Annotated in this window: 51 protein-coding genes (2 of these 51 running past the window's edge); 36 read left to right on the top strand and 15 right to left on the bottom strand. The window is 67.6% G+C overall.

Annotation, left to right across the window (positions count from 1 at the left end; all coding sequences use genetic code 11):
- From AC0IZS_RS31055 to AC0IZS_RS31025, 7 genes are all read left to right on the top strand, one after another.
- A protein-coding gene (locus tag AC0IZS_RS31055; protein ID WP_471639182.1) for an EAL domain-containing protein crosses the window boundary here: on the top strand, positions 1-2,274 show its 3' portion. The gene continues 48 nt to the left of window position 1, outside the view; the window shows 2,274 of its 2,322 coding nt (coding positions 49-2,322); the start codon falls outside the window, past its left edge; its stop codon occupies positions 2,272-2,274.
- A gap of 92 nt (positions 2,275-2,366) precedes the next feature.
- Positions 2,367-3,599, top strand: coding sequence for a SpoIIE family protein phosphatase (locus tag AC0IZS_RS31050; protein WP_471639181.1), 1,233 nt, complete (start codon positions 2,367-2,369; stop codon positions 3,597-3,599).
- Positions 3,600-3,629: 30 nt separating this feature from the next.
- The gene (locus tag AC0IZS_RS31045; RefSeq protein WP_471639180.1) at positions 3,630-4,019 is read left to right on the top strand and encodes a DUF1987 domain-containing protein; all 390 of its coding nucleotides are present in this window, start codon (positions 3,630-3,632) and stop codon (positions 4,017-4,019) included.
- 9 nt (positions 4,020-4,028) lie between these two features.
- The gene (locus AC0IZS_RS31040) at positions 4,029-4,754 is read left to right on the top strand and encodes a GGDEF domain-containing protein (protein WP_471639179.1); all 726 of its coding nucleotides are present in this window, start codon (positions 4,029-4,031) and stop codon (positions 4,752-4,754) included.
- Between the two features lie 272 nt (positions 4,755-5,026).
- Positions 5,027-5,332, top strand: a complete 306-nt coding sequence (locus AC0IZS_RS31035; protein ID WP_471639178.1) for a hypothetical protein — start codon at positions 5,027-5,029, stop codon at positions 5,330-5,332.
- Positions 5,333-5,355: 23 nt separating this feature from the next.
- Positions 5,356-5,634, top strand: coding sequence for a hypothetical protein (locus AC0IZS_RS31030; RefSeq protein ID WP_471639177.1), 279 nt, complete (start codon positions 5,356-5,358; stop codon positions 5,632-5,634).
- 106 nt (positions 5,635-5,740) lie between these two features.
- Positions 5,741-6,208: a hypothetical protein gene (locus tag AC0IZS_RS31025; protein WP_471639176.1), complete on the top strand. Its 468-nt coding sequence runs from the start codon at positions 5,741-5,743 to the stop codon at positions 6,206-6,208.
- A gap of 22 nt (positions 6,209-6,230) precedes the next feature.
- Here AC0IZS_RS31025 and AC0IZS_RS31020 read toward each other — a convergent pair whose 3' ends face one another.
- Positions 6,231-7,250 (bottom strand): AraC family transcriptional regulator, encoded by a 1,020-nt coding sequence (locus tag AC0IZS_RS31020; RefSeq protein WP_471639175.1) that lies wholly within the window; start codon positions 7,248-7,250, stop codon positions 6,231-6,233.
- Positions 7,251-7,432: 182 nt separating this feature from the next.
- Here AC0IZS_RS31020 and AC0IZS_RS31015 point away from each other — a divergent pair, with 182 nt between their 5' ends.
- On the top strand, positions 7,433-9,139 hold the full coding sequence (locus AC0IZS_RS31015) for a carboxylesterase/lipase family protein (RefSeq protein ID WP_471639174.1): 1,707 nt from the start codon (positions 7,433-7,435) through the stop codon (positions 9,137-9,139).
- Positions 9,140-9,173: 34 nt separating this feature from the next.
- On the opposite strand, the gene AC0IZS_RS31010 is transcribed toward AC0IZS_RS31015, so the two are convergent.
- Positions 9,174-9,860 carry a Crp/Fnr family transcriptional regulator gene (locus tag AC0IZS_RS31010; protein ID WP_471639173.1) on the bottom strand — a complete coding sequence of 229 codons (687 nt, stop codon included), beginning with the start codon at positions 9,858-9,860 and terminating at the stop codon, positions 9,174-9,176.
- Between the two features lie 216 nt (positions 9,861-10,076).
- Here AC0IZS_RS31010 and AC0IZS_RS31005 point away from each other — a divergent pair, with 216 nt between their 5' ends.
- The 19 genes from AC0IZS_RS31005 (at position 10,077) to AC0IZS_RS30915 (ending at position 30,721) form a co-directional block, all read left to right on the top strand.
- A complete protein-coding gene (locus tag AC0IZS_RS31005) occupies positions 10,077-11,720 on the top strand; it encodes a 3-(methylthio)propionyl-CoA ligase (RefSeq protein ID WP_471639172.1) in 1,644 nt (547 codons plus the stop codon).
- 131 nt (positions 11,721-11,851) lie between these two features.
- Positions 11,852-13,084: a branched-chain amino acid ABC transporter substrate-binding protein gene (locus AC0IZS_RS31000; protein WP_471639171.1), complete on the top strand. Its 1,233-nt coding sequence runs from the start codon at positions 11,852-11,854 to the stop codon at positions 13,082-13,084.
- A gap of 81 nt (positions 13,085-13,165) precedes the next feature.
- On the top strand, positions 13,166-14,119 hold the full coding sequence (locus tag AC0IZS_RS30995) for a branched-chain amino acid ABC transporter permease (RefSeq protein ID WP_471639170.1): 954 nt from the start codon (positions 13,166-13,168) through the stop codon (positions 14,117-14,119).
- A 4-nt stretch (positions 14,120-14,123) separates the two neighbouring features.
- Positions 14,124-15,482: a branched-chain amino acid ABC transporter permease gene (locus AC0IZS_RS30990; protein ID WP_471639169.1), complete on the top strand. Its 1,359-nt coding sequence runs from the start codon at positions 14,124-14,126 to the stop codon at positions 15,480-15,482.
- An 8-nt stretch (positions 15,483-15,490) separates the two neighbouring features.
- A complete protein-coding gene (locus AC0IZS_RS30985) occupies positions 15,491-16,282 on the top strand; it encodes an ABC transporter ATP-binding protein (protein WP_471639610.1) in 792 nt (263 codons plus the stop codon).
- A 6-nt stretch (positions 16,283-16,288) separates the two neighbouring features.
- On the top strand, positions 16,289-16,984 hold the full coding sequence (locus AC0IZS_RS30980; RefSeq protein WP_322591664.1) for an ABC transporter ATP-binding protein: 696 nt from the start codon (positions 16,289-16,291) through the stop codon (positions 16,982-16,984).
- Between the two features lie 305 nt (positions 16,985-17,289).
- The gene (locus AC0IZS_RS30975) at positions 17,290-19,389 is read left to right on the top strand and encodes a 3-hydroxyacyl-CoA dehydrogenase NAD-binding domain-containing protein (protein ID WP_471639168.1); all 2,100 of its coding nucleotides are present in this window, start codon (positions 17,290-17,292) and stop codon (positions 19,387-19,389) included.
- Between the two features lie 89 nt (positions 19,390-19,478).
- On the top strand, positions 19,479-20,654 hold the full coding sequence (locus AC0IZS_RS30970) for an acetyl-CoA C-acyltransferase (protein WP_471639167.1): 1,176 nt from the start codon (positions 19,479-19,481) through the stop codon (positions 20,652-20,654).
- A gap of 175 nt (positions 20,655-20,829) precedes the next feature.
- Entirely contained in the window at positions 20,830-21,309 is a 480-nt protein-coding gene (locus AC0IZS_RS30965) for a hypothetical protein (RefSeq protein ID WP_471639166.1), read from the top strand.
- A 97-nt stretch (positions 21,310-21,406) separates the two neighbouring features.
- On the top strand, positions 21,407-23,269 hold the full coding sequence (locus AC0IZS_RS30960; protein ID WP_471639165.1) for an acyl-CoA dehydrogenase: 1,863 nt from the start codon (positions 21,407-21,409) through the stop codon (positions 23,267-23,269).
- Complete coding sequence (locus AC0IZS_RS30955; protein WP_471639164.1) at positions 23,269-23,472, top strand: hypothetical protein; 204 nt, start codon at positions 23,269-23,271, stop codon at positions 23,470-23,472. The genes AC0IZS_RS30960 and AC0IZS_RS30955 overlap by 1 nt, the downstream gene beginning before the upstream one ends.
- Before the next feature lie 123 nt (positions 23,473-23,595).
- Positions 23,596-24,390, top strand: coding sequence for an SDR family oxidoreductase (locus AC0IZS_RS30950; RefSeq protein ID WP_057205971.1), 795 nt, complete (start codon positions 23,596-23,598; stop codon positions 24,388-24,390).
- Positions 24,391-24,593: 203 nt separating this feature from the next.
- Complete coding sequence (locus AC0IZS_RS30945) at positions 24,594-25,025, top strand: PaaI family thioesterase (RefSeq protein WP_057206238.1); 432 nt, start codon at positions 24,594-24,596, stop codon at positions 25,023-25,025.
- Between the two features lie 70 nt (positions 25,026-25,095).
- On the top strand, positions 25,096-26,112 hold the full coding sequence (locus AC0IZS_RS30940; protein ID WP_471639163.1) for an NADP-dependent oxidoreductase: 1,017 nt from the start codon (positions 25,096-25,098) through the stop codon (positions 26,110-26,112).
- A 16-nt stretch (positions 26,113-26,128) separates the two neighbouring features.
- Positions 26,129-26,587 carry a GNAT family N-acetyltransferase gene (locus tag AC0IZS_RS30935; protein WP_471639162.1) on the top strand — a complete coding sequence of 153 codons (459 nt, stop codon included), beginning with the start codon at positions 26,129-26,131 and terminating at the stop codon, positions 26,585-26,587.
- Positions 26,584-28,269 carry an isovaleryl-CoA dehydrogenase gene (locus tag AC0IZS_RS30930; protein ID WP_471639161.1) on the top strand — a complete coding sequence of 562 codons (1,686 nt, stop codon included), beginning with the start codon at positions 26,584-26,586 and terminating at the stop codon, positions 28,267-28,269. Before AC0IZS_RS30935 ends, AC0IZS_RS30930 begins: the two co-directional genes overlap by 4 nt.
- Positions 28,270-28,306: 37 nt before the next feature.
- Entirely contained in the window at positions 28,307-29,251 is a 945-nt protein-coding gene (locus AC0IZS_RS30925; protein WP_471639160.1) for a glutathione S-transferase family protein, read from the top strand.
- On the top strand, positions 29,248-30,153 hold the full coding sequence (locus AC0IZS_RS30920; protein WP_471639159.1) for an SDR family oxidoreductase: 906 nt from the start codon (positions 29,248-29,250) through the stop codon (positions 30,151-30,153). Before AC0IZS_RS30925 ends, AC0IZS_RS30920 begins: the two co-directional genes overlap by 4 nt.
- The gene (locus AC0IZS_RS30915; RefSeq protein WP_471639158.1) at positions 30,143-30,721 is read left to right on the top strand and encodes a methylated-DNA--[protein]-cysteine S-methyltransferase; all 579 of its coding nucleotides are present in this window, start codon (positions 30,143-30,145) and stop codon (positions 30,719-30,721) included. The genes AC0IZS_RS30920 and AC0IZS_RS30915 overlap by 11 nt, the downstream gene beginning before the upstream one ends.
- Here the strand turns inward: AC0IZS_RS30915 and AC0IZS_RS30910 are convergent.
- Complete coding sequence (locus AC0IZS_RS30910; protein WP_471639157.1) at positions 30,718-31,500, bottom strand: IclR family transcriptional regulator; 783 nt, start codon at positions 31,498-31,500, stop codon at positions 30,718-30,720. The two genes, AC0IZS_RS30915 and AC0IZS_RS30910, sit on opposite strands and share 4 nt — an antisense overlap.
- Positions 31,501-31,715: 215 nt before the next feature.
- On the opposite strand from AC0IZS_RS30910, the gene AC0IZS_RS30905 reads away from it, so the two are divergent.
- The 4 genes from AC0IZS_RS30905 to AC0IZS_RS30890 are packed head-to-tail and all read left to right on the top strand — an operon-like array spanning position 31,716 to position 35,040.
- The gene (locus AC0IZS_RS30905) at positions 31,716-32,669 is read left to right on the top strand and encodes a TRAP transporter substrate-binding protein (RefSeq protein WP_057269662.1); all 954 of its coding nucleotides are present in this window, start codon (positions 31,716-31,718) and stop codon (positions 32,667-32,669) included.
- A gap of 20 nt (positions 32,670-32,689) precedes the next feature.
- Entirely contained in the window at positions 32,690-33,136 is a 447-nt protein-coding gene (locus AC0IZS_RS30900; protein ID WP_471639156.1) for a type II 3-dehydroquinate dehydratase, read from the top strand.
- A 51-nt stretch (positions 33,137-33,187) separates the two neighbouring features.
- Positions 33,188-33,763, top strand: a complete 576-nt coding sequence (locus tag AC0IZS_RS30895) for a TRAP transporter small permease (protein ID WP_471639155.1) — start codon at positions 33,188-33,190, stop codon at positions 33,761-33,763.
- Positions 33,760-35,040, top strand: coding sequence for a TRAP transporter large permease (locus AC0IZS_RS30890; RefSeq protein ID WP_471639154.1), 1,281 nt, complete (start codon positions 33,760-33,762; stop codon positions 35,038-35,040). Before AC0IZS_RS30895 ends, AC0IZS_RS30890 begins: the two co-directional genes overlap by 4 nt.
- Positions 35,041-35,043: 3 nt before the next feature.
- Here AC0IZS_RS30890 and kdpE read toward each other — a convergent pair whose 3' ends face one another.
- The 8 genes from kdpE to AC0IZS_RS30850 all read right to left on the bottom strand — a co-directional run bounded on the left by kdpE (position 35,044) and on the right by AC0IZS_RS30850 (position 44,054).
- Positions 35,044-35,742: a two-component system response regulator KdpE gene (gene kdpE / locus AC0IZS_RS30885; RefSeq protein ID WP_471639153.1), complete on the bottom strand. Its 699-nt coding sequence runs from the start codon at positions 35,740-35,742 to the stop codon at positions 35,044-35,046.
- Positions 35,730-38,444 (bottom strand): DUF4118 domain-containing protein, encoded by a 2,715-nt coding sequence (locus tag AC0IZS_RS30880; protein WP_471639152.1) that lies wholly within the window; start codon positions 38,442-38,444, stop codon positions 35,730-35,732. Before AC0IZS_RS30880 ends, kdpE begins: the two co-directional genes overlap by 13 nt.
- The gene (locus AC0IZS_RS30875; RefSeq protein ID WP_471639151.1) at positions 38,444-38,578 is read right to left on the bottom strand and encodes a hypothetical protein; all 135 of its coding nucleotides are present in this window, start codon (positions 38,576-38,578) and stop codon (positions 38,444-38,446) included. The genes AC0IZS_RS30880 and AC0IZS_RS30875 overlap by 1 nt, the downstream gene beginning before the upstream one ends.
- A gap of 3 nt (positions 38,579-38,581) precedes the next feature.
- Positions 38,582-39,154, bottom strand: a complete 573-nt coding sequence (gene kdpC / locus AC0IZS_RS30870) for a potassium-transporting ATPase subunit KdpC (RefSeq protein WP_471639150.1) — start codon at positions 39,152-39,154, stop codon at positions 38,582-38,584.
- Between the two features lie 20 nt (positions 39,155-39,174).
- Positions 39,175-41,229 (bottom strand): potassium-transporting ATPase subunit KdpB, encoded by a 2,055-nt coding sequence (kdpB, locus tag AC0IZS_RS30865; RefSeq protein WP_471639609.1) that lies wholly within the window; start codon positions 41,227-41,229, stop codon positions 39,175-39,177.
- Between the two features lie 77 nt (positions 41,230-41,306).
- Complete coding sequence (gene kdpA / locus AC0IZS_RS30860; RefSeq protein ID WP_471639149.1) at positions 41,307-43,106, bottom strand: potassium-transporting ATPase subunit KdpA; 1,800 nt, start codon at positions 43,104-43,106, stop codon at positions 41,307-41,309.
- Complete coding sequence (gene kdpF / locus AC0IZS_RS30855; protein WP_057206008.1) at positions 43,106-43,204, bottom strand: K(+)-transporting ATPase subunit F; 99 nt, start codon at positions 43,202-43,204, stop codon at positions 43,106-43,108. Before kdpF ends, kdpA begins: the two co-directional genes overlap by 1 nt.
- Positions 43,205-43,439: 235 nt before the next feature.
- Positions 43,440-44,054, bottom strand: a complete 615-nt coding sequence (locus AC0IZS_RS30850) for an Lcl C-terminal domain-containing protein (protein ID WP_471639148.1) — start codon at positions 44,052-44,054, stop codon at positions 43,440-43,442.
- Positions 44,055-44,220: 166 nt separating this feature from the next.
- Here AC0IZS_RS30850 and AC0IZS_RS30845 point away from each other — a divergent pair, with 166 nt between their 5' ends.
- Positions 44,221-45,252: a GGDEF domain-containing protein gene (locus AC0IZS_RS30845; RefSeq protein ID WP_471639147.1), complete on the top strand. Its 1,032-nt coding sequence runs from the start codon at positions 44,221-44,223 to the stop codon at positions 45,250-45,252.
- 72 nt (positions 45,253-45,324) lie between these two features.
- Complete coding sequence (locus AC0IZS_RS30840) at positions 45,325-46,536, top strand: multidrug effflux MFS transporter (RefSeq protein WP_471639146.1); 1,212 nt, start codon at positions 45,325-45,327, stop codon at positions 46,534-46,536.
- A 5-nt stretch (positions 46,537-46,541) separates the two neighbouring features.
- On the opposite strand, the gene AC0IZS_RS30835 is transcribed toward AC0IZS_RS30840, so the two are convergent.
- From AC0IZS_RS30835 to AC0IZS_RS30825, 3 genes are all read right to left on the bottom strand, one after another.
- Positions 46,542-47,636: a DUF72 domain-containing protein gene (locus tag AC0IZS_RS30835; protein WP_471639608.1), complete on the bottom strand. Its 1,095-nt coding sequence runs from the start codon at positions 47,634-47,636 to the stop codon at positions 46,542-46,544.
- Positions 47,637-47,654: 18 nt separating this feature from the next.
- Complete coding sequence (locus AC0IZS_RS30830; protein WP_471639145.1) at positions 47,655-49,499, bottom strand: monovalent cation:proton antiporter-2 (CPA2) family protein; 1,845 nt, start codon at positions 49,497-49,499, stop codon at positions 47,655-47,657.
- Positions 49,500-49,595: 96 nt separating this feature from the next.
- The gene (locus tag AC0IZS_RS30825) at positions 49,596-50,000 is read right to left on the bottom strand and encodes a hypothetical protein (protein WP_057269479.1); all 405 of its coding nucleotides are present in this window, start codon (positions 49,998-50,000) and stop codon (positions 49,596-49,598) included.
- Positions 50,001-50,162: 162 nt separating this feature from the next.
- Here AC0IZS_RS30825 and AC0IZS_RS30820 point away from each other — a divergent pair, with 162 nt between their 5' ends.
- The 3 genes from AC0IZS_RS30820 to AC0IZS_RS30810 all read left to right on the top strand — a co-directional run bounded on the left by AC0IZS_RS30820 (position 50,163) and on the right by AC0IZS_RS30810 (position 54,832).
- Positions 50,163-52,541 (top strand): Tex family protein, encoded by a 2,379-nt coding sequence (locus tag AC0IZS_RS30820; RefSeq protein WP_471639144.1) that lies wholly within the window; start codon positions 50,163-50,165, stop codon positions 52,539-52,541.
- A gap of 291 nt (positions 52,542-52,832) precedes the next feature.
- Entirely contained in the window at positions 52,833-53,663 is an 831-nt protein-coding gene (locus tag AC0IZS_RS30815) for an HDOD domain-containing protein (RefSeq protein ID WP_322591634.1), read from the top strand.
- A gap of 32 nt (positions 53,664-53,695) precedes the next feature.
- Positions 53,696-54,832, top strand: coding sequence for a phospholipase (locus tag AC0IZS_RS30810; RefSeq protein ID WP_471639143.1), 1,137 nt, complete (start codon positions 53,696-53,698; stop codon positions 54,830-54,832).
- Between the two features lie 16 nt (positions 54,833-54,848).
- Here the strand turns inward: AC0IZS_RS30810 and AC0IZS_RS30805 are convergent, their stop codons facing one another.
- Positions 54,849-55,744 carry the 3' portion of a bifunctional diguanylate cyclase/phosphodiesterase gene (locus AC0IZS_RS30805; RefSeq protein ID WP_471639142.1) on the bottom strand. The gene runs 1,930 nt beyond the window's last position, so 896 of the gene's 2,826 nt are visible here — the last part of the coding sequence; its start codon lies off the right edge, out of view; the stop codon is at positions 54,849-54,851.

Here is a 55,744-nt window from a genome sequence, read left to right as displayed (position 1 = left end):
CAACGCGGTCTGGCGGGCGCATTGCTGTGGATGGTGGTGGCCCAGGCCTCGCAGGCCTATGCCTTCGGAAGCCTGGACATGAGCCTCATCTGGCCGGCCGATGGCATCGCCATCGGGCTGGTGCTGGCGTATGGGCTGCGCATGCTGTGGTACCTGGGGACGGCCGTGGCCTTGTGGCATGCACTGCATGGCATCCCCGTGCTGCAGTCGCTGATCGGCGTGGCGGCCCTGGTGGCCGCTGTGTTGCTGGTGTGGTGGCTGGTACAGCGTGACCGGCGCAGTGAGGCGGGGCGCAACCCGGTCGCCACGGCCATCCGCTTCCACGCGCTGACCGTGCTGCCGGGGGCGGCGGTCCTCACGGCGTTGGGCAGCTGGCAGTTTCTGCTCACGCCGGGCGAGCCGCCGGGCGGTGTCCTGCGCGTGGCGGGGGTCATGGGCATGTCCGAGGTGTTTGGCATTTTGCTGTTCTGCCGGCTGACCGAGCTGGCCGCCCATGCCCTCGATGGAGGCTGGAGGGCGGGCCCGCTGCGCTGGGCACGCTGGCAGACCTTCTGGGTGGCTGGGTTGGTGGCGGTGATGGCGGTGGCGCACTGGGGCCCTTCCCTGGCGGGTGTGGGCGTGGGCCCATCGGCGCGCTACATCGTCTTTCTGCTGGTGGCCTGGGCAGCCTACCGTGGCAGCCCCTTGTTCGTGCACCTGACCACGGCGCTCTCGGCGCTGACGCTGCTGGCGTTCGCGCCGCCTTTGATGGCCGGCCAAAGCCCTTACCTGGTCGTGCTGGACCAGGCCGTGCTCATGGTCTGCCTGGCAGCGCTCAGCTTCTTTGCCTCGGCAACGATGGAGCATCGCCGGCAGATGGAGCGCAGCCTGCACGAGGCCGCCAGCCACGACGGCCTGACGGGCTTTCTCAACGAGCGCGGCCTGCTCAAGACCCTCCAGGCGGCGGGGGCGGTCCATCTGGTGGGCATCAGCCTGCACAACCTGGAGCATGTGGTGGGACTGATCGGCCTGGGCCGCACGCGCGAGATCGAGCAGGACGTGTCTATCTATCTGCGCAACCAATGGGGTCGCAGCTGTTTTTACGCGCGGCCACGCGATGGCTTTTTCGTGGTGGCGGTGCCATTGGCAGGGGGTGATGTGACCGCGCGGCTGTTGCAGCTGCGTGCCGCCCTCGACGGGCGCCGCTATGTCTTTGCCGAGCGCAGTGTGCGCATCCAGGCCGCACTCGGGCTGCTGCCGCTGGACGAGGGGCAGGCGCTGGGCGACGACGTCCTGGCAGCACTGATGCTGCTGTGCGAGGTGGACGGCGATCCCGCATTGAGCGACCGCCACGCGCAGGGCGGTGACCTGGCGCCGGGCCACCTGATGCGCATCCGCCGAGGGCAGCTCTCGCAGGTCGAGGCGCTCAAGGACGCGCTGCGCCTGCCTGCCGCCAGCCCCGACGCCAGTGGCCTGTGGCTGGCCTGCCAGCCCATCCGTTCGGCGCATGGCGACCACGATGGCGACCTGGGGGTGGAGGTGCTGCTGCGCTGGGCATCGGGCGGCACGGCAACCCATCTGCCCGGGGAGTTCCTGCCCCTGGCCGAGCGCTATGGGCTCATGCCCCAGGTGGACCGGTGGGTCATCACGCAGGTGTTTGCCGCCTTGGTGGCCCATGGCATCACCCACCGGGATCTGGGCAAGGTGGCGATCAACCTGTCGGGCTCGTCGGTGTCGGACCCGCGGCTGCTGGCCCACATCGACCAGTGCCTGGCCGCCAGCGGGCTCGACCCCGCGATGTTCTGCTTCGAGGTCACGGAGACCGCCGGCATCGTGCAGCGCAGCCGCGCCGTGGACCTGCTGGCCAGCCTGCGCGCCATGGGCGCGCGCACCTCGCTCGATGATTTCGGCACGGGCCTCGCCACCTTCGACTACCTCAAATCGCTGCCGCTCGATTTCGTGAAGATCGATGGCAGCTTCGTGCGCGACGTGCTGTCCTCGCGGGTCGACCAGCGCATCGTGCTGGCCACCTGCGACGTGGCACGGACCATGGGGCTCACGACCATCGCCGAGTTCGTCGAGACGCCGGCCCAGCGCTCCCTGCTGGCTGCCTATGGTGTGGACTATGTGCAGGGCTTTGGCATCGCCAAGCCCCTGCCGCTGACGCAGTACCTGCAGCAACTGGTGCGCCGCGACCCGCGCTCTGCCACGCGGGCGGCCGCGGCCCCCGCCATGGCGGGCCGATGGCAGGCGGGGCATGGCCGGCTGGTGCCGGGCATGGCGCCCAGTGAATGACATGGCCGGCGAGGCCGGGGCCATTTGTCACGCAACCGCAATATGCGACTTGTAAGCTCTGGTGACATTTTCTGCCGCGCCGGCCCTTCTTCATGTCCGAACTCCCTGCCTACCTGCAAGACTGCCGTCCGCGATTTCGCCAGCCCAGTGCCGGGGACATGTGTGTCGAGGTGCCCTGGATGGCGGTCGAGGAGACCAATGAAAAGGTCATGGAGATCTTCTCCGAGCACAAGGACCTGGTGAGCCTGCCGGTGGTCGAGAAGGGCCGCCCCATCGGGCTGATCAACCGCGACATCTTCATGTCCGAGATGAGCAAGCCCTACCGCTGGGAAATCTACGGGCGCAAGAACTGCATCGCCTTCATGGACAAGGCGCCGCTGATCGTCGATGCCGAGATGGGCATCGAGGAACTGACCTTCAAGACCGTGGAGTATGGCGAAAAGGCGCTGTCGGACGGCTTCATCGTCGCCCGTGACGGCGCCTTCGTCGGCGTGGGCCACGGCCTGCAGCTGATGCGCGTGGTGGCCGAACTGCAGGCTGCGCGCAACCGCCAGGTGATGCACAGCATCGAGTACGCCAGCGTGATCCAGCGCTCCATGCTGCGCGCCTCGCGCGATGCGCTGGTGCAGGCGCAGGCCGATGCGGCACTGGTGTGGGAGCCGCGCGACGTGGTGGGCGGCGACTTCTACCAGTTCACCACCCTGCCCGATGGCTGGTTTGCCATGGTGGCTGACTGCACCGGCCACGGCGTGCCCGGCGCCTTCATGACGCTGATCGCATCGAGCACCCTGGGCAAGGCCATCGAGCAGTACGGCCCGCGCGATCCGGCGCAACTGCTCTCCAGCGTCAACCGCAGCATCAAGCAGATGCTCGGCCAGATGGATGGCCAGGACGATACGCCGGGATCGGATGACGGCATGGACGCCGCCTGCTTCTGGTACGAGCCCGCCACGCGCGAACTGCGCTTTGCCGGCGCGAACCTCTCGCTCTTCGTGCTGGCGCCCGGTGCCAACGCCGTGCAGCTGGTGGCCGGCGAGCGCAAGGGCGTGGGCTACGTGGACAGTGCGTTTGACTACACCTGGACCACGCGCAGCGTGGCACTGGAACCCGGCAGCCTGGTGTTCGTGACCACCGACGGCCTGATCGACCAGGTGGGCGGTCCCAAGGCCATCACCTTTGGCAAGCGCCGCATCCAGGAGGTGATCGTGGCCCAGGGTGAGCAGACCCCCACGCAGCTCAACGCCGCCATGCAGCAGGCGCTGCAGGCCTGGCAGGGCAGCCACCAGCGCCGCGACGACCTGACCTTCTTCTGTTTTCGGGCCTAGAACCCCTGGCCCCACACCCTGAAATCCCGGATGGACAACCTCTATATTCCCCCCACCCCCAGCTCGCCGGAAGTGGACTTCAAGTTCGACGACAACGCGCTCAGCCTGCGCGGCGAGTCGTACCCCGAGAACGCCGCGGCGTTCTATGGCGACATCCTGCGCCAGCTGGGGTCGTACCTGAGCGCCTGCAGCGACCAGAAGATCCAGGTCAGCATTGCCCTGGCGTACTTCAACAGCTCCAGCACCAAGATGCTGTTCAACCTGGTCGGCCTGCTCAGCGATGCGGCCGAGGCGGGCAACGAGGTGGTGCTCAACTGGTTCCATGACGAAGACGATGACACGATTTTCGAGTTCGGCCAGGAGCTCAAGGACGACTTCACGGCCATCCAGTTCGTCAACCACGCAGTGAAATCGGCGTGACGGGTTTCGATGTCCGACGCACCTGACCTGTTCGACGCCGAAAGCCGTGCCCTGCTCGCGGCCCGCCTGGCCTTCGATGATGCGGCCAGCCCCCCGGGGGGGCACCGCCACGCCCTGGGTGAACTGCTGAACTCCTACGAGCGCCTGCTGCGCGAAACGCGCCGCATGGTGCGGCGCAGCGACCGGGCCGAGCTGGAGATGAACCAGCTCAACCAGCGCCTGCAGGACCTCACCGGCCAGCTGGAGTACCGCGCCACGCACGACCCGCTCACCGGCGTGCTCAACCGCGCGGCCATCATCGAGCGCTCCAACCGCTACCTGGCCAGCGACAGCCTGGCGCTGATCGTGCTCGACATCGACCATTTCAAGCGGGTCAACGATTCGTTCGGCCACCCGGTCGGCGACACGGTGATCTGCGGCGTGGTGGACTGCCTCAAGGGCGTGGCACCTTCCATCGCCCAGATCGGGCGCGTGGGCGGCGAGGAGTTCACGGCGCTGTTGCCCGGCCTCTCGCTCGAATCTGCGGCCCATGTGGCCGAGGGCATGCGCCGGGCCATCGCGGCCCATGATTTCCAGTTGCCGGACGGGAGCCGCGTGACCGCCAGCTTCGGCGTGAGCTGGCAGGAGCGCGGCAGCAGCTTTGACGCGGCCTACGGCAGCGCCGACGAGGCCCTGTACCAGGCCAAGCGGGCCGGACGCAACCAGGTGGCCCGGGCGGCACTGGTAGACGCCTGAACCCAGGCATGGCGCCAGGAGCCTGTCGGACTTGGAAATCGTCGGCTGCAAATCGGCCGCAGCGGTCCATTTTTCACCGCCTTTTTGCCCCATAGCCTGGCTATGGGGCTGCAAATCCGGCAAAAACTGTCCTCGCTGGGGCCGATGTTCGCTTTCGACGCTCCAAGTCCGACAGGCTCCTACTGCGGCGCCGTTGCCACAGCGGGGTGGTCAGGACGTGCTTTTGGCTCTGAAATACTGTATATTTTCCCAGTATCTCAAAGGAGTCTTCCATGGAAGCCATCGAAACGACCTGTACCGTAACCCTGCGCGACTACCCTGAACTGCCTCCCAAGGAGCGCATGGCGGCCGAGGCCCGGTACCTGCGGGTGCTGGAGCGCAAGCTGGGCGGTGCCGAAGTGGTGGCCGAGGCGCTGCGCGCCGTGGTGCAGCTGCAGGAGTCCGACGGCAGCGAGGCCAGCCCCGAGGACCTGGCGCTGGCCGGCCAGTGGACGAAGGCCGCCAACGCCGCCCGCGAAGCCGGCTACCAGGGCCTGGGCGAGGTCGATGGCGCGTACTTCGAAGTGCGCTTGGCCTGATGCCGGGCGCAGAGATCGCTGGCATGGCGCTCGATCAATGGGCCATCGCAGTGCTCGGCGCCGTGGCCGTGTGGCTGTCCCAGTCCGCCCATGAGCCGGTACGGCGCTGTGCCTGCCTGGCCGGGCTGATGGCGCAGCCGTTTGCCTTCTACACCGCATGGCAGTTGCAGCACGCGGGGGTGCTGGTGCTGGCGCTGGTCTTCACCCTGGCGTGGCTGAGGGGCCTGTGGGTGCATTGGCTCGCGCCGCGCCGCCAGGCAGGGGTGGGCACTATCCAGATGGTGCCGGAGCGCAAAGGCTGAAGCCCGACTCCCTTGCGCCGGCCCATGGCCGCCTGTGCGATGGTCTTAATTTTCTTGACCGCAGCCTCCCCACCTGCCACGGTCGGTGATCTACCGGAGATTGCCCATGTTCACAGAGAAGATGCCTGCCAACAGCCAGACGGCCTTGCGCAGAGCGCGCGACTGCCATGAAATCCGGCAGGCGTACACGGCGTTCCTTGCCTCGCTCAAGCAGGCCAGCGGCCTGCCTGATGTCGGTTTCTTCGTGGCGGATGTCGGGCAGGACGTGGTGATCACCACGCCCTCGGGTGAGTCGTCGCCTTACCTGCTGATCTGCAGCGATGGCGCCGAGATGGTGTGGGGCCGGGTCATGTTCCTCACGCTCAACCCTCTCACCGGCACCCGGCTGCCCATCTTTGCCGTGCGCCTGCGCCCGGACTCGGTGGTGCTCAATGACGAGGGGACGCGGGAGTGGGAGGTGAGCTTCAAGGACGGCGATCCGTTCAACCAGATCGAGATCAAGCAACTGGTCTATGAGCTGATGTACGGCCAGATCGCGTTCAACAGCAAGGGGCTTATTCCCGAGGACGCCTGAAACCGGCACGGCGGGCCTGCTGTCAGGCCCCCTGCTGCAGCTGGGCCCGGTACTGCCCGGGCGGCATGCCGAACCAGCGCTTGCAGGCGCGGAACATGTTGCTCTGGTCGGCAAAGCCCAGCAGGTCGGCCACTTCGGTGAGGTTGCGGCGCGGGTCGGCCAGGTACTGGCGTGCCAGTTCGCAGCGCGTGTCGTCCAGCAACTGCTGGTAGGTGGCCGATTCGGCCTGCAGCCGGCGCTGCAGGGTGCGGTCGGTCATGTTCAGGCGCGCAGCGATGTCGTCGCGGCGCGGCTCGCCCTTGTGCAGGATGCGCGCCACCTCGGCGCGCACGCGCGTGCTCGCCAGCGAATGGCCCAGGTGGTCGAGTTCGGTCTCCACCAGCCGCTCGTGCATGGCCCACAGGCTCGGGTTGTGGGTGGGGATGTCGGCCAGCATGTCGGCATCGGTCAGCAGGATGCGGCTGGCCGGCTGGCCAAAACGCGGCAGCAGGCCGAAGGCTTTTTCGTAGCGTACCTCGCTGCCCGGAGAGGGCGGCGGCGTGGTCAGCTCCACCGCCAGCGGCGTGAGCTCGCGGCGCGTGAGCCAGCCGCACAGCGTGAACAGGGTGAGCAGCGCGTATTCAACCCGCTGGCGCGGAACGGGGCGCGTACCGCCGATGTGCGCGATCGAGAACCAGTAGCCGCGCGTTTCGTGCGTGAGCTCGAAGGCGGTGCAATCCGAGATCACCGCCATGTGGCGCGTGAGGTGCTGAAAGCCCACCAGCAGGTTGGGGCCCGATGCGAGCGCATAGCCCACCACGTCCACGTTGCCGTAGCGCGCGGTGAGCTGAGGGCACAGGCCCAGCGCCACCTTGCCGGAACGTGCCACGGCCAGCTCCCACAGCTGGCTGATCCGGTCCACGTCCACGCGTGCGTGCGGCTGCTGCAGCGCAGCCAGGTCGATGCCGGCTTCGCTGCACAGCTCGGCCACGGGCAGGCCTTCGGCGGCCATCATGTCGGTGGTGCCGCGCACCCAGGCGGCGGAGCTTGTACGGGGATTCATCGGGTGGGGGATCGGCTCAGGGTTTACGCGGGGTGGTGCTCTGAAGTCAGTGTTTTGGCAAGGTTGCGATAGTAACGAATGGCCAGCTGCTTTCCACAATCACGGTCGAGGTTGTGCCCTGTTCGCGGTTGTACCCGAACCAGAGGCGCCACCCATTCCAAAAACCCCGAAGGAGACAAGACATGGTCGATATGCGCTGGCGTGTGCAATGCCTGGGAGCCGTTCTTTGCGTGCTGGCGGTGGCCGGCTGTGGCGGTGGTTCGGGCACTGGGCCCGAGGTGCGCGAGACCGCGTACGGCAGCGTGCGCGGTGCGGACGCGAGTACCACGACGGGCACCTATTCGTGGAAGGGCATTCCCTTTGCCAGGCCCCCCGTGGGCGAACTGCGCTGGCAGCCCCCTGTGGCGCCCGTCGCCTGGAGCGGTGAGCGCGATGCCACGCGCTTCGGCAATGCCTGCCTGCAGATGGGGCGGCTGTATGGGCCTGGTGCCAACAACCGTTTCGACGACAGCATTGGCCAGACCCTGGGCACGCCCGTGGGCAACGAGGACTGCCTGACGCTGAACATCTGGCGCCCCGCGACCACACAGGACAACCTGCCCGTGCTGCTGTTCCTGCACGGCGGCAGCGCCATCTCGGGCTACACGGCCGACCCGGTGTATGACGGTGCGGCGCTGGCGCGTTCCGCCAATGCCGTGGTGGTCACGGCCAACTACCGGCTCGACGTGCTGGGCTTTTTCCAGATGCCGCAATTGCACACTGGTACGCAGGCCTACACCGGCAACTACGCGCTGCTCGACAACGTGCAGGCGCTGTCCTTCATCCAGCGCAACATCGGCAACTTCGGCGGCAACGCCGGCAACGTCACGCTGATGGGGCAGTCGGCCGGTGCCGGCAACGTGCTGGCGCTGCTCACCTCGCCCCAGGCGGCGGGCCTGTTCCACAAGGCCCTGCCGATCAGCGGTGGGACGTCGCTGGCGAGCCAGTTGCCTGCAGGCTCCATCCCCACGCTCAACCCGGCCTCCAAATACGCGGGCCAGGCGGCGGCGCTGCTGGCGGCGCTGGCGCTGGCCGATGGCCTGGCGCCCGACGCTGCGGCTGCAGCGGCACTGGTGGCTGGCTGGACACCTGCACAGACCGCCAGCTACCTGCGCGGCAAGGACGGCCGCGTGGTGCTGCAGACGGTGCTGAAAAGCGGGCTCACGGGCTCCGGCCCGATTCCCGACGGTGTGGTGCTGCCGGTGGATCCGATCGCCGAGATGGCCGCCGGCCGCTACCACAAGGTGCCGGTGCTCTCGGGTTACACGGCCGACGAGGCCAAGCTGTTCGCACCCTTCCTGGCGCTGCTGGGCGGCAAGCCGGGCATGAAGATCAGCGATGCCGAGCGCTTCGCGATGACCCAGGCCTTCAATCCCGATGCGCCCACCACGCTCACGGTGGCGGACATCGTCGATGCCTCCTACCTGCCGGTCACGGCCCCTGCCACGGGCTACAACGCACGCATGAAGCTGCTGGGCAGTGTGTTCATTGAACCGAGCCGCGACAGCCTGCTCAATACCCTGCGCACCCAGCAGGCCAACGTCTGGAGCTACCAGTTCAACTGGGCCCAGCAGCCCGCGCCCTGGAATGACGTGTACGGAGCGGCCCACGGCTTCGATCTGCCCTTCGTGTTCGGCAACTTCGGCCCTTCGCTGCTGGCCAAGGCGGCCAACAGCACGGCCAACCAGCCGGGGCGCCTGGCGCTCTCGGGCGTGATGATGGACAGCGTGCGCGCCTTCGTGCATACCGGCAACCCCAACCATGCGGGCCTGGGGCAGGAATGGCAGCCCTGGCCGCGCAAGTTCATCTTCGATGCCGACCAGAAGGCCACGCGCCTGACTGTTCAGTGAGGATCCGGGGCCTGATGCTGCTTCTTATGTCCGTTCATGCCACTGCGGTGGCGGCTAAATATGCGTTCAGCGCCTCGTCGTCCACGATGGCCACCTTGCCGAAATCCAGCGACACGATGCCCATGCCTTCGAGCGAACGCAGCACGCGGTTGACCGTCTGGCGCGACAGGCCGACGAGCTGGCCCAGCTCGTCCTGCGTCAGGTTCAGCCGGCGCGTGCTGGGCCAGAACAGGCGGCTCAGGTACAGCGCCACGCGGTGCTCGGTGGACTGCGTGCGCCCGGCCTCGATGATGGTCATGGCCTGCCCGAGCCGCATGTTCAGGTGCAGCACCAGGAACTGGTTGAAGGCCAGGCTGCTCTCGCGCAGCGCGGCAAAGACCGGCAGCGGCAGGCACATGAGCCGGGTAGGGCGCAGGGCGACCACGTGGTACCTGCGCGGCTCGGGCTTCATGGCCGAGCCTTCGCCGAACCATTCGCCATCGGGCACGCCGATGAAGGCCGAGGAGCGGCCGCGGCTGGCCGGGCTTTGCAGCATCACCAGGCCCGAGAGCACCGCGTGCCAGCCCTGCACGGCGCTGCCGGCAGGCATCATCACGTCGCCTTTGTCGCCGCTTTCTTCGAACACCTCGGCGCGCACGCGCTCCTGCATGGCGGCCGGCAGCCCGGCGAACCAGGGCTGGGCGGTGATGAAGCGCTGGGCGTGCGGGGCGGTGCAGAGCATGCCGCGGATTGTCGCTGCAGCCCATGCCGTTCAGGGTAATCCCTTGGCCTTTGTCGGATGGGCGACAGGTGTTGGCGCCAAGCGGCCCACGCCGCACACTGCGCAGCCAGGAAACCCGCCTGGCACGCCGCCGAAAGGGGCGCTTCGGAGACCCCGCAGCAGGCCAGCGCGCGTTACGATGATTGCCCACTTCACCACAAAATCCAAGGAGCACACATGCTGGGCCTGATGCAGAGCCAACCCCTGTTGATCTCGTCGCTGATCGAGTTCGCCGAGCGCCACCATGGCGACGCCGAAATCGTCTCGCGGCGCGTGGAGGGCGACATCCATCGTTACACCTACAAGGACCTGGCCCAGCGTGCACGCCGCCTGGCCAACGCACTGGACGGCTTGGGCCTGGAGTTCAGCGACCGCGTGGCCACGCTGGCCTGGAACGGCTACCGCCACATGGAGATGTACTTCGGCGTCTCCGGCTCGGGCCGCGTGCTGCACACCATCAATCCGCGCCTGCACCCCGAGCAGATCGCCTGGATCGCCAACCATGCCGAAGACCAGGTGCTGTGTTTTGACCTGACCTTTCTGCCCCTGGTGCAGGCCGTGCATGCCAAGTGCCCGACCATCAAGAAGTGGGTGGCCCTGTGCGACGCGGACAAGCTGCCTGCGGACTCCGGCATCCCCGGCCTGACGAGCTACGAAGCCTGGATTGGCGCGCAGTCGCCCGACTACGCCTGGCCCGAGTTCGATGAAAACTCCGCATCGAGCATGTGCTACACCAGCGGCACCACGGGCAACCCCAAGGCTGCGCTCTACAGCCACCGCTCGACCACGCTGCATGCCTACGCGGCTGCGCTGCCCGACGTGATGTGCCTGTCGGCGCGCGACTCGGTGCTGCCCGTGGTGCCCATGTTCCACGTCAATGCCTGGGGCATCCCGTACTCGGCGGCGCTCACGGGCTGCAAACTGGTGTTCCCCGGCCCGGCCATGGACGGCAAGTCGATCTACGAACTCATCGAGTCCGAGAAGGTCACCTATGCCGCCGGCGTGCCCACCGTGTGGCAGATGATGCTGGGCCACATGAAGCCCGCGGGCCTCAAATTCTCCACGCTCAAGCGCACGGTCATCGGCGGTTCGGCCTGCCCGCCGGCGATGATCCACGCGTTCAAGGAAGACTTCGGTGTCGAAGTCCTGCACGCCTGGGGCATGACGGAAATGAGCCCGCTGGGCACGCTGTGTACCCTGAAGAACAAGCACCTGGCGATGCCCAAGGAAGAGCAGATGAAGGTTCTGCTCAAGCAGGGCCGCGCCATCTACGGTGTGGACATGAAGATCGTCGGTGCCGATGGCGAGGAACTGCCCTGGGACGGCAAGACCTACGGCGACCTGCTGGTCAAGGGTCCGTGGATCGTGGACAGCTACTTCAAGGGCGAGGGCGGCCATCCGCTCGTCAAGGACCAGCAGGGACGCGGCTGGTTCCCCACGGGCGATGTGGCCACCATCGATGCCGACGGCTTCATGCAGATCACCGACCGCAGCAAGGACGTGATCAAGTCCGGCGGCGAGTGGATCAGCTCCATCGACATCGAGAACATCGCCATGGCCCACCCGGCCATCGCCATGGCTGCCTGCGTGGGCATGCCGCACCCCAAGTGGGACGAGCGCCCCATCGTGGCCGTGGTCAAGCGCCCCGGTGCCGAGGTCACGCGCGAGGAATTGCTGGCCTTCTTCGAGGGCAAGACCGCCAAGTGGCAGATTCCCGATGACGTGGTGTTCGTGGAGGCGATTCCGCTGGGTGCCACCGGCAAGATGCTCAAGACAAAGTTGCGTGAGCAACTCAAGGATTACAGGCTTCCGGGCCTGTGATCCAGATTGGTGCGGTGCTCGGGGGAGCGCTGCGCCAGTCACGTGTGCGACGCCGGTAGGGGCAATCCCTGAGCGGCGTCGTGTTGCAACGCGGTACGCTGCGTTTTACCGATTTACAAGGAGACAAAACCATGAAATTCGCTATGAAGGCTGTAGCAGCCACCGTCCTGCTGGCGAGCGCTGGCGCGGCGTTCGCTCAAAAGGGTGAGACCGTCAAGATCGCCTGGCTCGACCCGCTTTCCGGCCTGATGGCGGCCGTCGGAACCAACCAGCTCAAGAGCTTCCAGTTCGTCTCCGAAGAGTTCAACAAGAAGAACGCGGCCGGCGTGAAGTTCGAGATCATCGGCATCGACAACAAGCTCAGCCCGCAGGAAACCACCAGCGCGCTGCGCTCGGCCATGGACCAGGGCGCCCGCTACGTGGTGCAGGGCAACGGCTCCGGCCCGGCACTGGCGATCATGGATGCGCTGGAAAAGCACAACGCACGCAACCCCGGCAAGGAAGTCGTGTTCCTGAACTACGCAGCCGTGGACCCGGACCTGACCAACAGCAAGTGCAGCTACTGGCACTTCCGCCTGGACGCAGACACCTCCATGAAGATGGAAGCGCTGACCACGTTCATGAAGGACCTGCCCGAGGTCAAGAAGGTCTACCTGATCAACCAGAACTACTCGCACGGCCACCAGGTCTCCAAGTTCGCCAAGGAAATGATGGCCCGCAAGCGCCCTGACGTGCAATTCGTCGGCGACGACCTGCACCCGCTGGCCCAGGTGCGTGACTTCTCGCCCTACATCGCCAAGATCAAGCAGTCGGGTGCCGACAGCGTGATCACCGGCAACTGGGGCTCGGACCTGGCGCTCTTGATCAAGGCCGCCAACGACGCGGGCCTGAACAACGTCAACTTCTACACCTACTACGGTTCGGTCACCGGCAGCCCCACGGCCATGGGCGCCGCTGCCGCAGGCCGCGTGTACATGGTGGCCTACGCGCACATCAACCTGCCCGGCGAGCTCAACAAGATCGTGGTCGACTACAAGAAGAAGTTCAACGACGACATGTACACCGGCTCCGTGTACCACGCCTTCTCGATGCTCACCGACGCCTTCGTGAAGACCAAGTCCACCGACCCCGTGAAGGTGGCCGCGGCCCTGGAAGGCATGAAGTTCAAGAGCTTCAACGGCGAAGTCGAGATGCGCAAGACCGACCACCAGCTGCAGCAAGGCCTGTTCATCTCCAAGTGGGAGAAGGCGGGTGGCAAGTACCCGCTCGACTCGGAGAGCACCGGCTACACCTTCGTGCCCGTGAAGTACTACGAGCCCTTCGTGGCCAGCACGCCCACCTCGTGCCAGATGAAGCGCCCATAAGGGCCTGACCAGGCCTTTGCTGCGTATCGAGGCCCGACCTGGCTCGGGCCTCTTTTTTTACCCTTGACCTGAAAAATTCCAATGAATCCTGAGTTTTTCGTGATCTCCCTGCTCAACGGCGTGAGCTACGGGCTGCTGCTGTTCATGCTGAGCTCGGGACTCACACTGATTTTCAGCATGATGGGTGTGCTCAACTTTGCACACACCAGCTTCTACATGCTGGGCGCCTACTTTGCCTTCAGCATTTCCAGCGTCATCGGCTTCTGGCCGGCGCTGGTGATCGCCCCGCTGATCGTGTTCGCGCTGGGCGCCGCGTTCGAGCGCTACTGCCTGCGCCGCGTACACAAATTCGGCCACGTGCCCGAGCTGCTCGTGACCTTCGGCCTGTCCTACCTGATCCTCGAAGTGGTGCAACTGGTCTGGGGCCGTGCCACCGTGCCCTACGGCTTGCCCACGCAACTGCAGGGCCCCCTGTTCAGCCTGTACGGCACGCAGTTCCCCAAGTCGCGCTCGTTCGTGATGTTGATCGCCATCCTGATGCTGCTGTCCGTGTGGCTGCTGCTCACCCGCACCCGCATCGGCCTGGTGATCCAGGCGGCGCTCAAGTACCCCGATATGGTCGAGGCGCTGGGCCACAACGTGCCGCGCGTGTTCATGCTGGTGTTCGGCGGCGGCGCGGCCCTGGCCGGCCTGGCCGGCGTGATCGGCGGCAACACCTACGTGACCGAGCCCGCGATGGCGGCGTCGGTCGGCTCCATCATCTTCGTGGTGGTGGTGGTCGGTGGCATGGGTTCGCTGGCGGGGGCCTTCCTGGCCTCGCTGCTCATCGGTGTGGTGCAGACCTTCGCCGTGGCGCTCGACTACTCGATGATCCACGTGTTGCGCCCGCTCGGTGTGGCCGTGACCGACCAGACCTTCGGCTACCCCCTGCTCAAACTCACCATCTCCCAGGTGGCGCCGATTCTTCCGTACCTGTTCCTGGTGCTCATCCTGATCTTCCGTCCCAAGGGCCTTCTGGGCACCCGCGAGGACTGATGCCATGACCTCATCCACCACTACCGTCTCCGGCGCCGCACCGCACGCCAACCCGCACGCCGCCCCGCAGGGGGTTGCGCACTACCGCTTCAAGCCCTGGAACGTGGGCCGCTTCGTCATCTGGTCGCTGTTCGCCGCGATGCTGATCGTGGCACCGCACGTGTTCCGCAGCAGCCTGGCGCTGACCATGCTCTCGCAGATCGGCTACCTGATCATCATCTGCCTGTCCTACAACATCCTGCTGGGGCAGGGCGGCATGCTCAGCTTCGGGCATGCGGTGTACACCGGCCTGGGCTCGTTCATCGCCATCCATGCCATGAACATGGCGGGCAAGGGCGAGCTGCCCATCCCGCTGGTGCTCATCCCGCTGGTCGGGGGGCTGGCCGGCATGTTCTTCGCGATCCTGCTCGGCTTCGTGACGACCAAGAAGTCGGGCACCACCTTCGCCATGATCACGCTGGGCATCGGCGAACTCGTGGCTTCGATGGCGCTGATGTTCCCCGAGTTCTTTGGTGGCGAGGGCGGCATCACCACCGATCGCGTCTACGGCAAGCCCTTCTTCGGGCTGAATTTCGGTTCGGGCATGCAGGTGTACTACCTGATCGCGGCCTACTGCTTTGTCTGCACGGCCGCCATGTTCGCCTTCACGGGAACGCCCCTGGGGCGCATCCTGAATGCGGTGCGCGACAACCCCGAGCGCGTGGAGTTCATCGGCTACAACACGCAGCGCGTGCGCTACTTCGCGTTCATCATCGCGGGCTTCTTCGCCGGCATCGGTGGCGGCCTGGCCACCATCAACTTCGAGATCGTGACCGGTGCCGACAGCGTGAACGTGCTGCGCTCGGGCGGCTACCTGCTGTTCACCTTCCTGGGGGGCGCCACCTTCTTCTTCGGGCCCATCATCGGCGCCGTGCTGCTGGTGCTGGCCTCGGTGCTGCTGTCCGAGATCTCCAAGGCCTGGCTGCTGTACCTGGGCCTGGTGTTCCTGTTCATGGTGATGTATGCGCCCGGCGGCATCGCCAGCCTGATCATGATGAACCTGCGCGTCGCCAAGTTCGGCAAGCTGCGCCAGCTCTGGGTGTCCTACCTGGGCCTGGCCGGCACCGGCCTGGTGGCCGTGCTGGGCGCGGCCTGCATGGTGGAGATGACCTACCACCTGCAGCTCAACGCGGCCCTGGGGTCCGAGCTCAAGTTCCTGGGCGCCATGATCGATGCCAAGGGCCTCACGGCCTGGTTCGGTGCGGGCTTCGTGTTCCTCACCGGACTGGCGCTGTTCGAGATGTGCCGGCGCCAGTTCCTGCGCCAATGGAGCACCATCCAGGAAGAGATCGAACATGCCATCAAGCGGGGAGAGGCGCTGTGAGCAATACCATGACCGCCAATCCGCCGTCCTCGTCCTGCGCGCTCGAATTGCGTGACCTGCGCAAGAGCTTCGGCAAGACCGAGATCATCCGCGGCGCCAACCTGGTGGTGGCCCCCGGCGAACGCGTGGCCATCATCGGCCCCAACGGCGCCGGCAAGTCCACCCTGTTCAACCTCATCAGCGGGCGCTTTGCGCCCACCAGCGGCGACGTGATCCTCAATGGCCAGCGCATCAACGGCCTGGCCCCCTACGAGATCAACCGCATGGGGCTGTCGCGCAGCTTCCAGATCACGAACATCTTCCCCAAGCTGAGCGTGTTCGAGAACCTGCGCTGCGGCGTGCTGTGGAGCATGGGCTACCGCTACACCTTCCTGCGCTTCCTGTCGAACCTGCACGATGCCAACCAGCGGGCCAGGGAGCTCATGGAGATGATCAAGCTCGACAAGAAGCGCGACACGCTGGCCATGAACCTGACCTACGCCGAACAGCGCGCCCTGGAGATCGGCATCACCATCGCCGGTGGCGCCAACGTGATCCTGCTCGACGAGCCCACGGCCGGCATGAGCAAGAGCGAGACCACGCGCTTCATCCACCTCATCAAGGAGGTGACCGAGGGCCGCACCCTGCTGACCGTGGAGCACGACATGGGCGTGGTGTTCGGCCTGGCCGACAAGATCGCCGTGGTGGTCTATGGCGAGGTGATCGCCTTCGATACCCCCGACAAGGTGCGCGCCAATGCGCGCGTGCAGGAGGCCTATCTGGGTTCGGCCGTGGCCGACGAGCAGGGCGCGGGACACTGACTATCTATGCTGAAAATTGACAACCTCCACGCCTATTACGGCAAGAGCCATGTGCTGCATGGCGTGAGCTTCGACGTGCAGCCCGGCGAGATCGTGGCGCTGCTGGGGCGCAACGGCTCGGGCCGATCCACCACCGCCAAGGCCATCATGGGTCTGGTGGACTGGGAGGGCACGCTGCAGTTCAAGGGCCAGGACCTCAATGGCAAGAAAGCCTACGAGATCGCCCACCTGGGCCTGGGCTACGTGCCCGAGAGCCGCGACGTGTTCCCCAACCTCACCGTGCACCAGAACCTGCTGCTGGGCCAGAAGGGCAACGGCAAGGGCAGCCGCTGGTCGTTCGACGACATGTACGAGCTGTTCCCGCGCCTCAAGGAGCGCCAGCACACCGAGGCGGGCGTGATGTCCGGCGGTGAGCAGCAGATGCTCACGCTGTGCCGCACGCTGATGGGCGACCCGGACCTGATCATCATCGACGAGCCCACCGAAGGCCTGGCGCCCAAGATCGTCGAACTAGTTGGCCAGTACCTGCAGACCATCAAGGCGCGCGGCATCTCGGTGCTGCTGATCGAGCAGAAGCTGACCATCGCCATGAAGATCTCGGACCGCGCGCTGGTGATGGGCCATGGCTCCATCGTCTTCCAGGGCACGCCCGACAGCCTGCGGGCCGACAACTACATCCGTAAAGAATGGCTTGAGGTATGAGCTCCCCCCTGAGTCGCTTCGCGCCTTCCCCCCTGAGGGGGGACGCTCCCAGCGCGGCGGGGCGGCCCTTGCGCGGGAGCGCTGGCTTTGGCCGCGCCCGGTTCAAGGGCTATGGGCCCTGTCACAGCCAGTGATGGGGCAAAGGAGGCGCCTGGATTGTCCTGGCGCCTCTTTTTTTGTCGGCGAGGCGGTTGGGCGGCTCAAGGCGATGTCCCCACCGGGACAAATTGACACGCCAGGGCCGCGCGAAGTCTCTACAATAAAAACGCACGATCGTTCTTTTTCACTCTCCAAGGAACAACAGCATGACCGCTGAATACAAAGTCCACGGCTCCGTTGCCGTGATCACCCTGGCCAACCCCCCCGTCAACGGACTGGGCCTGGCAACCCGCCAAGGCATCGTGGACGGCCTCGGCCGCGCCAATGCCGATGCAGCGGTCACGTCCATCGTCATCACCGGCGCGGGCGGTGCGTTTTCCGGCGGCGCCGACATCAAGGAGTTCGGCACCGACAAGTCCCTGCAGGAACCCAATCTGCTGTCGGTGATCGCTGCCATCGAGAACTCGGCCAAGCCGGTCGTGGCCGCCGTGCATACGGTTGCCATGGGCGGTGGCCTGGAGCTGGCCCTGGGCTGCCACTACCGCATCGCCGCGCCTGGCTGCAGCCTGGCGTTGCCCGAAGTCAAGCTCGGCCTGATCCCCGGTGCCGGCGGCACGCAGCGCCTGCCGCGCGTGCTGGGCGTGGAAGCCGCCCTGAACCTGATCGTGAGCGGCGAACCCGTCAAGAGCGAGATGATCGGCTCCGTGCCCGGCCAGAAGCTGTTCGACAAGATGGCCGCCTCTGCCGAAGCGCTGGCCGCCGAAGCCCTGGCCTTTGCCCAGAGCGTGGCCGATGTGCGCCCCCTGCCGCTGGTGCGCAACCTGCCCTGCAAGCACCCCGAAGGCGATGCGTACTTCCAGTTCGCGCGCAACATGGTCAAGGGCATGGCCAAGAACTACCCCGCGCCTGCCAAGTGCGTGGACGCGGTCGAAGCCGCCACCAAGCGCAAGTTTGCCGACGGCATGCTGTTCGAGCGCGAGATCTTCATCAACCTGATGTGGACGCCCGAGTCGCGCGCCCTGCGCCACCTGTTCATGGCCGAGCGCGCCGCCTCCAAGATCCCCGACGTGCCTTCGGACACCCCCAAGCGCGAGATCAAGTCGGTGGCTGTGATCGGCGCCGGCACCATGGGTGGCGGCATCTCCATGAACTTCCTGAACGCGGGCATCCCCGTCAAGATCCTGGAGACCAAGCAGGAAGCCCTGGACCGTGGCGTGGCCACGATCAAGAAGAACTACGAAGCCCAGGTCAAGAAGGGCAAGCTCAAGGAAGACAAGTACGCGCAGCGCATGGCCTTGTTGACGACCACGCTCGACTACGCCGACCTCAAGGACGCCGACCTCGTGATCGAGGCCGTGTTCGAGGAACTGGGCGTCAAGGAGACCGTGTTCAAGCAGCTTGACGCAGTCATGAAGCCCGGCGCCATCCTGGCCTCCAACACCTCCACGCTGGACGTGGACAAGATCGCCGCCTTCACCAAGCGCCCCGAGGACGTGGTGGGCATGCACTTCTTCAGCCCCGCCAACGTGATGAAGCTGCTGGAAGTGGTGCGCGGCGCCAAGACCAGCAAGGACGTGCTGGCCACCGTGATGGCCCTGGGCAAGAAGATCAAGAAGACCTCGGTGGTCTCGGGCGTGTGCGACGGCTTCATCGGCAACCGCATGATCGAGCAGTACAGCCGCCAGGCCGGCTTCCTGCTGGACGAGGGCTGCACGCCCCAGCAGGTGGACAAGGCGGTCGAGAAGTTCGGCTTTGCCATGGGCCCGTTCCGCATGGGCGACCTGGCCGGCAACGACATCGGCTGGGCAATCCGCAAGCGCCGCGCCGTCGAGCGCGCCGACATGAAGTACAGCCGCACGGCCGACAAGCTTTGCGAACTGGGCCGCTTCGGCCAGAAGACCGGCGCAGGCTGGTACGACTACCAGGCCGGCAAGCGCGACGCGATCCCGAGCGAGCTGGTCAACAAGATGATCGAAGACCACCGCAAGGAGCTGGGCATCACGCCGCGCAAGATCTCCGACGAGGAAATCGTGCAGCGCCTGGTGTTCGCACTGGTCAATGAAGGCGCGCACATCCTGGAAGACGGCATCGCCAGCAAGTCCGGCGACATCGACATGGTCTACCTCACGGGCTATGGCTTCCCCATCTACCGTGGCGGCCCCATGCACTACGCCAGCGAAGTGGGCCTGTTCAACGTGGTGCAGGCCATGGACCGCTTTGCCAAGAACCCCAACGACGATGCGGAGTTCTGGAAGCCCGCGCCGCTGCTGGCCAAGCTGGCCGCCGAAGGCAAGGCGTTCGCCTGAGCGAACTACTGATTGATGCAGTGAAGCCGCACCGGATGCGCACGCCTCAGGCGGCCATCGGTGCGTTCCACCCCTGAAAGGATTTTTCCATGACCTCCGCAGTGATCGTTTCCACCGCCCGTACCCCGCTCGCCAAGAGCTGGAAGGGTGCCCTCAACATGACCCACGGCGCCACGCTGGGCGGCCATGCCGTCAGGCACGCCATCGAGCGCGCCGGCATCGACGGCGCCGACGTCGAGGACGTCATCATGGGCTGTGCCAACCCCGAAGGCGCCACCGGCGCCAACATCGCGCGCCAGATCGCGCTGGCCGCCGGCCTGCCGGTCACGGCATCGGGTGTCACGGTCAACCGTTTCTGCTCCTCGGGCCTGCAGACCATCGCCCTGGCGGCGCAGCGCATCATCGCCGGCGAAGCCGACGTGTACGTAGCCGGCGGCGTGGAAAGCATCTCCTGCGTACAGCAGGAAATGAACCTCCACATGCTGCGCGACCTGGCCCTGGACAAGGTCAAGCCCGAGATCTACTGGAGCATGCTGCAGACCGCCGAGCAGGTGGCCAAGCGCTACAACATCAGCCGTGAAGCCATGGACGAGTACGGCGCCGCCAGCCAGCAAAAGGCCTGCGCGGCCCAGGCCGCCGGCCTGTTCGATGCCGAGATCGCCCCCATCACCGTGACGGCCGGTGTGGCCGACAAGACCCTGGGCCTGATCACCAAGCAGGTCACCCTGAGCAAGGACGAAGGCACGCGCGAAGGCACGACGGTCGAGTCCATCAGCGGCCTGCGCTCGGCACTGCCCGGCGGCCTGATCACGGCCGGCAATGCCAGCCAGTTCTCCGACGGCGCTGGCGCCTGCGTGGTGGTGAGCGAAGAGTACGCGAGCAAGAAGGGCTTGAAGCCCCTGGGCCGTTTCCTCGGCTTCGCCGTGGCCGGCTGCGAGCCCGACGAAATGGGCATCGGCCCGGTGTTCGCCGTGCCCAAGGTGCTCAAGAAGCTGGGCCTCACGGTCAACGACATCGACCTGTGGGAGCTGAACGAAGCCTTTGCCGTGCAGGTGCTGTACTGCCGCGACAAGCTCGGGATTCCGGCCGACCGCCTGAACGTCAACGGGGGTGCCATCGCCGTGGGCCACCCCTATGGTGTGTCGGGCCAGCGCCTGACGGGCCACGCCCTGATCGAAGGCAAGCGCCGCGGCGCCAAGCGCGTGGCGGTGACCATGTGCATCGGTGGCGGCATGGGTGCCGCGGGCATCTTCGAAGTGCTCTGATGGCTCGGTGATGTGTGCGGGGGCGTAAGCGTTGTGGTGCTTACGTTTGCTCACAGGGAGCTTTGGGACAATGCGGGCCGGCTGCTTCGGCGGCCGGCCCGTAGACCGGGTGCGGCAAGTGCCGTGCTCCGTCCCGGGTCTACAACAATCACCATCCATCAAGAGAGATCCACCTATGTTCACAAAGGTTTGCGCAGCACTGGCCGTCCTGGTCGCCTCGACCCTGGGCGTTGCGGGCACTGCCCACGCACAGAGCTACAAGCTCAACCAGGCCTTGCCGGAAGACCGGGACACCATCCTGCAGGAAATCACCATCGCGGTCGACCGCGTCACCGCGACCATCCTGCTGCGCAACACCAGCAAGGAAACCATCGAGGCCTGTGCCCATGCCAGCGCGCGGCCCGAGTCCTTCTCGATCAAGGACCTCGATACCGGCAAGGTCGTCAGGCAGTTGGGCTCCACGGGCCTCAAGGCCTGCGACCAGGGCATGGACACTATCAAGCCGGGGGCGCGCAAGACCTTGAAGATCGAGTTCCCCGGCCTGCCAGCCACGGCACGGCGCCTGCAGCTGGGTGAGAACAACTGCCAGCCCAAGCCCGACGACGACATGGAGTATTGGTGCTTCTCCGAGATCGTGCTGACCAACAAGAAGTAGCAGCCGCCTGGCATGCGACCGCCGCCCCGTGCGGCGGCGGTGCGGTCCGGTGGTTCATCCCTGCGCCCCGTGCGCGTTTTCTCCAGGGTTTTCACACATGAGCCTTCGCCCCACCGTCGAATTCCTCCTCTACCAGTGGCTGCATGCGCAGACCCTGCCCGAGCGCGAGCGCTTTGCCGACCATTCGCGCGACACCTTCGACGCGGTGCTCGACACCTGCGAGCGCATCGCGCGCGAGAAGTACGCGCCCTTCAACCGCACGGTCGACACGCAAGAGCCGCACTTCGACGGCGAGAAGGTCACGCTGCCCCAGTGTACGCACGACGCGCAGAAGGCCTATGCGGCTTCGGGCATGCTCAGCGCCGCGCAGGACTACGACATCGGCGGCATGCAACTGCCCTACACGGTGGAGGCGGCAGCCAACAGCTTCTTCGCCGTGGCATCGATCAGCATGGGCTCGGGCCTGCTCACGGTAGGCAACGCCAACCTCCTGATGGTGCATGGCACCGAAGCGCAGAAGACGGTGTTCGCGCTCAATGAATTCTCGGGCCGCTTCTCGGGCACCATGTGCCTGTCGGAGCCGCAGGCCGGCTCCAGCCTGAGCGACGTGGCCACGCGCGCCGTGCCCGATGGCGCAGGCTTCGAGAGCGACCCACTGGGCCCGCGCTACCGCTTGAAGGGCAACAAGATGTGGATTTCGGCCGGCGAGCATGAGCTCACCGAGAACATCATCCACCTGGTGCTGGCCAAGATCCCCGGCCCCGACGGCAAGCTGGTGCCTGGCACCAAGGGCATCTCGCTGTTCATCGTGCCCAAGAAGCTGGTGGACACCGAAGGCAAGCTCACAGGCGTGCGCAACGACGTGGCGCTGGCGGGCCTGAACCACAAGCTTGGCTGGCGCGGCACCACCAACACGCTGCTCAACTTCGGTGAGGGCAAGTACCCGGTCGACGGCCAGGCCGGCGCCGTGGGCTACCTCGTCGGCCAGGCCGGCAAGGGCCTGCACTGCATGTTCCACATGATGAACGAGGCGCGCATCGGCATCGGCATGGCGGCCACCATGCTCGGTCTGGCAGGCTACTACGCCAGCCTCGACTACGCCAAGAACCGGCCCCAGGGCCGCCCGGTGCAGGGCCCCAAGGACAAGGATGCCGCAGCCGCCGCCGTGGTCAAGGACGTGGCCCAGCCGCAGGTGCGCATCATCGAGCATGCCGACGTCAAGCGCATGCTGCTGGCGCAGAAGTCCTACGGCGAGGGCGCGCTGGCGCTCAACCTGTTCTGCGCGCGCCTGGTGGACGAGCAGGCCACCGGCGATTCGGCCGCGGCCGACGAGGCGCGCCTGCTGCTGGAAGTGCTCACTCCCATCGCCAAGAGTTGGCCAAGCGAGTGGTGCCTGGAGGCCAACAGCCTGGCCATCCAGATCCATGGCGGCTACGGCTACACGCGCGACTTCCCGGTGGAGCAGTACTGGCGCGACAACCGCCTGAACATGATCCACGAAGGCACGCACGGCATCCAGGCCATGGACCTCCTGGGCCGCAAGGTGCTGATGGAAAACGGCCGGGGCCTGCAATTGCTGGCTGCGCGCATCAACGGCACTATCGAGCGCGCCATCCAGGTGCCTGCCATGGCTGCCCACGCCAATGCCCTGGGCAGTGCGCTGCAGCAGGTGGGTGCCGCCACCAAGGCCGCCTGGTCCACGGGCCAGCCCACGGATGCGCTGGCCAATGCCGTGCCCTACATGCAGGCCTTTGGCCACATGGTGCTGGCCTGGGTCTGGCTGGACGTGGCGCTGGCCACCCTGCACGCCGATGCTGCGCTGGCGCAGCCCGCGAGTGTGGGCAGAATGGGCGCCATGCGCTTTTTCTTCCACTACGAGCTGCCCAAGATCGGCGCCTGGCTGCAGGTCGTCAGCACGCGCGATGCGACCTGCGCGGTGTTCCCTGAGGATGCTTTCTGATGGCCGCACCGCAGACACTGGAGCGCATGCACCAGCTCATCTGGGCGCTGATCTATGGCGGCCTGCTCACGCTGGTGCTGGGCCTTGCCACAGCCCGTGCCGACGAGGCGCTGGGCTGGGCGCTGTCGGCTGCCGGTGGTGTGCTGGCGGCCGTGGGCGTGGTGTTGATCGGCGTGCGCTCGCGCCTGACGGCGAGCGCCTGAGATCGCACAGGCGACACGGCGCCCCCTGGTTGCGCCGCACAATTCCCGCGCTGCCCCCATTTTCAGAGCGCACGGCAGGCACGCCTTGCGCACCCACCGACGACAACCCAAGGAGACGACAACATGACCACCCGCACCATTCAACAACTGTTCGACCTGACCGGCAAGACCGCCCTGGTGACCGGCGGCTCGCGCGGCCTGGGCCTGCAGCTGGCGCAGGCGCTGGGCGAGGCCGGCGCCAAGGTGCTGCTGAGTTCGCGCAAGGCGTCCGACCTGGAAGAGGCCGCTGCAGAGCTGAAGGCCGCCGGCATCGACGCGCAGTGGATCGCCGCCGACTGCTCCAACGAAGCCGACATCCGCCGCCTGGGCGACGAGACCCTGGCGCGCCTGGGCCATGTGGACATCCTGCTCAACAACGCTGGTGCCGCCTGGGGGGCGCCCGCCGAAGACCACCCCGTGGAAGCCTGGGACAAGGTCATGAACCTCAATGTGCGCGGCTACTTCATCCTGTCGCAGCACATCGCCAAGCACAGCATGATCGGCCGGCGCAGCGGGAGCATCATCAACGTGGCGTCCATCGCCGGCCTGGGCGGCAACCCCAAGGGCATGAACACCATTGCTTACAACACCTCCAAGGGCGCGGTGATCAACTTCACGCGTGCGCTGGCGGCTGAATGGGGCCAGTACAACATCCGCGTCAACGCCATCTGCCCGGGTTTCTTTCCGAGCAAGATGACGGTGGGCACGCTCAAGGCCATGGGCGAGGAGGCGCTGGCCGCCCACGCCCCGCTGGGCCGCCTGGGTGACGACGAGGACCTGAAGGGCCTGTGCGCGCTTTACGCGTCGGACGCCGGCAAGCACATCACCGGCCAATGGCTGGCGGTGGATGGCGGCGTGAGCATCGTCACGGGAGGCTGACTGAAATGGCCCCCACGGTCGCGCACTGCGTGTCGCTCCCTGCCCCCCGAGGGGGCCGCGTTTCGCCTTGGGGCGGCCCGGCGGCGAAACCTCCCCGCCGATAGGGTCTCGGGCCGCTAGCCGTTTCGGGTTGGCTGCAAGGTCTCAACCCGCCCCGGCGGGGCTATGCTTGCAGCTTTCCCCTTTGCATTCTGGAGTTGCCTGTGCTGAATTTCGGTGTTCCCATTCCTTTCGTCAGCCACCTGGGCTTCACGCTGCACCGCATGCAGCAGGGCGAGTCGGAGCTGCACTACGAGGCGGCGCCCGAACACCTCAATTCCTTCGAGGTCACGCACGGCGGCGCCACCATGACCTTGCTCGACGTGACCATGGCCACGGCGGCGCGCAGCGAGACGCCGGACCACGGCGTGGTCACCATCGAGATGAAGACCAGCTTCATGCAGGCCGCGCGCGGCCCGCTGGTGGCCAAGGGGCGCCTGCTGCACCGCACGGCCTCGATGGCCTTTACCGAGGCCTCGGTCTATGACGGCGAGGGGCGCCTGTGCAGCCATGCGACGGGTACCTTCAAGTACGTGCGCCGGCCGGCGGTAGACCCCGCTACTGGTCAACCCCTCAAAAACATCTCCAGCGACTGAGCGCGCGGAGTTTTCGCATCCGAAGGCCCAGGCCTTTAACCACAAGCCCCATTTTTCCCAGGAGTTCCCCATGGCCCGCAACCAACAGATCGTGCTCGACAACCGCCCGCAGGGCGAAGCCGTGGCCGGCAACTTCAAGCTCGTGGCCACCGACACGCCCGCGCTGCAGGACGGCCAGGTGCTGGTGCGCCACCATTTCCTGAGCCTGGACCCCTACATGCGCGGCCGCATGAACGAGAGCAAGAGCTATGCGGCATCGCAAGGCCTCGGTGAGGTCATGATCGGCGGCACCGTGGGCGAGGTGGCCGAGAGCCAGAACCCCAAGTACGCCGTGGGCGACAAGGTCGTCGGCATGGGCGGCTGGCAGGAGTACAGCGTGGTCGATGCCAACGCCCCGGGCGCGCTGCGCAAGGTGGATACCACGCATGTGCCGATGTCCCACTACCTGGGCGCCGTGGGCATGCCCGGCGTGACGGCCTGGTACGGCCTGGTGAAGATCATCGCCCCCAAGGAAGGCGACACCGTGGTGGTGAGCGCTGCCACCGGTGCCGTGGGCAGCGCCTTTGCCGCGCTGGCCAAGGCGCGTGGCTGCCGCGCGGTGGGCATTGCCGGCGGTGCCGACAAGTGCCGCTATGCGGTCGAGGAGCTGGGTTTCGACGCCTGCATCGACTACAAGGAGCACAGCGATGTGAAGGCCTTGTCCAAGGCCTTGAAGGAAGCCTGCCCCAAGGGCATCGACGGCTACTTCGAGAACGTGGGCGGCTGGATCATGGACGCCGTGATGCTGCGCATGAACGCCTTCAGCCGCGTGGCCCTGTGCGGCATGATCGCCGGCTACGATGGCCAGCCTCTGCCCATGGCCAACCCGGCGCTGATGCTGATCAACCGCATGAAGATCGAAGGCTTCATCGTCAGCGAGCACATGGAAGTCTGGCCCGAAGCCCTCAAGGAGCTGGGTACGCTGGTGGGTACCGGCAAGCTGCGCCCGCGCGAGACCGTGGCCGAGGGCATTGCCGCCGCCCCTGAAGCCTTCCTGGGACTGCTCAAGGGCAGGAACTTCGGCAAGCAACTGGTCAAACTGATCTGAAGGAGCGCACCCGCACATGGCGTTGAACCTGCACTGGACCTGGGCCCGTTTCGATGACCTGGGCGTGCATGCGCTGCATGACGCGCTGGCCCTGCGCTGCAAGGTCTTCATCCTGGAGCAGGGGCCCTACCAGGACCCGGACGGGGCCGACAAGCAATCCTGGCATCTGCTGGGCTACGATGGTGCCGGGGCGCTGCAGGCCTGCCTGCGGGTGGTGGACCCGGGGGTGAACTACCCCGAGCCTTCCATCGGCCGTGTGGTGACCGCGAAGGAAGCCCGTGGCGATGGCACCGGGCGGCTGTTGATGCAGGAGGGCCTGGCCCGCTGTGCGCAGGCCTGGCCCGGTCGCAGTGTGCGCATCAGTGCCCAGGCGCACCTGCAGCGTTTTTATGGCAGCCTGGGTTTCGTGGCGGTGTCAGACGAGTACCTTGAGGACGACATCCCCCATATCGAAATGCTGTGGAGTCCCGCATGACCCCCCTGTCCGCACCCGTTTCGGCCACGCACACCGTCTTCAACCAGAGTGCGCCCCTGGCCGATGTGAACCTGTTCACTACCAACCGGCCCTTGCAGGATGCCGTGCAACTGCATGCACCCGCGCTGGACCGCAGCGCGCTCACGGCCCTGGGCGCCGAGATGGGTTCGGCACAGATGCAGGAGCACGCGCGCCTGGCCAACACCCACAAGCCCGAGCTGCACACGCACGACCGCGTGGGCCGCCGCACCGATGCGGTGGAGTTCCACCCGAGCTACCACGCGCTGATCGGCGCCGCGCTGCGCCACGGCCTGCACGCCACGCCCTGGTCGCGCACGGACGCGGGGGCAGCGCATGCGCACGTGGAGCGCGCAGCGGGCTTCATGCTCTTCACCGAGACCGAGCCCTCGGTGCTGTGCCCCGTCTCGATGAGCTATGCCGTCACCCCGGCGCTGCGCGGCAACCCCGCGGTGTGGGCTGACTGGAGCGCCGGCCTGGCCAGCACCCGCTACGACCCGCGCCTGGCGCTGTTCTCGCAGAAGTCTGCGCTCACCATGGGCATGGGCATGACCGAGAAGCAGGGCGGCTCGGACGTGCGCGCCAACACCACGCAGGCCGTGGCCGACGGCAGCGACGCCTGGGGCGCGCGCTACCGGCTCACGGGCCACAAATGGTTCTTCTCGGCCCCCATGTGCGATGCCTTCCTGGTGCTGGCACAGGCGCCGGGCGGGCTGACCTGCTTCTTCCTGCCGCGCGTGCTGCCAGGCGAGGGCGAGAACGGGGCTCTCAACGCCATCCGCATTCAGCGCCTCAAGGACAAGCTGGGCAACCATGCCAATGCCAGTTCCGAGGTCGAATTCGTCGATGCCCTGGCCTGGCGCGTGGGCGAAGAGGGGCGCGGCGTGGCCCAGATCCTGGAGATGGGCACCATGACGCGCCTGGACTGCGCGCTGGGCACCAGCGGCCTCATGCGCCAGGCGCTGTCGCTGGCACTGCACCACACGCGCCAGCGCATGGCCTTCGGCAAGAAGCTGATCGAGCAGCCGCTGATGCGCAACGTGCTGGCCGACCTGGCGCTGGAGAGCGAGGCCGCCACGGCCCTGTCCATCCGCCTGGCCAGCGCCTTCGACAAGAAGGACTCCGATCCGCACGAGGCTGTGATGGCGCGTTTGCTCACGCCCGTGGCCAAGTTCTGGGTCTGCAAGCGCGGCAGCGCGTTCGCCCAGGAGGCCATGGAATGCCTGGGGGGCAACGGCTACGTGGAGGAGGGCGGCGAAGGCACGATGGCCCGCATCTACCGCGAGATGCCGCTCAACTCCATCTGGGAGGGCGCGGGCAACATCATGGCGCTGGACCTGCTGCGCGCCGTGCGCCGCGCCGACACCGCCGCCGCCCTGGCCGACGAGCTGGCCCCCGCACGCGGCGCCCACCCGGCGCTGGACCGCATGGCCAGCGCGCTGCCGCTGCGCGTGGATGCCATGACCACCGAGGCCGAGGCCCGGCGCCTGGCGCAGGATGTGGCCCTGGCCGTGCAGGCGGCATTGCTGTACCGCAGTGCGCCCGCCAGCGTGTTCGGTGCCTTCTGCGCATCGCGCCTGGGCGGCGACTGGGGCTACAGCTTCGGTACCCTGGGCTCAGGCGTGGATTTCGACGCCCTGCTGGACCGTGCGCTGCCGGCCTGACCCTCACCCCCAACCATTGCACTGCCGGAGACCCCCGATGACCACGCCCCTGATCCTGCACCATTACCCCTCGTCTCCGTTCTCGGAAAAGATCCGTCTGGCACTGGGCTACAAGCAGCTGGCCTGGAAGTCCGTGGTCATCCCCAGCATCGCGCCCAAGCCCGACGTGGTGGCCCTCACCGGCGGCTACCGCAAGACGCCATTCCTGCAGATCGGCGCCGACATCTACTGCGACTCGGCCCTGATCTGCGACGTGCTCGAGCATGTGCAGCCCGAGCCGGTGCTTTACCCGCCGCACCTCAAGGGCGTGGCGCGCGTGTTCGCGCAGTGGGCCGACACCACGCTGTTCTGGGCCGCCATGGCCTACAACCTGCAGCCCAAGGGCGCGTCGGCCATGTTCGCCAACCTGCCCCCTGCCGCAGCGCAGGCCTTTGGCGAGGACCGCCGCGAGATGAGCGCCGGCATGCAGCGCCTGCGCCCGGCCGATGCCACGGCGGCCTACCGCTCGTACCTGCGCCGCATCGCCCACATGGCCGAGGAGCATGACTTCCTGTTCGGCGCCGAGCCCTGCCTGGCCGACTTCGCCGCCTACCACCCGCTGTGGTTCACGCGCCAGTGCGTGCCGGTGATGGCCGACATCTTCGCCGCCACGCCCGCCGTGCTCGAATGGATGGACCGCGTGGCGGCGCTGGGCCACGGCCGCATGGAAAAGCTCACGTCCGAAGACGCCATCACGGTGGCTGCCGGGCTCGACCCGCTGCCGCTGGCCGACGACCTGTTCCAGGACGAGCACGGCATTGCGCTGGGCAGCCTGGTGGCGATTGCCGCCGAGAGCTTCGGTACCGAACCCACGGAGGGCGAGCTGATCGCCGCCACCCGCACCCGCTACACCCTGCGCCGCACCGACCCGCGTGCCGGCACCCTGCACGTGCACTTCCCCCGGATTGGCTACACATTGCGAAAGGCCGAGAAACCCACATGATCGATAACTTCAAGGGCAAGACGGCCGTTCTCACCGGCGCGGGCTCGGGCTTCGGCCTCGAGTGCGCGCGCATCGGCGCGCGCCTGGGCATGAATTTGGTGCTGGTGGACGTGCAGCAGGACGCCCTCGACGCAGCCTCTGCCGAGGCGCAGGACGCCGGTGCCCAGGTACTGGCGCGCAAGGTGGACGTGTCCGACGCCGCGCAGATGGAGCAACTGGCAGTGGACGTGGAGCAGCGCTTTGGCGCGCCGCACCTGGTGTTCAACAACGCCGGCGTGGGGGCGGGCGGCCTGGTGTGGGAGAACTCCCTGAAGGACTGGGAATGGGTGCTGGGCGTGAACCTCTGGGGCGTGGTGCACGGCGTGCGCCTGTTCACCCCCATGATGCTCGCCGCTGCGAAGAAAGATCCCTCCTGGCGCGGCCACATCGTGAACACGGCCAGCATGGCCGGCCTGCTCGATGCGCCCAACATGGGCATCTACAACGTGAGCAAGCACGCGGTGGTGAGCCTGTCCGAAACCCTGTACCAGGACCTGGCCCTGGTGACCGACCAGGTCAGCGCCAGCGTGTTGTGCCCCTTCTTCGTGCCCACCGGCATCGCCCAGAGCCACCGCAACCGCCCCGGCGAACTGCCGGCCAGCAAGCCCACGCGCAGCCAGCTCATCGGCCAGGCCATGAGCGACAAGGCCGTGGGCAGCGGCAAGGTGACGGCGGCCGAGGTGGCGCAAAAGGTGTTTGACGCGGCTGCGCAGCGCCAGTTCTACATCTACAGCCACCCCAAGGCGATTGCCTCGGTGCAGACGCGCATGGAAGACATCATGCTGGGGCGCAACCCCACCGATCCGTTCGCGGGCAAGCCCGAGATCGGCGAGCAACTCAAGGCCGCCTTGCGTGCAGACTGAAAAACGCGGGCCTGCAGTGGCCCAGGGCTTCGCGCTGTTTTCGACGGCGGTGGGGCACTGCGGCCTGGCCTGGAATGGCTCCCTGCTGGTCGGTGTGCAACTGCCCGAGGACGAGGGCGAGGCGCACACCCGCGCGCGCATGGAGCGGCGCTTTCCGGGCGCGCCTGAATCGCCCATGCCACCCGAGGTCGCCGGCTGGGCGGACCGCGTGGTGGCTTTGCTCGCAGGCGCACACGACGATCTGCTCGACGTGCCGCTGGCCACCGAGGGCGTGCCGCCCTTCAACGCCCGCGTTTATGAACTGGCCCGGCGCATACCGCCCGGCAAGACCATGACCTACGGCGAAATGGCTGCCACGCTGGGCGAGCCCGGTGCCGCGCGCGCCGTGGGCCAGGCGCTGGGGCACAACCCGTTTGCGCCGGTGGTGCCATGCCATCGCATCCTGGCCGCCAATGGCAAGACGGGCGGCTTTTCGGCCGGTGGCGGCGCCGCCACCAAGATGCGCATGCTGGAGATCGAGGGCGCGTTTGCCCATGACACCCTGGCGCTGTTTGCGCCCCGGCCCTAACCCCGTTTTCTCAGCAGGGCGGAGCCGCCGCTGGCCATCGCCAGTTCGTGCGTGGTGTTCAGGAGGGCAGGGCCCAGGGCCTGCATGCGCTCGGGCGTCAGGCGCACCAGTGGTCCGGCAATCGTCACCACCCCGATCACCGTGCCGTTGCCCCGGCGGATGGGCGCGGCCATGGCCGTCATGGCCGGCGCAAACACCTCGACGATGGTGCTGAAGCCCTGCTGGCGCGCCGTGCGCAGGTAGGCCAGCAGCGCCTTGACCGTGGTGGGCGCGTTCGGGCCGTAGTCCTCGGGCTGGCCAAAGCCCTGGCGTGCAACCAGGGCCAGCGCCTCCTCGTCGCTCATGGTGGACAGCCAAGCATGGCCGGCCGAGCTGCACGAAAGGTTGACCGACAGGCCCATGTCCGGGTCGTAGCGCAGGCCGCGCACGGCCCCCTGCGCCTTGGCCACGAAGGTCAGTTCGTCCCCATCCACCACGGCCAGGCGCACCAGCTCGCCGGATTCGGCCGCCAGCCGGTCCAGCAGCGGCTGGGCGATGTCCACCACGCCCGTGGCGCTCAGGAAGCCCAGGCCCAGCGACACCAGCTTGATGGTCAGCATGTAGTTGCCCTGGCTGTGGTCCTGGCGCACGTAGCCGCAACGCACCAGCTCGGCCAGCAGGCGGTGCGTGGCGCTCAGCGGCATGTCGAGCTCCGAGGCCAGGCTCGACAGGGCCTTGCCCTCGGGGTGCGGGGCCAGGTGCTCCAGGACTTTGAAACTGCGCTCGAGGATGCTGCTCATGGCGGGTCTCTTTCGGTGATCGTCTTGTACTGACGGCAATGTACCAAAATTTGTTAAAGGGTTTCTACTATGGAAAGAGTTTCCACTTTTTAACTACGATCAGTCCCCATGGCGCAACCGGTCTGCCGGCTGCATGTCCCTGGTCCGACTTTTGATGGAGATGTCCCGTGAAAAAAACTGCTTGCATCCTGGCGGCCGCCGGCCTGTCCCTTTTGATGGCGTTGCCCGCCGCCGCGCAGCAGGAGCGCGTGATCCGCTTCGGCCACCTGAACAACGCCGACCATCCCGTGAGCTTCGGCGTCAAGCGCTTTGGCGAACTGCTGGCCGCCAAGAGCGGTGGCAAGATGAAGGTCATGGAGTTCCCGGCTTCGCAACTGGGCAACGAGATGCAGCAGCAGTCCGCCCTGCAGGGCGGGGTGCAGCAGATGTCGGCACCGGCCACCACCTCGCTGGCCGGCATCGTCAAGGAATTCGGGCTGGTGGACTTTCCGTTCGCCGTGGCGAGTTTCGCCCAGGCCGATGCACTGCTCGACGGCCCGCTGGGCCAGGCGCTGATCGCCAAGCTGCCCGAGAAGGGCCTGGTGGCCCTGGGCTACTGGGACCTCGGATTTCGCAACGTGACCAACAGCAAGCGCGCGATCACCAAGGCCGACGACTTCGACGGCCTCAAGCTGCGCGTGATCCCCAACCCCGTGTTCCTGGAGACCTTCAAGGCCTTCAAGGCCAACCCTGTGCCCATGCCGTTTGCCGAACTCTATGGTGCGCTGGAAGCCAAAGCGGTCGATGGCCAGGAGAACCCCTATGCGGTGATCCTGTCGAACAAGATGTTCGAGGTGCAGAAGTACGTGAGCGCCACCAACCACGTGTATGCCGCCAACATCGTGCTGGTGAGCAAGAAATTCTGGGACCAGCTCACCCCCGCCGAGCAGAAGATGATGAACGACGCCGCCAACGAGGCGCGCGGCTACCAGCGCCAGGTAAGCCGCGCCGCCGCGCAGCGCTCGGTGGGTGACCTGCAGGCCAAGGGCATGGCCTACAACGAGATCGCACCCGCCGAACTGGCGCGCATGCAGCAGATCGCCAAGCCCGTGATCGAGAAGTTCGCGGCCACTTACGACCCGGCCATCGTGAAGCTTTACAACGACGAGTTGGCCCGCATCCGCAAATGAGCCATCAGGCCCGAAACCCCATGAAAATCCTCGTCCTTCACGGCCCCAACCTCAACCTGTTCGGGCGCCGCGAACCCCACATCTATGGCACCACCACGCTGGCGCAGATCAACGAGCGCCTGCAGAAGCTCGCTGCCGAACTGGGCGTGGAACTCGACATCCTGCAGTCCAACCACGAAGGCGCGCTGATCGACTTCCTGCACGAGCACATCGACGCGGCGCAGGGTGCGCTCGTGAACCCCGCGGGCCTCACACAGCATGGTGTGCCGCTGCACGACGCGATCAAGGCCATGCCCTTCCCGGTGATCGAGGTACACATGTCCAACATCGCCGCGCGCGAGGCCTGGCGTGCGCACTCCATCATCTCGCCGGCCGTCAAGGCCACGGTGCAGGGCTTCGGGCCGCATTCTTACCTGGCAGCGCTGCGCTCGCTGGTCGAAAGCCTGCGCGAGGCCGCCGCACAGTAAGGCCCAGGCGGGATTGCTCCCGCCTGCCATCTCCCATCCCAAGAGAACAACATGAATAGATGGATAGATCGCGCCTGCCGCGGCCTGGAGGCGGTGATTGCCGCCCTGCTGGCGCTGATGGTGGTGCTGGTGTTCGGCAACGTGGTGCTGCGCTACGGCTTCAATTCCGGCATCACCGTGTCGGAAGAAGTGTCGCGCTGGCTCTTCATCTGGATGACCTTCCTCGGGGCCATCGTCGCACTGCGCGAGCATGGCCACCTGGGGGTGGACATGGTGGTGCAGCGCCTGCCGGCGGCCGGCAAGAAGGCCTGCCTGGCGCTTGGGCACGGGGTGATGCTCTACATCGTCTGGCTGCTGTTCCAGGGCAGCCTGGCGCAGGCGCGCATCAACTGGGATGTGACGGCACCGACCACGGGCGCCTCCATGGCCATCGTCTACAGCGCGGGCCTGGTGTTCGCGGTGTGCGCGGCGCTGATCCTGGCCATCGACCTGTACAAGCTGCTCAGCGGCCAGATCGCCGATGAAGACCTGGTGATGGTGCAGGAGTCGGAAGAGGCCGTGCAATTGCAGCAGATCCTGGGCTCTGCAGCGGCCGATGCGCCGCGCGGCAAGGAGGGCGCGCGATGACCATCTTCGTCTTTGTCGGATCGCTGCTGCTGGCCATGGCCATGGGCATCCCGATCGCGTTCTCGCTGCTGGCCAGCGGCGTCGCGCTGATGTGGCACCTGGACCTGTTCGACGCGCAGATCCTGGCGCAGAACCTGATCGGCGGGGCCGACAGCTTTCCGCTGCTGGCCGTGCCCTTTTTCATGCTCGCCGGTGAGATCATGAACGTCGGCGGCCTCTCGCGCCGCATCGTGGACTTTGCGCTGGCCCTGGTGGGCCATGTGAAAGGCGGCCTGGGCTACGTGACCATCATGGCCGGCTGCCTGCTGTCGGCCCTGTCGGGTTCGGCCGTGGCCGATGCGGCGGCGCTCACGGCGCTGCTGCTGCCCATGATGGTCAAGGCCGGGCACGACAAGTCGCGTGCCGGCGGGCTGATCGCGGCCACCGGCGTCATCGGCCCGGTGATCCCGCCGAGCATCGGGCTGGTGATTTTCGGGGTGGCGGCCAACGTGTCCATCTCCAAGCTGTTCCTCGCGGCCATCGTGCCGGGCATCCTGATCGGTGCCGCGCTGTGGCTGACCTGGGCCTTCCTGGTGCGGCGCGAGAAGATCGTGCCGCCGCCGCGCAAGTCGGCCGCAGAGATCCTCACCGCCCTGCGCAAGGCCCTCTGGGCGTTGATGCTGCCGGTGATCATCCTGGTGGGCCTGCGCATGGGGGTGTTCACACCCACCGAGGCGGCCGTGGTGGCGGCGGTGTACGCGCTGTTCGTGTCGGCCGTGATCTACCGCGAGATCAGCTGGCGCGACCTGTACGGCATCTTTGTCGCCGCGGCCAAGACCAGCGCCATCGTGATGTTCCTGATTGCAGCGGCCATGGTGAGCGCCTGGCTCATCACCGTGGCCGACCTGCCGTCCAAGGTGGTGGGCCTGCTGCAGCCCTTCATGGACAACAAGATCCTGCTCATGGCGGCCATCATGGTGCTGGTGATGGCGGTGGGTACCGCCATGGACATGACGCCCACCATCCTGATCCTCACGCCCGTGCTGATGCCGGTGGTGAATGCCGCAGGGATCGACCCGGTCTACTTCGGCGTGATGTTCATCATCAACAACTCCATCGGTCTCGTGACGCCGCCCGTGGGCACGGTGCTCAACGTGGTGGCGGGGGTGGGCAGGATGTCGATGGACGACGTGACCAAGGGCGTCGTGCCCTTCATGATCGCCGAGTTCGCCATCATGTTCCTCATGGTGGTCTTCCCGTGGCTGGTGACCTGGCCGGCCAAGTTCTTCCACGGGTGATCTTCAAGTCATCAATCGGTATCCGACGGCCGTTTCCGTCAGCAGGTGGCGCGGCTGGGCCGGGTCGGGTTCGAGCTTCTGGCGCAGGTGGCCCATGTAGATGCGCAGGTAGTGGCTCTGCTCGCTGTGCGAAGGGCCCCACACCTCGCGCAGCAGCTGGCGGTGGGTGAGCACGCGCCCGGCATTGGCGATCAGCACCGACAGCAGCCGGTACTCGATGGGCGTGAGATGCACTTCCTGCCCGGCGCGGTGTACCAGGCGGGCCTGGCGGTCCACGGTGACCTCGCCAAAAGTGAAGGACGTGTCCTGCTCCTGCGAGGCTCCAGCGGCGCGCGGGCGGCGCAGGTTGGCGCGCACGCGTGCCATGAGCTCGCCCACGCCGAAGGGCTTGGTCAGGTAGTCGTCGGCACCGGCGTCCAGCGCGGCGATCTTGTCGGCCTCGTCGATGCGCGCCGAGAGCACGATCACCGCCACGGTGGACCACTGGCGCACATCGCGGATCAGCGCCAGGCCATCGCCATCGGGCAGGCCCAGGTCCAGCACCAAGAGGTCGGGCTTGCGCGTGCCGGCCTCGGTCAGGCCGCGCTGCAGGCTGTCGGCCTCATGCACCTGCCAGCCCTCGGCTTCGAGCGCGCTGCGCACGAAGCGGCGGATCTGGGGCTCGTCTTCGATCACGACGGCAACGGGGGCTAGGCTGGCCATGCGGGGGCTTCTTTCAGGGGAGGAGGGGGCCTGCGGGGCAGGCGCAGGGTGAATTCTGCCCCACCGCCATCGGCATTGCGGGCTTCGATCTGGCCCTGGTGGGCATCCACGATGGCCTTGCAGATCGCCAGGCCCAGGCCCACGCCCGGCGTGGCCGACTCGGCCTGTCCGCGCGTGAATTTTTCGAACAGCAGGGCGGCATCGCCCTGCAGGCCGGGCGGCAGGCCAGGGCCGTGGTCGCGCACGCTCAGCACCAGGGCCTCAGGCTCCGCATGGGCCAGCACGCCGATGGGCGGGGCCCCGTACTTGGCGGCGTTCTCCAGCAGGTTCACGAGCACGCGCTCGATCAGCACCGCGTCGAACTCCACCAGGGGCAGGTCGGCCGGGATCCGTGCCTGCACCTCGCGCTCCGCGAGGGCCGGGCCAGCCGCGCGGATGGCGCTGCCCACCACCTCTTCCGTCGACTGCCAGTCCATGCGCAGGTGTACGGCACCGCTTTGCAGGCGTGCCATCTCCAGGAGGTTGTTGACCAGGGTGTTGAGTTCACGCGATTGGGCCACCATGGCGGCAGCGGCGCTGGCCTGGTGCGCGGGCAGGGGCGGGGTGGCATCGCGCAGCGACTCGGCCAGGCCGATCAGGCTGGTCAGCGGTGTGCGCACGTCGTGCGAGATGGCGGCGAGCAGGGCATTGCGCAGCCGCTCGGATTCCATCTCCACCACGGCGCCCTGCGCCACCTCCACGTAGTGCACGCGTTCCAGGGCAATGGCGATCTGGCGTGCCAGGGTGCCCAGTTGCTTGGCCTGTTCGGGGATCAGCAGCCAGCGCGGCTGGGCGGGCTTCAAGGCCAGCACGCCGCGCACGCGCATGGGTGCCTGTAGCGGCACGTAGTGCCAACTGTGCGCGGCCAGCGTGGTCGTGGCCAGGCCCGCGGGCTGGGCATTGCGCAGGCACCAGTCCGCGACGGAGGCATCGAAGCCTTCGGGCGCGGGGTCGGGCAGCACCAACTGGTCGCGTGCATCGGTGGGCAGCACCACGGCCTGACCGCCGAAGTTGCGTTCGGTGGCGGTGCGGCCCAGCTCCACCACCTGCGAGGCCATAAGCGCGGCCGACAGGTCGCGCGTGAGCTCGAACAGCGACTGCGCGCGCTGCTCGCGGCTGGCCGCGATGCGCGCCTGAAAGCGCAGCCCCGCCGTGAGCTGGCCGATGAGCAGGCCCACGGCCAGCATGACGGCGAAGGTGAAGAAATACTGCACGTCGCTCACCGCGAACGAAAACCGCGGCGGCACGAAGAACAGGTCGAAGGCCGCCACGTTGAGCACGGCCGAGAGCGCGGCTGGCCCGCGCCCCTGGCGCACGGCCACCAGCACCACCCCCATGAGGAACAGCATGACGATGTTGGCCAGCTCGAAATAGCCATGCAGCGGGGTGGCCAGCGCTGTGGCCAGCAGGCTGCCGGCCACGGCCCAGGCATAGCGCCGCCAGGCGGGCGGCAGGCCGCTGTCCGGCTCTTCGTCTCCCACACGGCGCAGGGTCTGCGCCAGGCGCCGGGTGCTGGGGGTGTGGCCCACCTCCATCACGTCCAGGGCCGGCGCCAGGGTTGCCAGCTTCTGCGTCATGCCCGCCTGCCAGGGCCAGCGGCGGCGTGCCTCAGCGCGGCGGCCCACGATCAGGGTCGCGCAGTTGAGCGCCTGGGCATGCGCCACCAGGGCCGCGGGCAGGTCGTGCCCGGTGAGCACGGCGGTCTGCGCGCCCAGGTCGCCCGCGAGCTGCAGCACGGCCAGGATGCGGTCGCGCTCGGCCGCGGCCAGGCGCTGCAGGCGCGGCGTTTCCACATAGGCTGCGTGCCAGCGCACGTTGAGCTGGCCCGCCAGCCGCGCGGCCGTGCGCACCGTCTGCTCGGCACCCTCCTGCGGACCGATGCAGGCGAGGATGGCGCCATCGGTGTTCCATGCCGGGGTGATGGACTGCTCGATGCGGTAGCTGCGCACGTCGTCCTCGACATGCTCGGCCGTGCGGCGCAGCGCCATCTCGCGCAGCGCGATCAGGTTGCCCTTGCGAAAGAAGTTCTGCGCCGCGCGTTCGGCCTGGGGCGCCAGGTAAACCTTGCCGGCCTTCAGGCGCAGCAGCAGTTCGTCGGGCGTCACGTCCACCAGCACCACCTCATCGGCGCTGTCGAGCACGGTGTCGGGCACCGTCTCGTGTACGCGGATGCCGGTGATGGCCCCCACCACGCCGTTCAGACTCTCCAGGTGCTGCACGTTGAGCGTGGTCCAGACGTCGATGCCGGCGTCCAGCAACTCGCGCACGTCCTGCCAGCGCTTGGGGTGGCGCGAGCCCTCCACGTTGGAGTGGGCCAGTTCGTCCACCAGCAGCACGGCGGGCTGGCGTGCCAGCGCGGCATCGAGGTCGAACTCGGGCAGGGTGCGGTCCCGGTAGGGCACTTCGCGCGGCGGCAGGCGTGGCAACCCCTGCAGCAGTTCGGCTGTCTCGCTGCGGCCATGGGTTTCCACCACGCCGGCCAGCACGTCGGTGCCGGCGCGGTGGGCGCGCTGGGCGGCGCTGAGCATGGCGTAGGTCTTGCCCACGCCGGCATTGGCGCCAAAGTACACGCGCAGCCGCCCGGTGCGAGCCTGCTGCGCATCGCGCTGGATGCTTTCCAGCAGTTCGTCGGGGTCGGGTCGGCTGTCGCTGTGCAAGGGCATCAAGGTTCCTGGGATGTGTTCATGGGTCGCCGCTTGCTGCGCGGCCGGCGGGCCACCAGCAGCCAGGCCAGCGCCAGCGGGACCAGCAGCACGGCCACCGCGCACAGGGCCGCCAGCACGTCATCGCTGGGCATGGCTCAGCGCAATGCGTCCAGCGTCAGGTTCAGCCGCAGCACGTTCACGCGCGGCTCGCCCACGAATCCCAGCCATGGTAGCTCTACCTGCGATTCCACGAGGGCCGCCACCTTGTCGGCGCTCACGCCCTTGGCGTTGGCCACGCGCGCCACCTGGTAGCGTGCGGCGGCGGGGCTGATGTGCGGGTCCAGTCCGCTGGCCGATGCGGTGACCAGGTCCACGGGCACCGGCGCGGTGTTGCCGGGATCGGCCTCGCGCAGGGCGGCGATGCGGGCGCTGACGGCGTCCTTGAGCGCCGAGTTCAGCGGCCCCTGGTTGGACCCGCCCGAGGCACTGGCGTTGTAGGGCATGGGCGCGGTGGCCGAAGGCCGGCCCCAGAAATGCCCGGGGGCGGTGAAGTTCTGGCCGATGAGTTCGGAACCCACGGCCGCGCCGTTCTTCATGACCAGGCTGCCATTGGCCTGGTGCGGGAAGGCGGCCTGCGCAATGCCGGTGACGACCATCGGGTAGATCACGCCCGTCGCCAGCGTGAGCGCGGCGAACAGGACCAGGGTGGGGCGAAGAATATTGTTCATGGAGAAATGTCCTTGGGTGTTCAGACCAGGCCCATGGCCGAGAGCAGCAGGTCGATAGCCTTGATGCCGATGAAGGGCACGATGAGCCCGCCCAGCCCATAGATGGCCAGGTTGCGGCGCAGCAGGGCAGCGGCCCCCACGGCGCGGTAGCGCACGCCCTTGAGCGCCAGCGGGATCAGGAACACGATGACCAGCGCGTTGAAGATCACGGCGGCCAGGATGGCCGATTGCGGGCTGGCCAGCTGCATGACGTTGAGCGCGGCGAGCTGCGGGTAGGTGCTCACGAAGATCGCCGGGATGATGGCGAAGTACTTGGCCACGTCGTTGGCGATGGAGAAGGTGGTCAGCGAGCCGCGCGTCATCAGCAGCGCCTTGCCGGTCTCCACCACTTCCAAGAGCTTGGTCGGGTTGGAGTCCAGATCGACCATGTTGCCGGCCTCTTTGGCGGCCTGCGTGCCCGAGCCCATGGCCACGGCCACGTCGGCCTGGGCCAGGGCGGGCGCGTCGTTGGTGCCGTCGCCGGTCATGGCCACCAGGCGGCCTTCGGCCTGGTACTGGCGGATCAGCGCCAGCTTGGCCTCGGGCGTGGCTTCGGCGAGGAAGTCGTCCACACCGGCCTCGGCGGCAATGGCGGCCGCTGTGAGCTTGTTGTCGCCGGTCACCATCACGGTCTTGATGCCCATGCGGCGCAGTTGCGCAAAGCGCTCGCGGATGCCGGTCTTGACGATGTCCTTGAGCTCCACCACGCCCAGCACCCGGCTGCCGTCGGCCACGGCCAGTGGTGTGCTGCCGCGGCGTGCCACCTCGTCGGCAGCGCGCAGCACCTCGGTGGGCATGTGGGCGCCCAGCGCCTCCACATGGCGGCGCACGGCGTCCACTGCGCCCTTGCGCAGCTGGCGCACGCTGCCGTCCGCCTGGGCGATGTCCACGCCGCTCATGCGCGTCTGCGCGGTGAAGGCGATGGCGGTGACGCTGCCATCCGCGGGCACGGCCACGGGCTCGCCGGCGGCCTGCACCAGCGCCACGATACTGCGGCCCTCGGGCGTTTCGTCAGCGGCGGATGCCTGGGCCGCGCAGGTCCCCAATTGGGCCTGCGTGACGCCCGGTGCAGGCAGCAGGGCGCTGGCCTGGCGGTTGCCGTGGGTGATGGTGCCGGTCTTGTCCAGCAGCAGCACGTCCACGTCGCCCGCGGCCTCCACGGCGCGGCCCGAGGTGGCGATCACGTTGGCCTGCATCATGCGGCTCATGCCGGCCACGCCCACGGCCGACAGCAGGCCGCCGATGGTGGTGGGGATCAGGCACACCAGCAGCGACACCAGGGCCGTGAGGCTCACCACCGTGCCGGCCTGCGCGGCCTGCACGCTGTAGAGCGAGTAGGGCAGCAGGGTGACCGTGACCACCAGGAAGACGATGGTCAGCGCCACCAGCAGGATGTTGAGCGCAATCTCGTTGGGCGTCTTCTGGCGTTTGGCGCCCTCGACCATGCTGATCATGCGGTCCAGGAAGGAGTCGCCGGGGTTCACGGCCACGCGCACCACCAGCCAGTCCGACAGCACGCGCGTGCCGCCGGTGACGGAGGAGAAGTCGCCGCCGGATTCGCGCACCACGGGGGCCGACTCGCCGGTGATGGCCGACTCGTCCACCGAGGCCACGCCTTCGATGACTTCGCCGTCCATGGGCACCATGTCGCCGGCTTCCACCAGCACCACGTCGCCCTTGCGCAGGTTTTCGGCCTGCTCGGGCAGCCAGGTGCCGCCGTGGCGGGGCTCCTTGAGCTTCTTGGCCCAGTTGCTCTTTTTCAAGGTGCGCAGCGATGCGGCCTGGGCCTTGCTGCGGCCTTCGGCCAGGGCCTCGGCGAAGTTGGCGAAGAGCACGGTGAACCACAGCCACACGGCCACCGCAAGCACGAAGCCGGCGCCCTGGTCGCCCTGGCCACCCAGGGCGTTGAGCCACAGCAGCGTGGTCAGGATGCTGCCGATGTAGACCACGAACATCACCGGGTTGCGCCACTGCACGCGCGGGTTGAGCTTGGTGAAGGCGGCACGCAGGGCGGGCAGCACGAGGGCCTTGTCCATCAGGCCCTGAGCGGGTTGGGATTGCGTCACAGGAGTACCTGCAGGAAGGGAAGAAGAGGGGTTGCGGGGTGTGCCGTTCATGGTGCGGCTCCCAGCATCAGGTGCTCGACCACGGGCCCCAGGGCCAAGGCCGGCACGTAGTTGAGCAGGCCCACCAGCAACACGGTGCCGATCAGCAGTACCACGAACAGCGGGCCGTGGGTGGGCATGGTGCCGGCCGTCACGGGCAGTCGCTTCTTGGCGGCCAGGGCACCGGCAATCGCCAGCACCGGCACGATCACCGCGAAGCGGCCCAGCCACATCGCCACACCCAGCAGCACGTTGTAGAACGGCGTGTTCGCCGACAGGCCCGCGAAGGCGCTGCCGTTGTTGTTGGCGGCCGAGCTCAGCGCGTACAGCACCTCGCTGAAGCCGTGCGGGCCGGCCTGCACCATGCCGGCGGTGCCGGAGGTGGTGGACACCGCGATGGCCGTGCCCAGCAGCACCAGCAGCGGGGTTGCCAGGATGGCCAGCGAGGCCAGCTTCATCTCGTGCGCCTCGATCTTCTTGCCCAGGTACTCGGGCGTGCGGCCGATCATCAGCCCGGCGATGAACACCGCCAGGATGGCGAAGACCAGCATGCCGTACAGGCCCGAGCCTACGCCGCCGAACACCACCTCGCCGAGCTGCATGAGTACCAGGGGCACCATGCCGCCCAGCGGGGTGAGCGAGTCGTGCATGGCCGCCACGGCGCCGCACGAGGCGGCCGTGGTCACCACGGTGAACAGGCCCGAGGCGGTGATGCCAAAGCGCGTCTCCTTGCCTTCCATGTTGCCGCCGGCCTGGGCCGCGCTGGCCACCTGGTCCACGCCCAGCGGTGCGAACAGCGGGTTGCCCGCCTGCTCGGCCGGCATGATGGCCAGCACGGCAGCCACGAACAGCACGGTCATGGCCGCCAGCACCGCGCAGCCCTGGCGTAGGTCGCCCACGCTGCGGCCGAAGGCGAAGCACAGCGCGGCCGGGATCAAAAAGATGGCCAGCATCTGCGCCAGGTTGGTCCAGGCCGTGGGGTTCTCGAACGGGTGGGCCGAGTTGGCGTTGAAGAAGCCGCCGCCGTTGGTGCCCAGCATCTTGATGGCCTCTTGCGAAGCCACCGGGCCCATGGCCAGGGTCTGGGTGGGTGTGGTCAGCGCCTGCAGGACGGGCTGGCCCTGGGCATCGAGCAGCGGAGCACCCTGGCCGTCCACGGCCGGCTGCTGGTAGCTGGTGGATTCGAGGGTGGCCACGTCGGTGTAGGCATTGAAGTTCTGCACCACGCCGCTGCCGGCCAGGAACAGCGCCAGCACCAGCGACAGCGGCAGCAGCAGCCACACGGTGATGCGCGTGATGTCCACCCAGAAGTTGCCCAGCACGGCGCTGGAGCGGGCGGTAAAGCCGCGGATCAGCGCGAACGCCACGGCAATGCCGGTGGCGGCCGAGAAGAAGTTCTGGCCGGCCAGCGCCACCATCTGGGTGAGGTAGCTCATGGTGGCTTCACCCCCGTAGCCCTGCCAGTTGGTGTTGGACACGAAGCTGATGGCGGTGTTGAACGACGAATCGGCCGACACGGCGGGCATGGCCTGCGGGTTCAGGGGCAGCAGGCCCTGCAGGCGCTGCATGGCGTAAACGAAGAACAGGCCGGCACCATTGAACACCAGCAGGCACAGGGCATAGCGCGACCAGCCCATGCCTTGCTGCGGGTCCACACCTGCCAGGCGGTACAGGCCGGATTCGGCCTTTTGCATCCAGGCCGGGGGCGTGCCGGTGGCGAGCACCGCCACCCAGCGGCCCAGCGGCCAGGCCATGAGCACCAGCAGTACGAGAAAAGAGCCCAGCAGGGCCCAGGCAGCGGCGGTCATCAGAATTGCTCCGCGCAGATCAGTGCATACACCAGGTACGCGAGCAGCAGCACCGCGATCAGGCCGCTGAGCCCATACAGCAGTTCGACGGCGATCATGCGCGCTCTCCCGCGGGCTTGTGTTCCAGGCGGCTGCAGCCGCGCACGAGCAGCAGGACCAGGCCCCACAGGCCGGCGGCTGCCGCGATATAGACGAAATCCATGGTTTGCTTCTCCATTTGGGCAATGGGAGAAGTCTCGGGATCCGCGCGTAAAAACAGGGCACAGACTGCGGGCCGTGCCGTAAAAAAAGCGTAAAGGCGGCTGTGCGCCGCGGCAGCGAAGGTTGCCCTGGTCAGTCGATCTGCGTGCGAACGAGGCGGAAATGCAGGCGGCTGCCCTTGGCTGCGTCGCTGCGGATGTCCCCTGTATCCAGGTCCACCGCGAAGCGCTGGTTCACGCGCGTGGTGTCCAGGCTTTCGCCTCCCTGGCCCTGGCGCTGGGCTTTTTCCACGTTGCCGTAGTTGTACTGGTTGCCCGCCAGGCCGCCCTTGACGTTGGCGTTGACGGCCCAGTGCCAGCCCGATGGTGCGGCGGGGAAGAGCCGGGCATTGAGTCCTGGCGTGGGGGCCGACTTGTCCACCAGGCGGCGCAGCTCGGCGGCGCGCGGCAGCCGCCAGGGCAGGCCTTCGGCCTTCCAGCGGGCATTGGCATGGGCCAGGGCCTGTGCGTAGTCGATCTCCAGCGGCGTGCCGGTGCAGGTGGTGCCAGTCCACTGCATGCCCTCGACGCAGCGCGGCCAGGCCAGCTTGGCGCGCGTGTCGATCACGAGGCTGCCATCGGCTGAAAGCGCCAGCGGGGCGGCAGGTTCGGTGTTCGCGGCCTGGGCCAGGCTGGGCAAGGGGGCGATGAGGCAGGCCAGCACCAGCGATGCGGTGCGGCCCGTCCGTGTGTTGGGGATGTGCGTCATACGGGCAATGTTCGCATGGGAGTGGGTGCAGTATGCATGGCCGCCCTGGGTGCGGGGTGCTAAAGTGCATCGCGCGCCAATCGGAACATGGACCGGGGGCCGCGCGGACCCGCATGGCGGCGCGCCGCATGTTTTTTCAGGATGCCCTGACGAGGAACCCGCACGCATGCGACCGGATCGCCAGCCCCTCATCCGCCAACTGTTCGACGACTACATCGCGCTGTACTCCACGCGCGATGAGCGCCTGATCGGACGCCTGAGTACCCAGTTCAGCGGCTACGCCAGCCGCAGCGACCGCCTCGTGCACACCCGCAGCGAGTGGGTGGCCGCCATCCTGCAGGACTTTGCCCTGGTGCCGCAGCACATGCGCATCGAGGTGCTGGACCTGTGCCTGCAGGACCTGGCCGAGCACGTGGTCTCGGCCACGGCGATGGTGCATGTGCGCGGCCCCGATGCGGGCGAGACCCCGGCCGGCCAGGTGCCGGTGGCGCGCCTGGTGCTGGTGTTCCGCCTGGAAGGCGCGGAGTGGAAGATCGTGCACAGCGGCACCTCGGTGCCCTCGGGCCCCTTGCCACAGGGGAGCTCTGCCGCCATGGTGCGCCTGCAGAATGACCAGCGCGTGCTCCAGGCGCAACTGCAGGAGAGCACCCGGGCTCTGGCCGAGGCGCAGCAGCGCATCGATGCCATGGACCGCACCGACAGCCTCACCGGCCTGGGCAACCGGCGCCAGTTCGACCACCTGCTGCAACAGGCCTGGGAGCGTGCCCAGCGCGCCGCCACGCCGCTGGCACTGGTGCTGCTGGAGGTGGATGCGCTGCGCCATTTCATGGACCGCCACGGCCACCTCGCAGGTGATGCCTGCCTGCAGACCCTGGCCGTCACGCTCACGCAGATCGTGCAGGAACGCCCGGGCGGCGTGGTGGCGCGCTTCGCGCCCGATGCCTTTGCCCTGCTGCTGCCCGGGGCGACGTTCGATGAGGCCCAGGGCCTGGCGCAGGGCGCCGTGGTCGCGGTGCGCTCGCTGGCGCTGCCCCATGAGGGCTCGGCCCTGGGCCGGCTCAGCCTGGGGGCGGGCGTGGCCGCGCTGGTGCCGGTGCGCGATCAGCGCCCCGACGAACTGGTGCGCGCCGCCAGCAGTGCCCTGGCCCGGGCACGGCAGGCCGGCGGCAACCGGGTGGAGCCGCAGACCGCGGATTGAACCGGCGCCTACCCTGAAACGGCCTTGTGTGCCGACAAGGGTTTTTACGGAGGCCCGCGACAATGGCGGGCTATGCATTTTTCCCGCTTTTTCAAGATGGCCCTGATCCTGGGCCTGCTCTCGGCCATCGGGCCGTTCGCCATCGACATGTATTTGCCCGCGCTGCCTGAGATCGGGGCCAGCCTGGGGGCATCCGTGGGGGCCGTGCAGTGGAGCCTCACTGCGTTCTTCCTGTCGCTGGGCGCGGGCCAGCTGTTCTACGGCCCGGTGTCGGACATGGTGGGGCGCAAGCCGCCACTGTATTTCGGCCTGGGCCTGTTCACCCTGGCCAGCGTGGGCTGCGCGCTGGCCACCGACATCGAGACCCTGGTGGCCCTGCGCTTCGTGCAGGGGCTGGGCGCGGCGGCGGGCATGGCCATCCCGCGCGCCGTGGTGCGCGACCTGCACACGGGCACCGATGCGGCGCGGCTGATGTCACTGCTGATGCTGGTGTTCAGCGTCTCGCCCATCCTGGCGCCGCTGGCGGGCAGCGGCGTGATCGCCCTGGCCGGCTGGCGCGGCGTGTTCTGGGTGGTGGCAGTGGCCGCCGTGGCCGGCCTGGCGCTGGTGTACGGCAGCCTGGGCGAGACCCGGCCCGCGGCCGACCGGGTGGAAAGCAGCCTGGGCGGAGCCCTCTCCGCCTACGGGCTGCTGCTGCGCGACTGGCACTACCTGGGCCTGGTGTTCATCGGCGGCTGCGCCATGGCGGGCTTCTTCGTGTACCTGGCGGGCTCGCCCTTCGTGCTCATCAACCACTACGGCCTCACGCCCACGCAGTACAGCCTGGCGTTCTCGGTGAATGCAGCGGCCTTCATTGGTACCTCGCAATTCACGGCCACGCTGGGCGAGCGCTTCGGCCTGGTGCGCCTGGTCAAGGCCGCGGCGACGGGATCGGGCGTGGTCATGGTGGCCATGCTCGGCTACTACCTGCTCGGCGGCGATGAGCTGGCGGTGCTGATCGGCCTGTACTTCGTGGCCAGTGCGCTGATGGGGCTGGTGATTCCGACGACCTCGGTGCTGGCGCTGGAAAAGCACGGCGCCATTGCGGGCACGGCCTCGGCCTTGCTCGGCACACTGCAGATGCTCACGGGCGCGGCCGCCATGGGCGTGGTGGGCCTGTTCGCCAACGGCAAGCCGCTGCCCATGGTGGTCGGCATGGCCACGGGTGCGCTGGTGGGCGTGGCGCTGGCATGGATCACGCTGGCGGGCCACAGCGACCAGTCGGTGGCTGCAGCCAGCGCCTGATCCGATCAGGCCTTCTTGCGGGCGGGGGGCAGCGCGGCCACCTGCTCGGCCAGGGCGCGGATGGTGATCGGGGCCGAGCCCTCGGCATGGTTGCTGATGCAGACGTAGGCGTTCTGCCCGGCACCGGTCACGCCGGCGATCAGGCGCGCCAGCTCCTCGCGGTTCTGCAGGTCGGGGTGGTGCAGCCTGTCGAAGGGTTCATAGAGCTTTTCGGCCTCTTCATACCCATAGGGGCCATGCACCGGGTTCAGCATCCAGCGGCACACCAGCGGGCCCGGCCACAGGGCGCGCAGCATGTGCAGTTGATCGGCCAGCGGTGGCATCTTGGGGTGCAGGTCGATGCAGTAGGTGGCGCCGGCCTCGCGCAGCACGGCCGCGAAGTCGAGGGCCATCCAGTGCGAGCTGATCCATTCGGGGTCGCGCACCTCCACGGCCAGGATGCCGTCGGGCGCGATGGGAGAGAGCCTGGGCTGGGCCAGCAGCATGGTGCGCAGGCGCTGCAACACTTCGGGCAGGCGGTCGAGCTGGTCCATGGGCAGGGGGCTGAGCTGGAACACCAGCGCACCGACCTTGTGGCCCAGGCCCTGCAGCGCGGGTTCGACGAACTCGGTGCGTGCCAGGTCGGCATTGAGGAACGCGGGGTTGGGCTCGCGGCCCCGGCCGTCCTCGCTGCGCACCAATGCATCGGTCACCAGGCTCGGGGCCTTGACCACGAAGCGGAAGTCGTCGGGCACCTGGCTCGCATAGCGCTCGTACTGGCTGACTGTAAGCGGGCGGTAGAAACTGCGGTCGATGCTCACCGTGCGCAGCAGCGGGTGCTGGACGTAGATGGACAGCCCGTTCTTGGACAGCTGTGCCGGGGAATGTTCGCCCTCCCAAACCAGGCCCTTCCAGCCCGGGTAGGTCCAGGTGGAGGTGCCCAGGCGCAAATGGGGCGACAGGCTGGCGCCCAGTGCGCGCACAGCGTCGTCCTGCGGCTGCGCGCTGACGGCGATGCCTTTCTTGCGCGGGGGCGGGGCAGGGGGCGGGTCCGCCTGCAGAGCGGGAGGCGGTACGGGCGTTGGCGGCGCAGGGGGGGCGCCGAACAGGTCGTTCTGGATGCTCATGCAGCCTTTCTCTCAGGCCAGCGGAGTGGCCACGGGCTGCAGTGGCTCTTCGATGGCGTCGGCCGCTTCCTCGTTGAGTGCCCGGCCCTCGCGCTGGGGCTGGGTGAGCGGGGTGGGCACCCATTTGTCGCCGTTGAAGAAGTTGCGCGCGCCGTCCTTGTCGCCGGCCAGCTCCAGTTGCAGGCGCTCGGCATCGCGGGCGCGGATGCGCTCGGCCAGCTCTGCCACTTCCTCGGGGTCCACGCCCAGGGTCTGCAGGGCCTGCATGCCGAAGCCCATGGCCGATTCGAAGGTCTCGCGCATCTGGTAGTCCACGCCCAGGCGCAGCAGTTCGATGGCATGCTGCCGGTCGAAGGCGCGGGCCAGCACCGGGATCAGCGGGCATTCGTGCTTGAGCAGCTCGACGATGCGGGTGGTGGTCTTGGCATCGTCCACGCACACCAGGATGGATTTGGCATGGTGCGCGCCGCTGGCGTGCAGCACATCGAGGCGTGTGCCGTCGCCGTAGTAGACCTTGAAGCCGAACTTCGCGGCGGCTCGGATCATGTCGGTGTCGTTCTCGATGATGGCGATGTCGACACCCCGCGCAAGCAGCAGCTGGCTGGCGATCTGCGCAAAGCGGCCGAAGCCGATGATCAGCACCGTGCCCTTGAGGTTATCTGCCGCGTCGATGCCCGCCATGTCCTGTGCGGGCTCGGGCGGCATGAGCCAGCGCAGCGAGAGCACGGCCAGCGGCGTGAGCGCCATGGAAATGATCACGGCCGCCGTCAGCACCGCATTCATGCGCGCTTCCACGATGCCCGCGCTGGCCGCAGCGGAGTACAGCACGAAGGCGAACTCGCCGCCCTGGGCCATCAGCATGGTGCGCTGCAGGGCCTCGCCATGGACGGCCTTGGTGAAGCGCGCCACGGCGTACACGCCGATGCCCTTGATGGCCATGCAGGCCACCACGCCGCCCAGCAGCAGCGTCCAGTTCTGCAGCACCAGCGGGATGTCGAGCGCCATGCCCACGCCCATGAAGAACAGGCCCAACAGAATGCCGCGAAACGGCTCCACGTCGGCCTCGAGCTGGTGGCGGAAGGTGGATTCAGACAACATCACGCCCGCGGCGAAAGCACCCATGGCCATGGACAGTCCGCCCCACTGCATGGCCAGCGCCGCGCCCAGCACCACCAGCAGGGCGGCGGCGGTCATCACCTCGCGCGCCTTGGAGCGCGCCAGCACGCTGAACAGCGGGTTGAGCAGCCAGCGGCTGACTGCGACCAGGCCGACCACGGCCGCCAGCGCCACGCCCACGGTGACCCAGCGCGAGACGGCCTCGCCAGTCGGGGCGGGCGAAAGGAAGGCGACGATGGCCAGCAAGGGCACGATGGCCAGGTCTTCGAGCAGCAGGATGGAGACGATGCGCTGGCCGCGCGGCGTGGAGGTGTCGCCGCTTTCGTCGAGCAACTGCATCACGATGGCCGTGGACGAGAGCACGAAGCCCGAGGCCGCGATGAAGGCCACTGAGGCCGGCAGCCCTGCCAGCACGCCCGTGACGGTGAGCAGGGCGATGCAGACCAGCACCTGGGCCAGGCCCAGGCCGAAGATCTGGCGCCTGAGGTTCCACAGCCGGGTGGGCTGCATCTCCAGGCCGATGACGAAGAGGAACATCACCACGCCGAGCTCGGCCACGTGCAGGATGGTCTGCGCATCGCTGAAGAAGCCCAGGCCGAACGGGCCGATGGCCAGGCCCGCTGCCAGGTAGCCCAGCACCGAGCCCAGGCCCAGGCGCTTGAACAGGGGCACGGCGATGACGCCAGCGGCCAGCAGCACGACGACTTTGACGAGTTCGGTGCCTGATTCAGCAGCGGCCATGGGGACTCCGGGACAACAACAATGGGGGGAAGGGAACGCGGGATGCGCAGATGGTAGCTGCATCCTGCGCCCTGCAAGGCGGGGGGAAAGGCCCCCTCACGGGCTGGAGAACAGGCCGCCTTCGTCCAGCAACTCGTAGGCAATCTCGGGGCGCTGGTCCATGCCCTTCTTGATCGCGGCCGGAATGGACTGGCGCGTCTTGCGGCACAGGCCGGGCTGCTCGTGCACCAGGATGGCGATGCCACGCAGGGTGCGCACCTCGTTGGGGCTCGGTGTGACGGTGATGCGGATGCCGAGCTGCTGCTCCATGCGCTCCTGCATGCGGCGCAGGTCAGCCAGGCTGGTGATGCCCTCGAGCCGGGTGAGCAGCTTCTTCTCTTCGGTCTGGGTCAGCTGCAGGATGCGTGTGTCGCCATCGGGGGCCTGGAGCAGGGCGTCCCGGTCGCAGACACAGGCGCCGGGCGGGCACTCCGTGCGGACGGGGAAGGGGACAGGCTTCATGGAGGGCGTGCGGATCGGGCGGGGGGCGTGGTCCCTGCATTCTAAGAAGCTCCGGCATTTCCGAGGGTAAGCCAGGGCGTTGCCCCGGCTGTTACCAAAAGTGGCTGTGGCAAACTCCCGCGCTTCGCGTATTTTTTCGAGTTTCAGAGAGTTTGCCCACCCATGCAGCAGATCGTCCGGCAGTTGGCCGCAGAAATCAAAGTCAGTGAATCCCAGGTGCGTGCAGCGGTGGAGCTGCTCGACGGGGGCGCCACGGTGCCCTTCATCGCCCGCTACCGCAAGGAAGTGACGGGCGGGCTCGACGACATCCAGCTGCGTGAACTGGAAGCGCGCCTGTCCTACCTGCGCGAGCTCGAAGACCGCCGCGCCACCGTGCTCAAGAGCATCGACGAGCAGGGCAAGCTGACCGACGCCCTGCGCGTGGCCATTGCCAGTGCCCCTACCAAGCAGGAGCTGGAGGACATCTACCTGCCCTTCAAGCAAAAGCGCCGCACCAAGGGCCAGATGGCGCGCGAGTTCGGCATCGAGCCGCTGGCCGACAAGCTGTTTGCCGACCCCACGCTGGACCCTGCGGCCGAGGCCGCCGCCTTCACGAAGCCGCCCGAGGTGCTGGACGACGGCAAGACCGGCGCCGATTTCTCCACCGTGCCGGCCGTGCTCGATGGCGTGCGCGACATCCTGTCCGAGCGCTGGGCCGAAGACGCAGTGCTGGTGCAGTCGCTGCGCGAATGGCTGTGGGCCGAGGGCCTGTTGCGCAGCAAGAAGGTGGAGGGCAAGAACGAGAACGACCCCGAGGTCTCCAAGTTCCGCGACTATTTCGAATACGACGAGCCCATCGGCCGCGTCCCCTCGCACCGCGCGCTGGCGGTGTTCCGCGGCCGTGCGCTCGAAATCCTCGAAGGCAAGCTGGTGCTGCCGGTCGAGCCCGAGCCGGGCAAGCCGAGCCTGGCCGAAGGCAAAATCGCCCTGCACCTGGGCTGGAGCCATGCCGGCCGCCCGGCCGACGACCTGCTGCGCAAGTGCGTGAGCTGGACCTGGCGCGTGAAACTGAGCCTGTCGACCGAGCGCGACCTGTTCGCCCGCCTGCGCGACGATGCCGAGAAGGTCGCCATCAAGGTGTTTGCCGACAACCTGCGCGACCTGCTGCTGGCGGCGCCCGCCGGCCCGCGCGTGGTAATGGGCCTGGACCCGGGCATCCGCACCGGTGTGAAGGTGGCCGTGGTGGACGCCACCGGCAAGCTGGTGGAGACCGCCACCGTGTTCCCGCACGAGCCGCGCCGCGACTGGGAAGGCTCGCTGCACACGCTGGCCAAGCTGGCCGAAAAGCACGGCGTGAACCTGATCGCCATCGGCAACGGCACGGCCAGCCGCGAGACTGACAAGCTGGCGGCCGATCTGATCAAGCTGGCCGCCAAGGCCGAGCGCGCCATCGAGAAGGTGGTGGTGAGCGAGGCCGGCGCTTCGGTCTACTCCGCCAGCGAATACGCCTCGCAGGAGATGCCCGACGTGGACGTGAGCCTGCGCGGTGCCGCCAGCATTGCGCGCCGCCTGCAGGACCCGCTGGCCGAACTGGTCAAGATCGACCCCAAGAGCATCGGCGTGGGCCAGTACCAGCACGACGTGAACCAGAGCGAGCTGGCCCGCACCCTGGGCACGGTGGTGGAAGACTGCGTGAACTCGGTGGGTGTGGACCTGAACACGGCCAGCGTGCCGCTGCTCAGCCGCGTCTCGGGCCTGTCGCCCAGCGTGGCCAAGGCGGTGGTGCGCTGGCGCGAGGCCAATGGCGCCTTCAAGAGCCGCAAGCAGCTCATGGACGTGTCGGGCCTGGGCGCCAAGACCTTCGAGCAGAGCGCGGGCTTCCTGCGCATCCGCGGCGGCGACAACCCGCTGGACATGACGGGTGTGCATCCCGAGACCTACCCCGTGGTCGAGCAGATCATGGAAAAGACCGGCAAGCCCGTGGCCGAGATCATGGGCCGCAGCGACATGCTCAAGACCCTGAAGCCCGAGCTGTTCGCCAACGAGAAATTCGGCGTCATCACCGTCAAGGACATCCTGGGCGAACTGGAAAAACCCGGCCGCGACCCGCGCCCGGACTTCAAGGTGGCGCGCTTCAACGATGGCGTGGAAGACATCAAGGACCTCAAGGAAGGCATGATCCTGGAGGGCACGGTGAGCAACGTGGCGCAGTTCGGCGCCTTCATCGACCTGGGCGTGCACCAGGACGGCCTGGTACACGTGAGCCAGCTGGCGCACAAATTCGTGAACGACGCGCGCGAAGTGGTCAAGACCGGCGACATCGTCAAGGTCAAGGTCATGGAAGTGGACATGGAGCGCAAGCGCATCGGCCTGTCGATGAAGCTCGGCGACGCGCCCCCGCGCCAGGGCGGCGACCGGGGCGGTGCGCGCGACAACCGCTTCGAAGGGGCCGGGCGCGGCTACCAGCAGCAGCCCCAGCGCCGTGGCCCCGAACCGGCGCAGCAGTCGGCCATGGCTTCGGCCTTTGCCAAGCTGCAGCAGGTGAAGCGAAGCACCCCCTGAGGCGCTTCGCGCCTTCACCCCTCTCTCATATTGCTTCGCAATCTGGGAGGGGGACGCCCCCAGCGCGGCGGGGCGGCCCTTGCGCGGGGGCACTGGCCTCGGGCGCGCCAGTTGCGTGCGTCGCGGGCGACGCGCAGCGCGATGAAGAACGGGTACCGCACCGCTCGCGACCGTTGATACGGCCACAGGCGCCGCCCGTGCAGGTAAGACTGCATGGGCAAAATGGGTGATGGGCTGTTGGTACGGGCAGCGCCATAATCGCCGCTTGTCCCACCAGACGCCCGATCACCCATGGAGTTGAATGCCCTGCTGGCCCAGCCGGCGGCCCTGCCCAGCCTGCCGCGCACCGTTGCGCTGCTGATGAGCGAGCTGGCCCAGCCCGAGCCCAGCCTGCGGCGCATGAACCAGCTCTTCGGCACCGACCCGGCACTGGCCGCGCGCCTGCTGGAGCTGGCCAATTCCCCCACCTTCCAGATGCCGCGCCAGATTGCCGGCATTCCCCAGGCCCTGGCCCTGCTGGGCACCGCGCAATTGCGTGCGCTGGTCACCTCGGCGCCCCTGGGCACCACTTCGCGCTCGGTGCCGGGGGTCAACATGCAGCAGTTCTGGCGCTACAGCCTCAACACCGCCAAGCTCGCGCGCTCGCTGGCGGGCCTGGTGCACCATGACCAGATCGCCGCCTACACGGCCGGCCTGCTGCACGGCCTGGGCGAACTGGTAATCCACCTGGCCGACCCCGAGAAGGCCCATTCGGTCAACACCCTGGTGCCGCCGCTGGACATGCGCCGTGCCAAGGTGGAGCAGCGCATCTTCGGCTACTGCTATGCCAAGGTGTCGGCCGGGCTGGCGCGGCGCTGGCAATTGCCCGAAGTGGTGGTCGACGCCCTGCAGTACCAGGACGCGCCGTTTGAGAACAATGCCTATGAGCCGATGGCCGGCGTGATCCACCTGGCCTCCTGGCGTGCGCGCGCGCGCGAGGCCGGGCTCAACGAGAACGAGCTGGCCGTCTCCTTCCCGGGCGAGGTGGGGCTGGTGCTGGGCCTCGATATCGACATGGTGCTGCAGCAGGACCCCATCGACTGGAATGTGCGCCCGGAGGCGGCTGCCGATTACGTGGTCTGAGCCACGGGTCTCGCTCTGGGACAATGCAGGGCATGAAAGCACTGCGCATCCACGCGGGCCCGCGCGCCCGCCAGCACCTTGAACAGCACGGCCTGCAACCGGGCGATGTGCGCGTCATCCCCGCGGCAGCCGGCGGCCCCAAGGGCCTGATTCTCGGGCCTCTGGACCGCTTCCTGTTTGGCGAATGGCTGGCCGGCTCCAGTCAGCCGGTGCATCTGGTGGGTGCCTCCATCGGCGCCTGGCGCATGGCCACGGCCTGCCTGGGGTCCTCGGTGGCCGCTTTCGAGCGGCTGGAGCACGACTACATCCACCAGAGCTATGAGCTGCCCCCGGGCAAGAAGCGGCCTTCGGCGTCGCACGTGAGCGAACGCTTCGGCCAGAACCTGCAGGCCTTCTACGGCGGGCGGGTGGGGGAGGTGCTGAGCCACCCACGCTTTCACCTGCACATCGTTACCTCGCGCGGCCGGCATGTGCTGGCGCGGGAGCACCGGGTGGGCACGCCGCTGGGCTACCTCGGCGCCTTCCTGAGCAATACCATGCACCGCAAGGCCCTGGGCGCCTGGCTGGAGCGCGTGGTGTTCTCGTCGCCCGATGAAGGGGCCTCGACCGGGGCGGTCTTGCCCTTCGGGACGGCCGACTTCCGCACGCGCCAGGTGCAGCTCACGGCGCAGAACTTCATGCCGGCACTGCAGGCCAGCTGCTCCATCCCGTTCGTGCTGCAGGCGGTGCATGACATTCCGGGCGCACCGCGCGGCGCCTACTGGGATGGGGGCATCACCGACTACCACCTGCACCTGGGCTACGACCGGGCGCAAGCCCACCCTGTGGCTGCTGCGGCAGGAGGTGTGGCGCAGGCGAGCGGTGGGCTGGTGCTCTACCCGCATTTCCAGCACCAGGTGGTACCGGGCTGGCTGGACAAGGGGCTCAAATGGCGGCACCGCTCCACGAGCGCGCTCGACTCCATGGTGGTGCTGTCGCCCAACGCCGATTGGGTGCGCAGCCTGCCCAACAGCAAGCTGCCCGACCGCAACGACTTCACCTACTACGGTACCGACAGCGCCGCCCGCGCCAAGGCATGGCTGGCTGCCACGGCGGCCAGCCGCCAGTTGGCCGACGAGTTCGCCGACTGGCTGCGCCGGCCCGACATGGCCGCGGTGCAGGCCCTTTGAAGGTTTTTGCCGTCGCTCAGCGCGTGGGGGTTGGCGCCGCCGCGGTCCGTTGCAGGCGCGCCTGCTCATAGGCCCGGGTCCAGGCCAGCACCTCGTGCGCGGGCATGGGCGGCGCGATGCCGAAGCCCTGGGCCCGTTCGCAACCCAGCGCCAGCAGCTTGTCTCCATGGGCCGGTGTTTCCACGCCCTCGGCGATCACCTGGCGGTTGAAGGCCCGGGCCAGCGTGATGATGGCGTTGACCAGGGTCAGGTCGTCCTCGTCGTGCAGGATGCCCTGCACGAAGGACTGGTCGATCTTGAGGGTCTCCGCCGGCAGGCGCTTGAGGTAGGACAGCGACGAGAAGCCCGTACCGAAGTCGTCGAGTGCGAAGCGCACGCCCAGTGCCTGGCAGCTGTGCATCATGCTGCGCATGTACTGCATGTCCTGCAGCGCGGCGGATTCCAGGATTTCCAGTTCCAGCCGGGATGGCGGCACCTCGGGGCAGGTCAGCAGCAGGTCCTTGAGCCGGTCCACGAAGTCGGGTCGGTGAAAATGCTGCGCAGCGATGTTCACGCTGACCTCCCATTGTGCGCCGGCCAGGCTCCATTGCCGCATCTGTGACAGGGCTTCGCGCAGCACCCATTCGCCGAGCTCGGCCACGACCTCGGCATCCTGCAGCAGGGGCAGCACATGTTGCGGGCCCAGCAGGCCCTGTTCGGGGTGCTGCCAGCGCAGCAGGGCCTCCATGCCCAGTACCTCGCCGGTGCGCAGGTTGACCTTGGGCTGGTAGTACAGGCGCATCTCGCCGGCCTGCAACCCCTGGGTCACCCGGGTCTGCTGCGAATGCTGGGTCTGCACCGCGTGGTCGAGTTGCACGTCGAACAGGTGCATGCGGTTGCGGCCCGAGCGCTTGGCCTGGCACATGGCCTGGT

This window comes from Acidovorax sp. AC410 (assembly GCF_979253235.1).
This window is presented reverse-complemented; position numbering and strand designations above follow the sequence as displayed.

What these genes read in the sequence shown, in the direction of transcription:
- AC0IZS_RS30925 (WP_471639160.1), top strand. Translation starts at nt 28,307, where the DNA reads ATGACCACGCCCCTGATCCTGCACCATTACCCCTCGTCTCCGTTCTCG.
- AC0IZS_RS31020 (WP_471639175.1), bottom strand. Translation starts at nt 7,250, where the DNA reads ATGAATCCCCGTACAAGCTCCGCCGCCTGGGTGCGCGGCACCACCGAC.
- AC0IZS_RS31000 (WP_471639171.1), top strand. Translation starts at nt 11,852, where the DNA reads ATGAAATTCGCTATGAAGGCTGTAGCAGCCACCGTCCTGCTGGCGAGC.
- AC0IZS_RS30980 (WP_322591664.1), top strand. Translation starts at nt 16,289, where the DNA reads ATGCTGAAAATTGACAACCTCCACGCCTATTACGGCAAGAGCCATGTG.
- AC0IZS_RS30940 (WP_471639163.1), top strand. Translation starts at nt 25,096, where the DNA reads ATGGCCCGCAACCAACAGATCGTGCTCGACAACCGCCCGCAGGGCGAA.
- AC0IZS_RS30900 (WP_471639156.1), top strand. Translation starts at nt 32,690, where the DNA reads ATGAAAATCCTCGTCCTTCACGGCCCCAACCTCAACCTGTTCGGGCGC.
- kdpB (WP_471639609.1), bottom strand. Translation starts at nt 41,229, where the DNA reads ATGGACAAGGCCCTCGTGCTGCCCGCCCTGCGTGCCGCCTTCACCAAG.
- AC0IZS_RS30995 (WP_471639170.1), top strand. Translation starts at nt 13,166, where the DNA reads ATGAATCCTGAGTTTTTCGTGATCTCCCTGCTCAACGGCGTGAGCTAC.
- AC0IZS_RS30820 (WP_471639144.1), top strand. Translation starts at nt 50,163, where the DNA reads ATGCAGCAGATCGTCCGGCAGTTGGCCGCAGAAATCAAAGTCAGTGAA.
- kdpA (WP_471639149.1), bottom strand. Translation starts at nt 43,106, where the DNA reads ATGACCGCCGCTGCCTGGGCCCTGCTGGGCTCTTTTCTCGTACTGCTG.
- AC0IZS_RS31010 (WP_471639173.1), bottom strand. Translation starts at nt 9,860, where the DNA reads ATGCTCTGCACCGCCCCGCACGCCCAGCGCTTCATCACCGCCCAGCCC.
- AC0IZS_RS30970 (WP_471639167.1), top strand. Translation starts at nt 19,479, where the DNA reads ATGACCTCCGCAGTGATCGTTTCCACCGCCCGTACCCCGCTCGCCAAG.
- AC0IZS_RS30985 (WP_471639610.1), top strand. Translation starts at nt 15,491, where the DNA reads ATGACCGCCAATCCGCCGTCCTCGTCCTGCGCGCTCGAATTGCGTGAC.
- AC0IZS_RS31030 (WP_471639177.1), top strand. Translation starts at nt 5,356, where the DNA reads ATGGCGCTCGATCAATGGGCCATCGCAGTGCTCGGCGCCGTGGCCGTG.
- kdpE (WP_471639153.1), bottom strand. Translation starts at nt 35,742, where the DNA reads ATGGCCAGCCTAGCCCCCGTTGCCGTCGTGATCGAAGACGAGCCCCAG.
- AC0IZS_RS30920 (WP_471639159.1), top strand. Translation starts at nt 29,248, where the DNA reads ATGATCGATAACTTCAAGGGCAAGACGGCCGTTCTCACCGGCGCGGGC.
- AC0IZS_RS30890 (WP_471639154.1), top strand. Translation starts at nt 33,760, where the DNA reads ATGACCATCTTCGTCTTTGTCGGATCGCTGCTGCTGGCCATGGCCATG.
- AC0IZS_RS30830 (WP_471639145.1), bottom strand. Translation starts at nt 49,499, where the DNA reads ATGGCCGCTGCTGAATCAGGCACCGAACTCGTCAAAGTCGTCGTGCTG.
- AC0IZS_RS30845 (WP_471639147.1), top strand. Translation starts at nt 44,221, where the DNA reads ATGCGACCGGATCGCCAGCCCCTCATCCGCCAACTGTTCGACGACTAC.
- AC0IZS_RS31015 (WP_471639174.1), top strand. Translation starts at nt 7,433, where the DNA reads ATGGTCGATATGCGCTGGCGTGTGCAATGCCTGGGAGCCGTTCTTTGC.
- AC0IZS_RS31005 (WP_471639172.1), top strand. Translation starts at nt 10,077, where the DNA reads ATGCTGGGCCTGATGCAGAGCCAACCCCTGTTGATCTCGTCGCTGATC.
- AC0IZS_RS30910 (WP_471639157.1), bottom strand. Translation starts at nt 31,500, where the DNA reads ATGAGCAGCATCCTCGAGCGCAGTTTCAAAGTCCTGGAGCACCTGGCC.
- AC0IZS_RS30930 (WP_471639161.1), top strand. Translation starts at nt 26,584, where the DNA reads ATGACCCCCCTGTCCGCACCCGTTTCGGCCACGCACACCGTCTTCAAC.
- AC0IZS_RS30825 (WP_057269479.1), bottom strand. Translation starts at nt 50,000, where the DNA reads ATGAAGCCTGTCCCCTTCCCCGTCCGCACGGAGTGCCCGCCCGGCGCC.
- AC0IZS_RS30895 (WP_471639155.1), top strand. Translation starts at nt 33,188, where the DNA reads ATGAATAGATGGATAGATCGCGCCTGCCGCGGCCTGGAGGCGGTGATT.
- AC0IZS_RS30905 (WP_057269662.1), top strand. Translation starts at nt 31,716, where the DNA reads ATGGCGTTGCCCGCCGCCGCGCAGCAGGAGCGCGTGATCCGCTTCGGC.
- AC0IZS_RS30850 (WP_471639148.1), bottom strand. Translation starts at nt 44,054, where the DNA reads ATGACGCACATCCCCAACACACGGACGGGCCGCACCGCATCGCTGGTG.
- AC0IZS_RS30840 (WP_471639146.1), top strand. Translation starts at nt 45,325, where the DNA reads ATGCATTTTTCCCGCTTTTTCAAGATGGCCCTGATCCTGGGCCTGCTC.
- AC0IZS_RS31050 (WP_471639181.1), top strand. Translation starts at nt 2,367, where the DNA reads ATGTCCGAACTCCCTGCCTACCTGCAAGACTGCCGTCCGCGATTTCGC.
- AC0IZS_RS31025 (WP_471639176.1), top strand. Translation starts at nt 5,741, where the DNA reads ATGTTCACAGAGAAGATGCCTGCCAACAGCCAGACGGCCTTGCGCAGA.
- kdpC (WP_471639150.1), bottom strand. Translation starts at nt 39,154, where the DNA reads ATGAACAATATTCTTCGCCCCACCCTGGTCCTGTTCGCCGCGCTCACG.
- AC0IZS_RS30955 (WP_471639164.1), top strand. Translation starts at nt 23,269, where the DNA reads ATGGCCGCACCGCAGACACTGGAGCGCATGCACCAGCTCATCTGGGCG.
- kdpF (WP_057206008.1), bottom strand. Translation starts at nt 43,204, where the DNA reads ATGATCGCCGTCGAACTGCTGTATGGGCTCAGCGGCCTGATCGCGGTG.
- AC0IZS_RS30815 (WP_322591634.1), top strand. Translation starts at nt 52,833, where the DNA reads ATGGAGTTGAATGCCCTGCTGGCCCAGCCGGCGGCCCTGCCCAGCCTG.
- AC0IZS_RS30975 (WP_471639168.1), top strand. Translation starts at nt 17,290, where the DNA reads ATGACCGCTGAATACAAAGTCCACGGCTCCGTTGCCGTGATCACCCTG.
- AC0IZS_RS30880 (WP_471639152.1), bottom strand. Translation starts at nt 38,444, where the DNA reads ATGCCCTTGCACAGCGACAGCCGACCCGACCCCGACGAACTGCTGGAA.
- AC0IZS_RS30950 (WP_057205971.1), top strand. Translation starts at nt 23,596, where the DNA reads ATGACCACCCGCACCATTCAACAACTGTTCGACCTGACCGGCAAGACC.
- AC0IZS_RS30935 (WP_471639162.1), top strand. Translation starts at nt 26,129, where the DNA reads ATGGCGTTGAACCTGCACTGGACCTGGGCCCGTTTCGATGACCTGGGC.
- AC0IZS_RS31035 (WP_471639178.1), top strand. Translation starts at nt 5,027, where the DNA reads ATGGAAGCCATCGAAACGACCTGTACCGTAACCCTGCGCGACTACCCT.
- AC0IZS_RS31040 (WP_471639179.1), top strand. Translation starts at nt 4,029, where the DNA reads ATGTCCGACGCACCTGACCTGTTCGACGCCGAAAGCCGTGCCCTGCTC.
- AC0IZS_RS30810 (WP_471639143.1), top strand. Translation starts at nt 53,696, where the DNA reads ATGAAAGCACTGCGCATCCACGCGGGCCCGCGCGCCCGCCAGCACCTT.
- AC0IZS_RS30965 (WP_471639166.1), top strand. Translation starts at nt 20,830, where the DNA reads ATGTTCACAAAGGTTTGCGCAGCACTGGCCGTCCTGGTCGCCTCGACC.
- AC0IZS_RS30875 (WP_471639151.1), bottom strand. Translation starts at nt 38,578, where the DNA reads ATGCCCAGCGATGACGTGCTGGCGGCCCTGTGCGCGGTGGCCGTGCTG.
- AC0IZS_RS30990 (WP_471639169.1), top strand. Translation starts at nt 14,124, where the DNA reads ATGACCTCATCCACCACTACCGTCTCCGGCGCCGCACCGCACGCCAAC.
- AC0IZS_RS31045 (WP_471639180.1), top strand. Translation starts at nt 3,630, where the DNA reads ATGGACAACCTCTATATTCCCCCCACCCCCAGCTCGCCGGAAGTGGAC.
- AC0IZS_RS30960 (WP_471639165.1), top strand. Translation starts at nt 21,407, where the DNA reads ATGAGCCTTCGCCCCACCGTCGAATTCCTCCTCTACCAGTGGCTGCAT.